This window comes from Croceicoccus bisphenolivorans, assembly GCF_001634625.1.
Taxonomy (GTDB): domain Bacteria; phylum Pseudomonadota; class Alphaproteobacteria; order Sphingomonadales; family Sphingomonadaceae; genus Croceicoccus; species Croceicoccus bisphenolivorans.
Genome location: NZ_LRSE01000014.1, coordinates 1 through 56,009 on the forward strand (window position 1 = coordinate 1; position 56,009 = coordinate 56,009).

Annotated in this window: 55 protein-coding genes and 2 tRNA genes (1 of these 57 running past the window's edge); 24 read left to right on the top strand and 33 right to left on the bottom strand. The window is 63.3% G+C overall.

Annotated features, from left to right (window positions below; genetic code table 11):
• The coding region (locus tag A7A77_RS13740; protein WP_245638490.1) for an OmpA family protein at positions 1-385 on the top strand (385 nt) is incomplete at its 5' end.
• Between the two features lie 124 nt (positions 386-509).
• A complete protein-coding gene (locus tag A7A77_RS13745; RefSeq protein WP_216635586.1) occupies positions 510-2,648 on the top strand; it encodes a tetratricopeptide repeat-containing sulfotransferase family protein in 2,139 nt (712 codons plus the stop codon).
• A 97-nt stretch (positions 2,649-2,745) separates the two neighbouring features.
• Here the strand turns inward: A7A77_RS13745 and A7A77_RS13750 are convergent, their stop codons facing one another.
• Positions 2,746-3,321 carry a hypothetical protein gene (locus A7A77_RS13750; protein ID WP_156500578.1) on the bottom strand — a complete coding sequence of 192 codons (576 nt, stop codon included), beginning with the start codon at positions 3,319-3,321 and terminating at the stop codon, positions 2,746-2,748.
• A gap of 33 nt (positions 3,322-3,354) precedes the next feature.
• On the opposite strand from A7A77_RS13750, the gene A7A77_RS13755 reads away from it, so the two are divergent.
• Both A7A77_RS13755 and A7A77_RS13760 read left to right on the top strand, forming a co-directional pair.
• Positions 3,355-4,320, top strand: a complete 966-nt coding sequence (locus tag A7A77_RS13755) for a helix-turn-helix transcriptional regulator (protein WP_066559491.1) — start codon at positions 3,355-3,357, stop codon at positions 4,318-4,320.
• A gap of 143 nt (positions 4,321-4,463) precedes the next feature.
• A complete protein-coding gene (locus A7A77_RS13760) occupies positions 4,464-5,516 on the top strand; it encodes a HupA family protein (protein WP_066559493.1) in 1,053 nt (350 codons plus the stop codon).
• Positions 5,517-5,587: 71 nt separating this feature from the next.
• Here the strand turns inward: A7A77_RS13760 and A7A77_RS13765 are convergent.
• From A7A77_RS13765 to A7A77_RS13775, 3 genes are all read right to left on the bottom strand, one after another.
• Positions 5,588-5,663 (bottom strand) — tRNA-Thr (locus A7A77_RS13765).
• A gap of 21 nt (positions 5,664-5,684) precedes the next feature.
• Positions 5,685-5,758: transfer RNA gene (locus A7A77_RS13770), tRNA-Cys, on the bottom strand.
• An 81-nt stretch (positions 5,759-5,839) separates the two neighbouring features.
• Positions 5,840-7,054 carry an LL-diaminopimelate aminotransferase gene (locus A7A77_RS13775; protein WP_066559682.1) on the bottom strand — a complete coding sequence of 405 codons (1,215 nt, stop codon included), beginning with the start codon at positions 7,052-7,054 and terminating at the stop codon, positions 5,840-5,842.
• Between the two features lie 359 nt (positions 7,055-7,413).
• Between A7A77_RS13775 and A7A77_RS13780 the strand changes: the two genes are divergently transcribed.
• From A7A77_RS13780 to A7A77_RS13820, 9 genes are all read left to right on the top strand, one after another.
• Positions 7,414-9,237: a PHA/PHB synthase family protein gene (locus A7A77_RS13780; protein WP_082836153.1), complete on the top strand. Its 1,824-nt coding sequence runs from the start codon at positions 7,414-7,416 to the stop codon at positions 9,235-9,237.
• A gap of 197 nt (positions 9,238-9,434) precedes the next feature.
• Positions 9,435-10,280 (top strand): phasin family protein, encoded by an 846-nt coding sequence (locus A7A77_RS18480; protein WP_066559495.1) that lies wholly within the window; start codon positions 9,435-9,437, stop codon positions 10,278-10,280.
• A 251-nt stretch (positions 10,281-10,531) separates the two neighbouring features.
• A complete protein-coding gene (clpS, locus tag A7A77_RS13790) occupies positions 10,532-10,888 on the top strand; it encodes an ATP-dependent Clp protease adapter ClpS (protein ID WP_066559687.1) in 357 nt (118 codons plus the stop codon).
• Positions 10,889-10,987: 99 nt separating this feature from the next.
• Positions 10,988-12,247 carry an LPS export ABC transporter permease LptF gene (gene lptF, locus A7A77_RS13795; protein WP_281180030.1) on the top strand — a complete coding sequence of 420 codons (1,260 nt, stop codon included), beginning with the start codon at positions 10,988-10,990 and terminating at the stop codon, positions 12,245-12,247.
• A complete protein-coding gene (gene lptG, locus A7A77_RS13800) occupies positions 12,244-13,341 on the top strand; it encodes an LPS export ABC transporter permease LptG (protein WP_066559497.1) in 1,098 nt (365 codons plus the stop codon). Before lptF ends, lptG begins: the two co-directional genes overlap by 4 nt.
• A gap of 72 nt (positions 13,342-13,413) precedes the next feature.
• Positions 13,414-13,710: a hypothetical protein gene (locus A7A77_RS13805; protein WP_066559500.1), complete on the top strand. Its 297-nt coding sequence runs from the start codon at positions 13,414-13,416 to the stop codon at positions 13,708-13,710.
• 241 nt (positions 13,711-13,951) lie between these two features.
• Positions 13,952-14,803, top strand: coding sequence for a sterol desaturase family protein (locus A7A77_RS13810; protein WP_066559504.1), 852 nt, complete (start codon positions 13,952-13,954; stop codon positions 14,801-14,803).
• A gap of 22 nt (positions 14,804-14,825) precedes the next feature.
• Positions 14,826-15,989, top strand: a complete 1,164-nt coding sequence (locus A7A77_RS13815) for a GNAT family protein (protein WP_066559507.1) — start codon at positions 14,826-14,828, stop codon at positions 15,987-15,989.
• Between the two features lie 124 nt (positions 15,990-16,113).
• Positions 16,114-16,551, top strand: a complete 438-nt coding sequence (locus tag A7A77_RS13820; protein WP_066559510.1) for a response regulator — start codon at positions 16,114-16,116, stop codon at positions 16,549-16,551.
• Between the two features lie 334 nt (positions 16,552-16,885).
• Here the strand turns inward: A7A77_RS13820 and A7A77_RS13825 are convergent, their stop codons facing one another.
• On the bottom strand, positions 16,886-17,632 hold the full coding sequence (locus A7A77_RS13825; protein ID WP_172799914.1) for a Crp/Fnr family transcriptional regulator: 747 nt from the start codon (positions 17,630-17,632) through the stop codon (positions 16,886-16,888).
• Between the two features lie 169 nt (positions 17,633-17,801).
• Between A7A77_RS13825 and A7A77_RS13830 the strand changes: the two genes are divergently transcribed.
• Positions 17,802-18,599 (top strand): response regulator, encoded by a 798-nt coding sequence (locus A7A77_RS13830; protein ID WP_066559517.1) that lies wholly within the window; start codon positions 17,802-17,804, stop codon positions 18,597-18,599.
• Positions 18,600-18,715: 116 nt separating this feature from the next.
• Here A7A77_RS13830 and A7A77_RS13835 read toward each other — a convergent pair whose 3' ends face one another.
• On the bottom strand, positions 18,716-20,446 hold the full coding sequence (locus A7A77_RS13835; RefSeq protein WP_245638492.1) for a CHASE domain-containing protein: 1,731 nt from the start codon (positions 20,444-20,446) through the stop codon (positions 18,716-18,718).
• Between the two features lie 122 nt (positions 20,447-20,568).
• Between A7A77_RS13835 and A7A77_RS18350 the strand changes: the two genes are divergently transcribed.
• Genes A7A77_RS18350 through A7A77_RS13850 form a run of 3 tightly spaced genes read left to right on the top strand, consistent with a single transcriptional unit; the run spans position 20,569 to position 22,733 of the window.
• The gene (locus tag A7A77_RS18350) at positions 20,569-20,862 is read left to right on the top strand and encodes a NepR family anti-sigma factor (RefSeq protein ID WP_066559520.1); all 294 of its coding nucleotides are present in this window, start codon (positions 20,569-20,571) and stop codon (positions 20,860-20,862) included.
• Positions 20,862-21,503, top strand: coding sequence for a sigma-70 family RNA polymerase sigma factor (locus A7A77_RS13845; RefSeq protein ID WP_066559528.1), 642 nt, complete (start codon positions 20,862-20,864; stop codon positions 21,501-21,503). Before A7A77_RS18350 ends, A7A77_RS13845 begins: the two co-directional genes overlap by 1 nt.
• Before the next feature lie 27 nt (positions 21,504-21,530).
• The gene (locus A7A77_RS13850) at positions 21,531-22,733 is read left to right on the top strand and encodes an AI-2E family transporter (RefSeq protein ID WP_066559531.1); all 1,203 of its coding nucleotides are present in this window, start codon (positions 21,531-21,533) and stop codon (positions 22,731-22,733) included.
• A 57-nt stretch (positions 22,734-22,790) separates the two neighbouring features.
• Here the strand turns inward: A7A77_RS13850 and A7A77_RS13855 are convergent, their stop codons facing one another.
• Positions 22,791-23,411, bottom strand: coding sequence for a superoxide dismutase (locus tag A7A77_RS13855; RefSeq protein ID WP_066559696.1), 621 nt, complete (start codon positions 23,409-23,411; stop codon positions 22,791-22,793).
• Positions 23,412-23,619: 208 nt separating this feature from the next.
• Between A7A77_RS13855 and glmM the strand changes: the two genes are divergently transcribed.
• Genes glmM through thiD form a run of 3 tightly spaced genes read left to right on the top strand, consistent with a single transcriptional unit; the run spans position 23,620 to position 25,903 of the window.
• Entirely contained in the window at positions 23,620-24,957 is a 1,338-nt protein-coding gene (gene glmM / locus A7A77_RS13860; protein WP_066559534.1) for a phosphoglucosamine mutase, read from the top strand.
• Positions 24,957-25,157 (top strand): DUF1272 domain-containing protein, encoded by a 201-nt coding sequence (locus A7A77_RS13865; RefSeq protein WP_066559536.1) that lies wholly within the window; start codon positions 24,957-24,959, stop codon positions 25,155-25,157. Before glmM ends, A7A77_RS13865 begins: the two co-directional genes overlap by 1 nt.
• Positions 25,157-25,903 (top strand): bifunctional hydroxymethylpyrimidine kinase/phosphomethylpyrimidine kinase, encoded by a 747-nt coding sequence (thiD, locus tag A7A77_RS13870; RefSeq protein WP_066559539.1) that lies wholly within the window; start codon positions 25,157-25,159, stop codon positions 25,901-25,903. The genes A7A77_RS13865 and thiD overlap by 1 nt, the downstream gene beginning before the upstream one ends.
• 3 nt (positions 25,904-25,906) lie before the next feature.
• Here the strand turns inward: thiD and A7A77_RS13875 are convergent, their stop codons facing one another.
• The 4 genes from A7A77_RS13875 to sucC all read right to left on the bottom strand — a co-directional run bounded on the left by A7A77_RS13875 (position 25,907) and on the right by sucC (position 30,117).
• Positions 25,907-26,854 carry an LOG family protein gene (locus A7A77_RS13875; protein WP_082836146.1) on the bottom strand — a complete coding sequence of 316 codons (948 nt, stop codon included), beginning with the start codon at positions 26,852-26,854 and terminating at the stop codon, positions 25,907-25,909.
• Between the two features lie 121 nt (positions 26,855-26,975).
• Positions 26,976-27,905 (bottom strand): electron transfer flavoprotein subunit alpha/FixB family protein, encoded by a 930-nt coding sequence (locus A7A77_RS13880; protein ID WP_066559542.1) that lies wholly within the window; start codon positions 27,903-27,905, stop codon positions 26,976-26,978.
• Positions 27,905-28,651 carry an electron transfer flavoprotein subunit beta/FixA family protein gene (locus A7A77_RS13885; RefSeq protein ID WP_066559545.1) on the bottom strand — a complete coding sequence of 249 codons (747 nt, stop codon included), beginning with the start codon at positions 28,649-28,651 and terminating at the stop codon, positions 27,905-27,907. The genes A7A77_RS13880 and A7A77_RS13885 overlap by 1 nt, the downstream gene beginning before the upstream one ends.
• Before the next feature lie 251 nt (positions 28,652-28,902).
• Complete coding sequence (gene sucC, locus A7A77_RS13890; protein WP_066559547.1) at positions 28,903-30,117, bottom strand: ADP-forming succinate--CoA ligase subunit beta; 1,215 nt, start codon at positions 30,115-30,117, stop codon at positions 28,903-28,905.
• A 176-nt stretch (positions 30,118-30,293) separates the two neighbouring features.
• Here sucC and A7A77_RS13895 point away from each other — a divergent pair, with 176 nt between their 5' ends.
• On the top strand, positions 30,294-31,073 hold the full coding sequence (locus tag A7A77_RS13895; protein ID WP_066559549.1) for a 3'(2'),5'-bisphosphate nucleotidase CysQ: 780 nt from the start codon (positions 30,294-30,296) through the stop codon (positions 31,071-31,073).
• 46 nt (positions 31,074-31,119) lie between these two features.
• On the opposite strand, the gene A7A77_RS13900 is transcribed toward A7A77_RS13895, so the two are convergent.
• Complete coding sequence (locus A7A77_RS13900; protein ID WP_066559553.1) at positions 31,120-31,806, bottom strand: YiaD family glycine zipper/OmpA-like lipoprotein; 687 nt, start codon at positions 31,804-31,806, stop codon at positions 31,120-31,122.
• A gap of 208 nt (positions 31,807-32,014) precedes the next feature.
• On the opposite strand from A7A77_RS13900, the gene A7A77_RS13905 reads away from it, so the two are divergent.
• Entirely contained in the window at positions 32,015-33,337 is a 1,323-nt protein-coding gene (locus A7A77_RS13905) for a hemolysin family protein (RefSeq protein WP_066559555.1), read from the top strand.
• Positions 33,338-33,340: 3 nt separating this feature from the next.
• Here A7A77_RS13905 and A7A77_RS13910 read toward each other — a convergent pair whose 3' ends face one another.
• The 8 genes from A7A77_RS13910 to gpmA are packed head-to-tail and all read right to left on the bottom strand — an operon-like array spanning position 33,341 to position 40,976.
• Positions 33,341-33,751 carry a DUF3035 domain-containing protein gene (locus tag A7A77_RS13910; protein WP_066559558.1) on the bottom strand — a complete coding sequence of 137 codons (411 nt, stop codon included), beginning with the start codon at positions 33,749-33,751 and terminating at the stop codon, positions 33,341-33,343.
• The gene (lspA, locus tag A7A77_RS13915) at positions 33,751-34,302 is read right to left on the bottom strand and encodes a signal peptidase II (protein ID WP_066559561.1); all 552 of its coding nucleotides are present in this window, start codon (positions 34,300-34,302) and stop codon (positions 33,751-33,753) included. The genes A7A77_RS13910 and lspA overlap by 1 nt, the downstream gene beginning before the upstream one ends.
• Positions 34,302-37,178 (bottom strand): isoleucine--tRNA ligase, encoded by a 2,877-nt coding sequence (gene ileS / locus A7A77_RS13920; protein WP_066559565.1) that lies wholly within the window; start codon positions 37,176-37,178, stop codon positions 34,302-34,304. The genes lspA and ileS overlap by 1 nt, the downstream gene beginning before the upstream one ends.
• 44 nt (positions 37,179-37,222) lie before the next feature.
• Complete coding sequence (locus A7A77_RS13925; RefSeq protein WP_066559566.1) at positions 37,223-38,149, bottom strand: bifunctional riboflavin kinase/FAD synthetase; 927 nt, start codon at positions 38,147-38,149, stop codon at positions 37,223-37,225.
• Positions 38,150-38,186: 37 nt separating this feature from the next.
• A complete protein-coding gene (locus A7A77_RS13930) occupies positions 38,187-38,693 on the bottom strand; it encodes a dihydrofolate reductase (RefSeq protein WP_066559567.1) in 507 nt (168 codons plus the stop codon).
• Positions 38,690-39,760 (bottom strand): 5-(carboxyamino)imidazole ribonucleotide synthase, encoded by a 1,071-nt coding sequence (locus A7A77_RS13935; RefSeq protein WP_066559702.1) that lies wholly within the window; start codon positions 39,758-39,760, stop codon positions 38,690-38,692. Before A7A77_RS13935 ends, A7A77_RS13930 begins: the two co-directional genes overlap by 4 nt.
• Positions 39,761-39,785: 25 nt before the next feature.
• Positions 39,786-40,286, bottom strand: coding sequence for a 5-(carboxyamino)imidazole ribonucleotide mutase (purE, locus tag A7A77_RS13940; protein WP_066559569.1), 501 nt, complete (start codon positions 40,284-40,286; stop codon positions 39,786-39,788).
• 3 nt (positions 40,287-40,289) lie between these two features.
• Entirely contained in the window at positions 40,290-40,976 is a 687-nt protein-coding gene (gene gpmA / locus A7A77_RS13945; RefSeq protein WP_066559576.1) for a 2,3-diphosphoglycerate-dependent phosphoglycerate mutase, read from the bottom strand.
• Positions 40,977-41,171: 195 nt separating this feature from the next.
• Between gpmA and A7A77_RS17530 the strand changes: the two genes are divergently transcribed.
• A complete protein-coding gene (locus A7A77_RS17530; RefSeq protein WP_082836147.1) occupies positions 41,172-41,306 on the top strand; it encodes an entericidin A/B family lipoprotein in 135 nt (44 codons plus the stop codon).
• A 357-nt stretch (positions 41,307-41,663) separates the two neighbouring features.
• Here A7A77_RS17530 and A7A77_RS13950 read toward each other — a convergent pair whose 3' ends face one another.
• From A7A77_RS13950 to A7A77_RS13970, 5 genes are all read right to left on the bottom strand, one after another.
• Entirely contained in the window at positions 41,664-41,894 is a 231-nt protein-coding gene (locus tag A7A77_RS13950) for a hypothetical protein (protein ID WP_066559578.1), read from the bottom strand.
• 67 nt (positions 41,895-41,961) lie between these two features.
• Positions 41,962-42,174: a cold-shock protein gene (locus tag A7A77_RS13955; RefSeq protein WP_066559581.1), complete on the bottom strand. Its 213-nt coding sequence runs from the start codon at positions 42,172-42,174 to the stop codon at positions 41,962-41,964.
• 239 nt (positions 42,175-42,413) lie between these two features.
• On the bottom strand, positions 42,414-43,661 hold the full coding sequence (locus A7A77_RS13960; protein WP_066559583.1) for a dihydrolipoamide acetyltransferase family protein: 1,248 nt from the start codon (positions 43,659-43,661) through the stop codon (positions 42,414-42,416).
• Entirely contained in the window at positions 43,661-44,674 is a 1,014-nt protein-coding gene (locus A7A77_RS13965) for an alpha-ketoacid dehydrogenase subunit beta (protein ID WP_172799918.1), read from the bottom strand. The genes A7A77_RS13960 and A7A77_RS13965 overlap by 1 nt, the downstream gene beginning before the upstream one ends.
• A gap of 14 nt (positions 44,675-44,688) precedes the next feature.
• Complete coding sequence (locus A7A77_RS13970; RefSeq protein ID WP_082836155.1) at positions 44,689-45,954, bottom strand: thiamine pyrophosphate-dependent enzyme; 1,266 nt, start codon at positions 45,952-45,954, stop codon at positions 44,689-44,691.
• 171 nt (positions 45,955-46,125) lie between these two features.
• Here A7A77_RS13970 and A7A77_RS13975 point away from each other — a divergent pair, with 171 nt between their 5' ends.
• Positions 46,126-46,578: an Lrp/AsnC family transcriptional regulator gene (locus A7A77_RS13975; protein ID WP_066559591.1), complete on the top strand. Its 453-nt coding sequence runs from the start codon at positions 46,126-46,128 to the stop codon at positions 46,576-46,578.
• 13 nt (positions 46,579-46,591) lie between these two features.
• Here A7A77_RS13975 and A7A77_RS13980 read toward each other — a convergent pair whose 3' ends face one another.
• The 8 genes from A7A77_RS13980 to A7A77_RS14015 form a co-directional block, all read right to left on the bottom strand.
• Positions 46,592-47,947: a sensor histidine kinase gene (locus tag A7A77_RS13980; RefSeq protein ID WP_066559594.1), complete on the bottom strand. Its 1,356-nt coding sequence runs from the start codon at positions 47,945-47,947 to the stop codon at positions 46,592-46,594.
• 52 nt (positions 47,948-47,999) lie between these two features.
• Complete coding sequence (locus A7A77_RS13985; RefSeq protein ID WP_156500581.1) at positions 48,000-48,692, bottom strand: response regulator transcription factor; 693 nt, start codon at positions 48,690-48,692, stop codon at positions 48,000-48,002.
• Positions 48,693-48,817: 125 nt separating this feature from the next.
• Positions 48,818-49,705, bottom strand: coding sequence for an S-methyl-5'-thioadenosine phosphorylase (gene mtnP / locus A7A77_RS13990; protein ID WP_066559607.1), 888 nt, complete (start codon positions 49,703-49,705; stop codon positions 48,818-48,820).
• Between the two features lie 40 nt (positions 49,706-49,745).
• Positions 49,746-51,062 (bottom strand): chloride channel protein, encoded by a 1,317-nt coding sequence (locus A7A77_RS13995; protein ID WP_066559610.1) that lies wholly within the window; start codon positions 51,060-51,062, stop codon positions 49,746-49,748.
• 77 nt (positions 51,063-51,139) lie between these two features.
• On the bottom strand, positions 51,140-52,354 hold the full coding sequence (locus tag A7A77_RS14000; protein WP_066559613.1) for a M20 metallopeptidase family protein: 1,215 nt from the start codon (positions 52,352-52,354) through the stop codon (positions 51,140-51,142).
• A gap of 97 nt (positions 52,355-52,451) precedes the next feature.
• The gene (locus tag A7A77_RS14005) at positions 52,452-52,964 is read right to left on the bottom strand and encodes a DUF2141 domain-containing protein (protein WP_066559617.1); all 513 of its coding nucleotides are present in this window, start codon (positions 52,962-52,964) and stop codon (positions 52,452-52,454) included.
• Positions 52,965-53,152: 188 nt separating this feature from the next.
• Entirely contained in the window at positions 53,153-54,337 is a 1,185-nt protein-coding gene (locus A7A77_RS14010; protein WP_066559624.1) for a nucleotidyltransferase domain-containing protein, read from the bottom strand.
• A protein-coding gene (locus A7A77_RS14015; protein ID WP_066559626.1) for an ATP-binding cassette domain-containing protein crosses the window boundary here: on the bottom strand, positions 54,334-56,009 show its 3' portion. 19 nt of this gene lie beyond the right edge of the window; the window shows 1,676 of its 1,695 coding nt (coding positions 20-1,695); its start codon lies off the right edge, out of view — the gene reads right to left on this strand; it ends in the stop codon at positions 54,334-54,336. The genes A7A77_RS14010 and A7A77_RS14015 overlap by 4 nt, the downstream gene beginning before the upstream one ends.

Below are 56,009 nucleotides of genomic sequence, written 5' to 3' on the forward strand. Positions count from 1 at the left end.
GCCGCCCCCGCCGCCCCCGGCACCGGCAGCGGTCTGTAACACGGGTCCCTACATCGTCTTCTTCGACTGGGATTCGGCAGAGATCACGCCGGAAGCGGCAAGCATCCTCGACAGCGCCATCGCGGCCTATTCCGATTGCGATAGTGTTCCGATCATGCTGGCAGGTTACACCGACCGTTCGGGTAGCGAGCAGTACAACATGGGCCTCGCGGCACGACGTAACGCTTCGACCCGTGCCTACCTGACTGCTCGCAGCATCCCCGATGCCTCGATCACCAGCCAGGCATTCGGCGAAGCCAACCCGCGGGTTCCGACTGCGGACGGTGTTCGCGAGCTTCAGAACCGCCGCGTGGAAATCACGTACGGTCCGGGCTCGGGAATGTAACCGATCCGTTTCGGATATGACCGAACAGGAAAAGGGGGGAGAAATCCCCCCTTTTTTGCAATAATTCACGTCCCTGCGCATAGTGCCGGGCACGCTTCCAACTCCGTTCGAACCGGGTGATTTCATGAACGCGAAGAGCAATACCCTCGTCACTGACGAGATGATCCAGCAAGTGCAAAAGGGCTCGCTCCAGATGAAGGAAGGCGAGGCCATCGCCATGGCCGGAGAGCTCTATTCGCGTGGCAAGTACGATCAGGCCGCGAAAGTCTGTCGTCAGATTATCGGTGCGCGGCCCACCGTCGCGGACGCCCACAATATCCTCGGCGTGTCGCTCAATGCGCTGGGCAAGTCGGGCGAGGGCATCGCAAGCATCAGACAGGCGATCAAGCTGTCGCCCAAGGTATCGAGCTTTCACTCCAATCTTGGCGAGATCCAGCGCCTTGCCGGCGAACTCGATGCCGCGCGTCAATCGCTGGAAAGCGCTGCCAGCCTTGATCCGCAAAATGCGCAGGCCGCTAACAATCTTGGCATCGTGCATTACGAGCAGAAGGATTACGAGCAGGCGGTCGAATGCTATCGCCGTGCGATCGAAATCAGGCCGGATTTTCCCGAAGCGCACAACAACCTGGGCAATTCGCTGCGCATGACGGGCGATACCGATGGTGCGATGGACGCATACCAGACGGCCCTGACGCAGCGCGAAATCTATCCGGAAGTCTACAACAACCTTGGCACGCTGCTGCGCGAACAGCGCAAAATCGATCAGGCCCGGCACGCTCTGAAAAAGGCGATCCAGCAGAACCCGCGCTATGTCGAGGCCTATAACAACCTGGCCGCGCTCTATCACTCCGAACGAGACGATACCGAAGCGCTGCGCCAGCTTGCCGACGTGCTGCGTATCGCGCCCGACAATGCCAAGAGCCTCGTGCTTACCGCGCGCATCCAGCTGCGGCGCGGCAATTACCCTGCCGCTGAACAGGCGTGCCGGCTGGTTCTGAAGCAAGACCCGAAGAATGCGGAGGCGCTGACCGTTCTGGGCGAGCTGATGCATGAACTCGACCGGTATGACGCGGCGATCCAGTTGCTGGAGAAGGCGCTGGAATTTGAACCCTCCAACGCCGAGGCACGCAATTTCTATGGCGTCGCGCTGAAATCGGTCGGCCGGTTGGATGAGGCGCGCGAGCAGATTCTGAAGGGGCTGGATGAGAATGCCAATCTCTATGGTGCCTATGCGAACCTTAACGATCTGGTCGATTTTTCGCAGGAGCCCGAACTGTTCGCGCGGATCGAAGCCATCGTCGAGGAGAGCAGCGATCCCGAAGCCGAGCGGATGCTGCCGATCCACTATGCTTATGCCAAGGCGCTGGACGATCGCGGAGAGCACGAGAAGGCGCTGGAACATTACCTCATCGGTGGCCGTTTGAAGCGCGGACAGCTGAACTATGTCGAGGAGAACAACATCCGGTTCTTCAACGACATCAAGGCGCAATTCCCGGCCGAGATCTTCCGCAATCGTCCCTTTGCGGGGCTGGAAAGCGAGCGTCCGGTATTCATCCTCGGCATGCCGCGCTCCGGCTCCACGCTGATCGAACAGATTATCTCGGCCCATCCCGATGTTCACGGCGCGGGTGAGGTAAAATATCTCAGCCGTTCGCTGCAGTCGTTGCGGGACCGGTTCCCGACCCTGCCCGTCTATCCCGAAATCGTTTCTTCGATGAACGGGCAGCAGTGCGGCATCCTTGCCGAACAGTACCTGAAGGCGATCACGGCGGGCGCTGGCGATGCCAAGCGGATCACCGACAAGCTGCTGACCAACTACTTCTTCGTCGGGCTCATCCACCTGATGTTCCCCAACGCGAAGATCATCAACACGCTGCGCAATCCCGTCGATACTTGTCTTTCGGCATTCACCAAGCTGTTCAAGGATGACATGCCGCACAGCTACGACCTTGGCGAACTGGGCCGCTACTACAAGCAGTACGAAGCACTGATGCAGCATTGGCGCGAGGTTCTGCCCGAAGGCGTGATGATGACGGTACAGTACGAGGATACCGTCGGCGCGACCGAGAAGACCGCGCGCGATGTGATCGAATTCATCGGGCTGGACTGGAACGAGGCATGCCTCGACTTCCACACTTCGGCTCGCCCGGTGAAAACGGCCAGCGTGGCGCAGGTTCGCAAGCCGATCTACAATTCAGCCGTCGAACGCTGGCGCAAGTACGGTGACGGCCTCAAGCCGCTTTGCGAAGCGCTTGGCGTGTAGGCTGCAAGGTCGTCCAGACAATCGCCATGCAGTGCGCGGTGATTATCCGGACGATAACGCTTGGAACAGCGGGTTGAGCCACCCGAAATCGTATGGCTCAACCCGATTTGCCATCTGCTGGCGCGTTCGCCTCCACTTCGGGCACTGCTGGAGCGTCTTCCACATTACGAGGCCGTTTTACGCGCTGCCAGTTCGCAACGATGTAGCCTTCGCTCGACAGGCACTGTGTGACCGTTTCCTTTAGCCGCTTTTCCTTTTTTGCCCGGTTGGCGCGGGCAATGCCCCAGGCCAGACCCAGGACCGGCATGGCGACGATTGTTGCGCTGACCGCGGCGACAGGGGCGGACCAACTGGCGCCGCTAACCGCAGCGCCGCTGATGGCAGCGCCCCCGGCTCCTTTGCTTGCGATCGTGGCCTGCTTGCGCTTCGCCACGTTGCCGGCCGCCTCCCCTTCAGCCTCGCAGGCAACCAAGGTTTGCGCATAGGCGACTTGATCGGCCGGAGGCATTGCCAGTTCGGGCGTGAAATGACGCGGCGTCGACGAACAGCCGGAAACCAGAACCGCGAAGAGCGAGATCGCTGTTAACCTGTTGCGTTCCATGGTCAATCTCCTGAGTAGTGGTTGATAACTACCCGGAACGTGGAGCAGGCAGTCGAACACGGTCAGGTGCATCGATGGGTGCAGCCACAAGCCACGGTTGCAAGAATGCGCAGCAAACCGAAAATCCCGATTGCCGAAACGGTGAAATCGGCGGATATCTGCGGTGTGGGAGACGGGCCTGCATTTTCGACTTTGTTTCGGATAGCCCTGCTTGCTTTGGGGCTCAGCAAGGCACGCGCTGCGTCCCTGTTGCAGGTGGACAAGTCCCTCGTCGGGCGATGGGCATCGGGCGCGGTTCGCCCGACCGAGCATAACTTGTCCCGGATATCGGCGCTTGTCGCCGAACATGTCCCGCAGTTCTCGATGCAGGACTGGCAAAGGGACGCGCGATCGTTTTCCGAATTGATGGGCGTCGATCCCAATCTGGCGCAACGATCGGTCCAGCCGCCTGCGGCCGTTGGCGGGGGTACGCTCAATTGCGTGACAGAGGCGCACACCGAAACGGAAAAACGCGGTGCCGCATACGAAGGGTTCTGGCGAACGACGCGTCCTTCGGTGCTGATGAATGGGCGTGTCTTCCACGATTACGGAATGATCCGGCGGGGCGACACAGGCTTGCTGGAGGTTACGATGGGCGGCGCGGGTCTTGCCTTCAACGGCTGGGCCTTGCCGCTGGAGGGGAACCTTTTCGTGATGCTGGACGGTGCGGTCGGGTTCACGCCCCTGTTCCTGATCTTTCGCGGTGTCACGCTGCCGAAGGTAACGCGGCTTGATGGCATTGTACTGCTTGCCGCGCTCGATGCGGCGCGTACCCCTGCGGCGATGCCCATCCTGCTTGAGCGTGTGGCCGATCTTACGGGCGACAGGGTGGATGACGACCGACGGTGCACGGAAATGAGCACCAACGATCCGTTCGAGGACGAGGCGGACATCTCCGACGAGTTGCGCGCGCACCTGTTTCGCGATGTCGGGCCGGAAGCGGCGGCGCGAGGCGGCGAGATGTTTCTGATGGTATCGGCGGCCAACATGTTCTCGCGCGGAACGACCCCGCCGGGCCAGCTGGAAGGCTAGGTTCCTCCCCCGGGGGGCGGGCGCCATTCCACCCGCTTGCAATCGTTGCACGCGCCGCTGCAACTGACCGATGCAGCCGCGAACGCGCAAAACTTCCTCTCGTAGCCGACCGATCGGGCCGGCGGCACAAACAGGAGGAAGCAATGGAACATGCAACAAGGACGCGCCTGCTGCCGCTCGCGCTGCTGTTATGCGGGACAAGCACGGTTGCCGGCTGCGGCCCGGCGTTGGAGGAAGACTGGGATTTCGAAGGAGGTGGTTCCACGACCACCGTTACGCCGACACCGTCACCCGATTCTTCGCCATCGGCATCGCCAACCCCGATGCAAACGACAAGCTATACCGCGTTCGACGACCTGACCGGATCGCGTGCGTTCAACTCCGGATGCGGCAACTGGTTCGGCAATCAGATGACATCGAGTGAATGGTTCTCGAGCTATCCCGCCGATCCGGAAACGCTGGCTCACAAATACGACGCGTCATCCGACAGCTGGCAGATCGAGGGTGTGGCTCGCGATTATTCGGCAGGGCCCGAGTATTCCTACCTCTTCGATCCTGCGGACCTTGATCCGCAATCGACAGATGCGGTGAAGCGATACGGCTTCATCGACACGAGCGGTTCGCCGGTCGTTTTCACGATCGCCAGACGGACATTCGGGGCCATGGATGCGCAGTATGTCCGTGAAACCCGACTGGTTGCGAAACCCGGTGACTACAAGATCGACATCCGTTGCGTGATCGGTGTTCCGACCGAGCAGGACGATTCGATGCCGACAGGCAAGTTCTCTTACCGCAACTTCGCAGTAGCGGGCACGGCACATGGCTCGACGATCGACTACGACCTTCGTGAAAGCACGGCGAACTGGTCGGTGGACCCCGTCACTTTGGCATCGAGGATAACGATCAACTTCGTCGGTCGGGCGCTCACTTCATCCGGCCTATCGCCCACTACGGTCGATCTCGGTAGCTACCACACCCCGTTCGCCCAGGTGAATTTCCCGTACAAGTCCTTCGGCGGCGGCGTTTACGACAGTGGCTGGAACGGCGATTTCACCAAGCAGCCAAGCGGCATGGGAACCTTCGGCGGCTCGTTCTTCGGCCCGCAAGGTTCTGAAATCGGCATGGGGTTCGCGATCAGCGGTTCCCACGGCGGCAGCCAGCTTCTGTTTGCCGGAACATTGATTGGGAGCAGGTGATGATGACAGGTGTCGATAAGCCGCGCGCCTGTCGCTACCGACGTTCTGACTGCCTGCGCTATCGGGAAGAATGGTGCCGCTTACGTGACTCGAACACGTGACCCCATCATTACGAATGATGTGCTCTACCAACTGAGCTAAAGCGGCTTACCAATTCATACTCAACCGTGGAGGCCCGAGCCGGAATCGAACCGGCGTATACGGATTTGCAGTCCGCTGCGTCACCACTCCGCCATCGGGCCTCACCACGGTTGAGGGGCGCACCTAGCGAGTCTTCGCGCGCGGTGCAATCGGGCAATTGCGTGCGCGCGAAACTTCCCGCTTTAGGTGTTCGGGCCGGCGTTGCTCCCGCCGTTGATCCCCATCGACTTGAACCAGCGCTTCACGTTGCGCGCAGCCTGGCGCAGGCGCTGCTCGTTCTCCACCATGGCGATGCGCACGTAGCCTTCGCCCTGTTCGCCATAGCCGACGCCGGGTGCGACCGCGACTTCGGCCTCGGTCAGGAGCTGCTTGGAGAATTCGAGGCTGCCCATTTCCTTCAATGCAGGGGGCAGCGGAGCCCATGCGAACATTGACGCGGGCGGGCTGGGGATGTCCCAACCGGCACGCGCGAAGGCGTCGACCATGACGTCGCGGCGCTTTTGATAAAGGTTGCGGTTCATCTCGACGATATCCTGCGGGCCGTTCAATGCCGCGCAGGCCGCGGCCTGAATCGGGGTGAACGCGCCATAGTCGAGGTACGACTTCACGCGAGTCAGCGCCGAGATCAGCTTCTGGTTGCCCACCGCAAAGCCCATGCGCCAGCCGGCCATCGAATAGGTCTTGCTCATCGAAGTGAACTCGACCGCGACATCCTTTGCGCCCGGAACTTCGAGGATCGAGCGGGTCGGCTTGCCGTCGTAGTAAAGCTCCGAATAGGCAAGGTCGGACAGGATCCAGACGTTGTTATCTTTCGCCCACGGGACCAGCCGTTCGTAGAAAGAGATGTCGACCGTTTCCGCCGTCGGGTTCGACGGATAGTTCACGATCAGGACCGTGGGGCGCGGCACCGAGTGGCGCATCGCGTTTTCCAGAACCTCGAAATAGTGGTCGTCCGGCGTCGTCGGCACTTCGCGGATCGTGGCGCCGGCAAGGATGAAGCCGAACGTGTGGATCGGGTAGCTGGGGTTGGGCGCCATGATGACGTCGCCGGGCGCGGTGATCGCGGTGGCGAGGCTGGCGAGCCCTTCTTTCGAGCCCATCGTGACCACGATCTCGCGCTCGGGGTCCAGCTCCACGTTGAAGCGGCGGGCGTAGTAGTTCGCCTGTGCGCGGCGCAGGCCGGGAATACCCTTCGACTGCGAATAGCCGTGGGCGTCGGGCTTCATCGCCACTTCGCACAGCTTGTCGATGACGTGCTGGGGCGGCGGCAGGTCGGGGTTGCCCATGCCGAGGTCGATGATGTCCTTGCCCGCTCGACGCGCTTCGGCCCGCATCGCGTTGACTTCGGCGATGACATAGGGGGGCAGGCGCTTGATGCGGTAGAACTCGGTATCCATCACTCTTCGGTTTCCCATGGAGAACAGGCTGATGCCCGGCCTTGCGGTGCTATTGTCGCAAAGCATGGGCGGCATTGCTTGTTCCTGCAAGGTGACGCAAGTGCAATCTGGGGTCGGTAACTTTCCGCATGATGCTTTTGGCTGCATTGCCAAGTGCCGTTCGGCATTGCACAATGGCTTGCGGACAGGAGACTTGAATGGCCACCGGCACCAAAGAGAAGAGCGGGTCAACGGTTGATGAAAGTTCGAAGGGCGGTGAACCGGCATATCTGCCGTCGCTGATGGCCGGCCCCTTTCTGGGCATGATGGACGGCCCGGTGCGCCAGATGATCGAGCTTCAGACCGGCGCGTCGACAGCAATGCTGGACGCCTTTCTGGATATGGGCAGGACGGGCGGCGCGACCGACGGTGCGGGCACGCCTGCGGAAGAGGCCGACCGCGTTCATTGGCAGGAAGTGGCCACGCATCTGAACGGAATGTGGCGCACCTTCCTGAAGGACCAGCCCGCGATCGCATCGTCCGGCATTGTCGATCCTGCCCGGTGGCTGGACATGGCGGGCCGCTGGCTACAGCAACTGCCGGTCGGCGGCGAGGAAGGGCAAAGCAGGTTCTTTGCCGATTCGATCGCGCTGTGGGAAAACATGCTCACGCAAGTCGGCGTGGGTGAAAACGGATCGCAATCCGGACTGCCGCGCAAGGATCGCCGGTTCAAAGACCCGCGCTGGCAGGAACAGCCTGTCTTCGCGCTGATCCACCAGCTCTACCTGCTCATGTCCGAACAGCTGATGGCCGCGGCCGATGGCGCATCGGGTATGAATGACGGGCGGAAGGACCAGCTGCGTTTCTTCACCCGCCTGATGACCGAGGCGCTGAGCCCGGCGCATTTCCCGCTGACCAATCCGCTGGTTCTTGAAAAGACGATGGAGACCGGCGGCGAGAACCTGATCAAGGGGATGGAGCACCTGATCGCCGATCTTGAGGCGGGCAAGCTCACCCATACCGACAAGAACGCCTTCACGCTGGGCGAGAATATCGCATCGACCCCCGGCAAGGTGGTTCACGAAACACCGCTGTACCAGATCATCCAGTACACGCCGGTCACCGAAACGGTGCTGCAGACCCCGTTGCTGGTCTTCCCGCCGTGGATCAACCGGTTCTACATCCTCGATCTCGGCCCGAAGAACAGCTTCATCAAATGGGCTGTCGACCAGGGGCTGACGGTGTGCGTCGTATCGTGGCGATCGGCCGATTCCTCCATGGCCGACATCGGCTGGGAAGATTACATCGCCGCGATGATCGAGGCGGTCGACGTCGTTCGCGATCGCTTCAAGGTGCCCAGCGTCCATACCATCGGCTATTGCGTTGGCGGCACGACACTGGCCGCCGCGCTGGCGGTGATGGGCCGCAAGGGCGATGCGGACAAGGTCGCCAGCGCGACGTACTTCACCGCGCAGGTCGATTTTACCGAAGCGGGCGAATTGCGCGCCTTCATCGACGAACAGCAATTGGCGGTCATCGATTCGCTGGCTGGCGAAGGCTTTGTCGACGGGCGGTACCTTGCGCTGGCGTTCAACCTGCTGCGCAGTCCGGATCTTATCTGGAACTACGTCATCAAGAACTACCTGCTGGGAGAGGATTATCCCGCGTTCGATCTGCTCTACTGGAACGGGGATACCACCAACCTTCCGGCGCGGTTCCACCGCGAGTACCTGAAGAACCTTTATCACGATAACCTGCTGGTGGTGCCCGACGCGCTGTCGGCCTGCGGCACGTCGATAGACCTGCGCAAGAACGTGACGCCTTCTTATATACAGGCCGGCGTTGACGATCATATCGCCCCGCTGCGGAGCGTGTGGAAACTGACCCGCCACTTGTCCGGCCCCAAGCGCTTCCTGCTGGCCGGATCGGGGCACATCGCCGGCGTCGTCAATCCGCCATCGTCGGGCAAGTACCAGTACTGGTCGATCGGCAACCCGGAAGAGCCGAACCAGATGCCGCCCGATACGCTGGACGAATTCCGCGCAGCCGCTGTCGAAACACCGGGAAGCTGGTGGCCGGACTGGATCCGCTGGATCGAATCGTTTGATGGAACGCGGGTGAAGGCGACCGGAAAGCGCAAGCCCGGCGGCCGAGGCGACACGGTGATCGAGGACGCACCGGGGCGTTATGTGAAGACAAAATAAGGGTTTGCGCCGACCCGGTTTGTGACTGCGACAAGTCGTGCATGCGACTTTTGTTGCACTGCACAATTTTTCTTGACTCCTCTTTTCTCCACACTTATTGTGCACTGCAACATAGCCCGAAAGGTGGGCTTGTTGCGGAGGGAGCTGTGTTGAAAAGGCTTCTTCCGCGAATGTAAGCGAAACGAGGTATTCTCGACATGGCCCAGAGCAAGGACAAGGAAGCCGGCAAGCCCAAGGCACCGGTCGCCGCAAAGCCCAAGACGACCGCGAAGCCGGAAGCTGCGCCGGTAACCAAGGCTGATCCGGCTCCGGAACCGGTCGCCGCAAAGGCACCCGAGCCCGTTGTCGAGAAGCCTGCTGCACCCAAAGCTGTAAAGCCCGCCCCCAAGCGGACTTACAAGCCCAGGCAGAAGACTTCGGCGGCCAAAGCCGCTGTCGCCAAGCCGCAGGTGAAGAAAGCTGCCAGCAAGCCGGCCGCGAAGCCCGCCGCCGAACCTGCTCCGCAGAAGGCCGCGGTTGCCGCAACCGTTGCCGCCCCCGCCCCGAGCATCGCGGCGGTGGCATCCAAGCCCGCCAAGGACACGATCAAGATCACTCAGGAGTTTGTAAAGATGACCACCCCCGAAACGCTGACCAAGGGTCTCCAGACCGCGATGGCCGACGTCACCGCCAAGTCGAAGGAAGCTTATGAAAAGGGCACCGTCATGATGGCCGATGCCACCGAATTCACCAAGGGCAACGTCGAAGCCATGGTTGAATCGAGCAAGATCTTCGCCAGCGGCATGCAGGAAATGGGCCGCTCGTTCGTTGCCGATTCGAAGGCCGAGTTCGAAGCCCTGACCGCAGAGGTCAAGGAACTCGCTTCGGTCAAGTCGCCGACCGACTTCTTCCAGTTGCAGAGCGCGATGATGCGCAAGTACTTCGACAAGTCGGTTGCTGCCGCTTCGAAGAACACCGAAGCCATGCTGAAGCTGGCCAACGACGCCGCGCAGCCGCTTTCGAGCCGCGTGTCGGTCGCCATGGAAAAGATGAAGGCTGCCTGATCGGCGTCTTCACGACAAACCCCCGCATCGGGCAGCCCCCCTGCCTGATGCTCTTCCCAAGGACGGGGCCGGTGCTGGGTTAACCATCGCCGGCCCCTTCTTTCGTTATGGAATGGTGCGGTTGTGACCAAGGCCTTGTCCTTTGGCGCCGCGATACGATATTCTTCCTGCCTATGCCGAAGCTGACCGATGATTCCGCAAACGAGAGGATCGTGGCGACACTTGCTGCATCCCTTGTCGTGCCTGTTGCCATGACGCACCCGCTTGCCGGGCCTGACGGTGACGACGAGGGCGGCAATGACGATAGCGGCGAAGGGCAGGTCGGCATCGCCACGCGCACCCGCGCCAAGCCCAAGAAGCCCAGCCAGTTCAAAGTGCTGATGCTGAACGACGACTATACGCCGATGGAATTCGTCGTGATGGTCCTCAAGCGTTTCTTCCGAATGGACATGGAACAGGCGACGCAGGTCATGCTCCACGTCCACCAGCGCGGCGTGGGCGTTTGCGGGATCTACCCTTACGAAATCGCCGAAACCAAGGTGAACCAGGTGATGGACTTCGCGCGCCAGAACCAGCACCCGCTGCAGTGCACGCTCGAAAAGGCCTGACCGGTCTGAACCATAGGCTGATCGCGGGCCTTTCTCGGCGGTTGCCGCTGGACGGGCTCTGTGCCAATAGCCGCTTGCGCAACGGATCGACCGGTACCCTTGTCAAAGACCTTCTTCAACGCGACTGACCGCTATATCTTCCGGCTGGTGCTGATGCCCATGCTGGGCACTCTGGCGCTTGCGGCTTCGCTGTTGATTCTGGACAAGATGCTCCGCCTGTTCGAAGTCGTCGCGAACGAGGGCGGGCCGATCGGTGTCGTCTTCCGGATGCTGGCGAACCTGCTGCCGGAATACATGAGCCTCGCGATCCCGCTGGGCCTGATGCTCGGCATCCTGTTCGCGTTCCGCAAGCTGGCGACGACGTCGGAACTCGATGTCATGCGCGCGGTCGGCCTTGGCTATACCCAGTTGCTCAAGGTGCCCTACATGATCACCTTGGCGCTCGTCGTCGTGAACTTCGCGCTGGTCTATTTCGTTCAGCCCATCTCACGCTACGACTACAGCCGGCTTTCTTTCGAACTGCAGTCGGGGGCGCTGGGTGCGTCGATCGATGTCGGCGAATTCAATTCCATCCAGGACAAGACGGCGCTTCGCATCGAGGAGAGCGAGGACAACGGGCGGCGCCTGAAAGGCATCTTCGCGCGCGTCACCGACGAGGATGGCGACATGCTGTCGATCAGTGCGCGCCAGGGTCAGTTCCTGGCGAACGCCGATGACATGAATACCATCATCCTGCGCCTGAATGACGGGACGATAATTCAGGACCAGCCTAATCTCGATGCGCCGCGGGTGCTCTCTTTCACCAGTTACGACCTGCCGATCGACCTGCCTGAGATAGAGGCGTTTCGCGATCGCGGAGGGGAGGACAAGGAATACGTCCTGCCCGAACTGCTCCAGCTGGGCTGGAATGACCAGGTTGATCAGACGGTGCGCAACGAATCCCTCGCCAGCCTGAACTTCCGGCTGGTGGAGGTGGTGATGATGCTCTTGCTGCCCTTGCTGGCAGTCGCTCTCGCGATCCCGCCAAAACGATCGAGCAGTGCGCTTGGCGTTTTCGTGTCGATCGTGATGGTCGTCGCCTATCACAAGATCAACCAGTACGGCGAAGACGTGGCGGCGCTGGGCCTTGCCAGTCCCGCGCTTTCGCTATGGTTGCCGTTCTTCCTGTTCGCGGCGCTCATCCTGTGGATGTACTGGCGCGTGGCATATGTTCCGGGCGGGCAGGCGATCGGCTGGCTGGAACGCTTTGCCAGCATCGTTTCCAAGAAGGCGGTGGCGCTGTTCCGCCTGATGCGGCTGACAGGGCGCAAGGAACTGAAGCGTATGGCGCTTGAGCAAGGTCAGGAGGCTGACGGTTGAGGCTCGACTTCTTCCCCTCCCGCCGGCTGACGATCTACCTCGCCAAGTCGTTCATCGTCCGCATTTTCGCGGTGCTGGTGATGCTGGTCATGGTGCTGCAGATCCTAGACCTGCTGGGCACGAGCGGCGATATCCTTGCCGCAGAAGGCAATGGCGAGGCGCAGTTGTGGACCTATGTCTCGCTGCGCGTCCCGCAATTGATAGCCCGCTTCCTGCCCTATTCCGTCCTGCTGGCGACGATCCTGACACTGGCCACGCTGAACCAGAACAGCGAGGTGATCGCGATGAAAGCGTCGGGCCTGTCGGCGCACCAGATCCTTGCCCCGTTGATCATGACTGCGACGATCGTGTCGGGGATGAGCTTCGTTTTCAACGAACGCATCGTGACCCGTGCCTCGGCCACACTGAGCGCATGGGAAAAGGCAGATTTCGGCCCTGTGCCGCCCACGTCCGATGTGCGCTCCAACGTCTACATGGCCGAAGGCGACGCAATCCTTGCCGCGCGAACCGCTGCGGGCAGTGGCCCTTCGATGGTGCTGAGCGGCGTCACCTGGTATCGGCGCGATCCCAACCTGATGCTGACCGAACAGTGGCGTTCCGACAGCGCGAAGTGGGATGGCGAGGGCTGGGTGCTGGAGGAACCGTCGCGCTTCAACGTCGGCATCGCGACGCTCGACTTTCCGCCCGATACCGTCGTCGGCAAGGGCATCACGCCCGAGGAAATCGCGATCAGTTCGGTCAACGCCGACGCGCAGGACATCTTCACCTTGCGCCAGTCCATCGCCGCGCTTGAAGCTGCGGGCCGCCGAACAGACGAGCTGAAGGGGCGCTGGTGGCACAAGATATCCGGCCCGCTATCGGCCATGCTGATGCCTCTGCTGGGCGCTGTGGCGGCATTCGGGCTGGCGCGTTCGGGGCAGTTGTTCATACGCGCGGTGATCGGCATGGGGCTGGGCTTCACCTATTTCGTCGTTGACAACGCGGCACTCGCCATCGGCAATTTCGGCGGATACCCGCCGTTTCTGGCCGCATGGGCGCCGTTCTTCCTGTTCGCGCTGATCGGCGAACTCGTCCTGCTGCGGACAGAGGAATAACTTTTTTCGGAACAATCCCGATCCTTGCGCGTCGTATGCCTCAATTGCGCCACAATTGATGGAGACGCGAACATGAAGAAGATCATCCTGCCCGCCCTTGCCACTGTTGCCGCACTGGGCCTTGCGGCTTGTGACGGCGGCGAACCGGCCGGCACCGCCGAAGACACCGCCGCTGTCGATACCGCAGCCAGCGCCGAAACGGGCGCCGATACCGCGATGACCGAGCCTGTTGCCGGTGGCGCTGCCGCCGATACCAGCGACACGGTCACGATCAGCGAAGATGGTGTCACTGCCGATATCAACGGCAGCGATACCTCGGTTTCCGCCGATATCGATGGCGATCCGTCGATGACGGTCAAGACCGACTGAGCCGGCTGATCGAAGGGGACGTGAAGGGGGCCGCACCCGGCAAGGGTTGCGGCCCCTTTTTCGTTGGAGCGGCCCGCGATCCTGATCGTGCGCAATGCATGGCGGCCGGTCACGCATCATTCAGCCGTTGCATGATAGGCACGCTGCCTGCGGCCATGAACAGCCCGCCCCGCCATTGCTGGCGCGGCGCGGGTAGCTTGTGCTAAGGGCCGCGCCAAGACGGAACGATGAGCACACGATAATGGCCCAGAACCAGACTAACCCGGCCCAGATTGGGCAGACCGCGACCGACGAGTCGAAGCTGCCGTTCTGGAAACGGTCGCACTATCTCGACCGGATGACGCTGCCTCAGCTGATCGTTGCTTATTTCCAGCATTACACGATCGTCGCCTATCTCGGCCTGACGGGGCTGTGTTTCGTCGCGCTGGCGATCTGGCCGACCACGCCGCTGCGCGCGGTTGCCGCCTTCATGGCAGCCGTCGTCGTCTATCCGCTCGTCTGGCACTTGCTGCATCAGTATGTCCTGCACGGGCAATGGATGTACAAGATCAAGCCGCTCGCCAGCACGTGGAAGCGTATCCACTACGACCATCACCAGGACCCGAACCACCTGGAGGTGCTGTTCGGCGCGCTGCACACCACGGTGCCGACAATCGCGCTTGCCACGATGCCCATCGGTTATGCCATCGGCGGCGTTGGCGGCATGGCGGCGGCCTTTGCCGGCGGATTGCTGACCACGTGCTATTACGAATTCATGCACTGCATCCAGCACCTGGCGTTCAAGCCGAAGTGGAAGTGGGTGCAGACGATGAAGCAGCGCCACGTCGAGCATCACTATTTCGACGAAGACGGCAATTTCGGCATCACGAACTACGTCTGGGACCGCATCCTTGGCACCTATTACGAGAAGAAGGACCGGCCCAAGCGCTCGGCAACCGTCTTCAACCTCGGTTATGACGAGGAAGTGGCGATGAAATGGCCGTGGGTGAAGGAGCTTTCCGGCGGGATCGCTTCGGGCCATCCGCGTCGCCGCGCGATGGGCAAGGAAGGGTTCGACCCCAACCGCCAGACCGAAAATACGACGGCCGCCTGACGCGGCTCTATCCGGAGAATTTATGGCGGATGCTAGCGGCGGGCTCGTGATCGAGCCGGTGGTGACGAAGGCCGATCGCAAGGCTTTCATCGATGTCCACTTCCGGCTGAATGAAAGCGACCCCAACTGGGTGCCGCCGCTTCGGGCAGAGGCACTGGAGGTGATAGACCCGGCGAAGAACCCGTTCTTCGAACACGCCGAGGTCCAGCTGTTCATCGCGCGCCGTGACGGTGAGCCGGTGGGGCGCATCTCTGCCCATTTCGACAAGCTGGCGCATACCATGCCCCCCGAACAGGGGATGGGGCCGGGCACCGGCAACTGGGGCCTGTTCGATGCCGCCGATGCCGAAGTGGCCCATGCCCTGATCGCGCAGGCGGAGCGCTGGCTGAAGGCGCGCGGGATGACGCGCATCCTTGCACCGATATCGATGTCGATCTGGGAAGAACCCGGCCTGCTGACCAAGGGGCACGACCATCCGCCCACGGTGCTGATGGGCCACGATCCGGCGCATTATCAGCCGTGGGTAGAGGCCGAGGGCTACGAACCGGCGAAGACGCTGCGCACCTATGATCTGGACGTGCGGGTGGAGTATCCCAAGCTGATCCAGCGGATCATCTCTTCGGGCGAGAAGAACGAGCGGATCAACGTTCGCCGCGTCGACAAGTCGAAGTTCGACGAAGAGGCCGCGATCATCCTCGATATCCTCAACGATGCGTGGAAGACCAACTGGGGCTTCGTGCCGATCACAGACGCGGAGGTTGCCTATACCGGCAAGAAGCTCAAGCCGCTGGTGCGCGAGGACCTGATCATGATCGCCGAATATGACGGCGAGCCGGTTGCCTTCATGATGACGCTTCCCGACCTCAACAAGGAGATCAAGGCGATCGGCGGCAAGCTGTTCCCGTTCGGCTTCATCCGGCTGCTGAACTGGATTCGCAAGCCGAAGAACGCCGACATGCGCGTGCCGCTGATGGGCGTGCGCAAGGAACTGCAAAGCTCGCGCCTTGCCAGCCAGCTGGCCTTCATGATGATCGAATATATCCGGCGCGCCGCCGTTGCCGACTATGGCGCGGTGCGCGGCGAGATCGGCTGGATCCTCGATGACAACCAGGGGATGAACGCCATCGCAGAGGCGATCGACGCGGACGTGAACAAGGAATACACGATCTACGCCAAGGCGCTCTGATCAGCCGGGCGGGGGAGCGGCCAGCTTTATTTTGCATCTGCGGTGCCGGACGGGAACCTGCCGACAGCACCCGGCGTTTTCCCCGAAAGCATCTTTCAAGTCTTGTCAGGGATCGAACAGGCCAATGTCCACGCAACCATCGCAGAACGGGACCGATCGTCGCATCGGCACCGCGCTGGTTGTCGAGGATGACCCGATCCTGGCGCTGTCGATAGAGGACATCCTGCTTGGCGCAGGATCGCCCAAGGTGGTTGTGTGTTCCAGCACGCAGCAGGCGCTGGCCGCGCTGGAAAAGGACACGCCCGAAGTGATCGTGCTCGATGTGCACCTTGTCGACCGTGACGATGGTTGGGCCGTTGCCGAACTGGTGGCGGAACTTGGGCCACAGGCACCGAAAATAGTCTTCTCGACCGGTAATCCCGGCGCCATCCCCGGCGCGATTGCCGAACTCGGCACGGTGCTGGCCAAGCCCTATGCGCCCGAGGCGCTGATAGCGGCGGCCTCCGGCACGCGGCGCACCGGCCTTTTCGCCCGTATCAAGGGCGCGATCTCTCCCGACTGATCCGACTGACTGTACAGCATTGTAAGCCGGTCGCACTGGCCGGCTCCTGTCCCCATGCGCGAATGCTTCGCGTGGCAGTACGCTGCGCCGGACCAGCACCGTGATGATTGGGCCTGGCAATGATGGCAACGTAAAAGGCCTCCGTTCCCCCTTTTGAGGGAACGGAGGCCTTTCGGGATCGTATCACCGGCCGCTTGGACGGGAGGGGGGTCTCGGCGGTGACAATCACTAAATGATCGTGTGAGATTTGGGTTCCGCAGGTCGATAAAAAAATGTTCTCTGCCGCAAAATATTTTATAACTAATTGAAAATAAATACTAAAATAGACGATAAATCATATGAAGGGCCGTGGACCAACCAGTGAGCGGTCGAACTGGACGTATTGCCTAACGGCTTCCATGTCGGGGATCTCGATGGTGTTGAGGCTCCACGTGACCAGCCCTTCCTTGCGCAGGGTCTGGAGCGAGCGGTTGGTATGCACGAGCGACAGGCCTAGCATGTCGGCGATCTGGCTTTGTGTCACGTTCAGGTTGATCCGGTGCCTGCCGTCGGTGAGGCAAGTGTTCTCGGCCCGCTCGATCAGAAACAGGGCGAGATAGGCAATCCGTTCGCGTGCATTGCGCTGGCCCAGTGCGACAAGGTGCTCTTCCAGCGCGGCTTCTTCCTTCGCTGCCAACCAGACGAGATCGTAGCTGAGGTGCGCGAACTGTCCGATGAAATCGCGAAACGCGTCGCGTGGGAAGGCGCAGAGCCTGGCTGTGGTGATGGCCTCCACGCCGTGGGTCATCGGTTCGTCGAACGCGGATTGCAGGCCGACGAGATCGCCCGGAAAAACGAAGTTGATAATCTGGCGGCGTCCGTCGTCAAGCAGGCGATAGCGGATTAGCACGCCTTCGAGCACGGTGTAGATGTGCGCGCTCCTGTTCCCCTGCACAAGGACCTGCCCGCCGCGTTCCAGGCCGATTTCGCCCAGCTTGAAATTATGGATCAGGCGCAGGCGATCATCGTCGGCATCGCGAAGACCGGGGCAATCGCGCAACGGACATTCAAGGCAGGATGTCTGCGATGCTTCAAGGCTCAATGGCAATTCCCCCTGACAGGCGCGCTCCGAACGGATGGAGCGCGCGTTGTGTGACCCGAAAGTTCTTTACGCGCCAGACCAGATATTTATCCCGATTATACACAATTTCGGGAACTCTCGTCCCGCGCGCGCGTTAGGCAACTCGATTCATCTAACGGGAAGGGCTTGCATGTCTCTCGGGGCCAAGGTTGCCGCCAATCTGCCATATCTCCGCCGCTACGCTCGTGCGCTTTCGGGTTCGCAAAGCACGGGCGATGCATTCGTCCGCGCCACGCTTGAAGCTGTGCTCGCGGATTCTGAGCTGAAGCAATCGCTGGGAGAGGGTGGCCGCGTGCCGCTCTATCGTGCGTTCAATAAGTTGTGGGCCAGCGCGTTCCTGCAGGTTGCCGACGGCGAATCCGTTCTTGGCGACCACGAGGCTGCGGCGCAGGACCGGCTCAATGCCATCACGCCGATGAACCGGCAGGCGCTGTTGCTTACCACGCTGGAGGATTTCTCCATCGCGCAGGCCGCCGAGATCATGGACCTTACCGAGGCCGAGGTCGAAAACCTCGTGCAGGAGGCCGTGTCGGAAATCGATCGCGAATCGACCACGAACGTCCTTATCATTGAGGACGAGCCGCTGATCTCCATGCAACTGGAAGATCTCGTCCGTTCGCTCGGTCACGACATCTGCGGTACGGCCGCCACCCGCACGCAGGCGCGCGAAGTGATTGACGAAAACATGCCCGGCCTGGTGCTGGCCGATATCCAGCTTGCCGACGGCAGCTCGGGGCTCGATGCCGTGGACGACATCCTCGAAATCGCGTCGGTGCCGGTCATCTTCATCACCGCTTATCCCGAACGCCTGCTGACGGGCGACCGGCCGGAGCCGACCTACCTCGTCACCAAGCCGTTCCAGGAATCGACCGTACGCGCCGCTATCAGTCAGGCGCTCTTCTTCGGGTCCAGCCGTCCGCTGCCCTGAATTCGGTCCCATTCGTCGCGGCTTGGCCCGTCACTCGTGAACGAGTGGCGGGCCTTGTCGTATGGGAAACTATAAGGGGGCGCTATAAACGGCGTTCGCTCACCGCGTGCCGGCGATCAGCTATCGGTAGCAGCCGCGTTGCGCGCGCGGATCATGAATTCGCTTCGCGTGCGCACAGGGATCAGCATCGTGCAGCGAACGCCGCCCGGCTCGAACACAAGATCGACCGGATTGCGCAGTTCGTGGGCGACAATCTTCTCGATAAGTTCGGTGCCGAAACCGCGGGGGCGATCCGGCGACACAGTGGGACCACCGCTTTCGCGCCAGCGCACCCGGACGAGTTCTTCCGATACAAGATCCCATTCGATCTCCACGCGACCTTGCGGAACGCTGAGCGCGCCGAACTTCGCCGCGTTCGTGGCCAGTTCGTGGATGGCAAGGCCAAGCGACAGGGCGTCGTTCGGGGCGAGTTCGACTAACGGCCCATCCATGTCCACGGTAGCATCTCGGCCCAGCGCATAGGGGGCGACTTCGACTTCCACGACCGACCGGACCGGGGTCGTCCCCCATTCCGATTGCGTCAGCAAGTCGTGCGTTGCCGATAGCGCTCTGATTCGCCCATCCAGCGAATTCGAAAAAGTCTCGATATCTGTCGCCCGGCGGCGGGTGAGTGAAATGATCGACAGGACATTCGCCAGCGTGTTCTTGACGCGATGATTGAGTTCGCGAGTCAGCGAATTTCGGATCGCCGCCTGTTCTTCGAGGATGCCGATCACTTGCCGCGCTTCTGCGGCCTGCCGCGTCAGCAGCCATGCGATGGCAAGTGCAAGGCTGGCCACGACGAGACCGGCGAGCAGCGTGATAACGGCCACTTCGCTCAAAAGCGATGTCCTGATCGATTCGACGCGCATCGTCCATTCGCGGTTGCCGATGTTGATGCGGCGAACCAGAACTGCGCCGCCGGTCTCTCCGACGCTGATTTCGGCAAGCATGTTGTCCGGCTCAACTGCCCCGTCGAACAACTGGATATGCGCACGGTATGGCAGTTCCCCCTCAATCGCGGACCCAAGGAAATCCTGTGCGTTGAAGGGGCTGTAGACATAGCCTTTCAGGCTGCGCGCGCCACTGCGGTCGATCGCAAACACCGGCATGTAGGTAAGGAAGCCGGACATTTCGCTGCCGTCGATTTCCTGTACCAGCACGACCCGGCCAGACGTTGTCGGGCGCGAAAGTTTTTCAGCCTCCAGCATGGCGTCGCGGCGGGTAGGTTCGGAAAACATGTTGAACCCCAATGCGCGCCGGTTCCGTTCGGTCAAAGGCTGCAGGTAGGTGACGGGAACGGCATAGGCCTGGTCTGGCCGGGGCAGGGGGTGGACGGAGAAATTATCCTGCCCGGCTTCGCGCTGCGCGGTTTCGAATTGCGGAATGTCGCTGCTGTCGACGCGCGGGGCCCATCCGATGCCTTCGGCCCCGCGAAAGTTGGCGTCGAGCCGCAGCTGGCCGACGAAAGTCTGGAACAGGGCCGGGGAGATATCCGGCTGCGTGGCGATCAATGCCGCGCCTGAGCGCAAGTAAGCGGCATTGGCGTTGGCCCGCCGTTCCAGTGCCGATCCGGCGGCAGTGGCGATCTGGGCCAGTTCGTTACGCCGTGCTTCACGCTGCGATTTCTCGATTGCCCAGACACCGGTTGCGGTCAGCGCTGCGATAGCAACGAAGATGCCGATCGGCAGGGCGCGGGGATAGCGTGCGAAATAACGCAGCACGCGCCCCAGTCTCGGGTCGGCGCGCCGTCCGCGCCGCTCCTTCAGTTGGGCTTCCCTGCCAGCCGGTGTGTCGGTTCTGTTCACGCCCCGCCCCTGCTCATCAACCTGTTTGTGCGTCCGCAAGCGATCGGGACGGATCGGAATGGCTGGAGGCAAAGTGCAAAATGATGCTCGTTCGTAATATCTGCTAACGCCGGGAACCATCCGTGGCGCGTTTCGTTCCCTTCTTCGTGCAAGGTATTATTTTCAAGCGCCAGCGTGCTCTTGCCGCGGGACCGGCAAACGAGACGATTGGCTGGCAAGGGGTCGCGGTGCTCGCATCGGCTGATAGGCGAATGAGGGACGTGAAGAAAAAAGACGAAGATACGCAGCGCCCGAAGAAAACGGGCAAGCGCCCTGAATGGGCGGCCGGCCTCCGGCAACTTTACGATTCGGTCGTCGAGGAGCCTTTGCCCGACAGCTTCAGTGACCTTCTCTCGAAGCTCGATTCGGACGACTGATGACCGCGAGCACCCAGCGCAGGGACGATGCGCCCGCCGCCACGGCGTCTGACGAGGCTGTGCGCAACCATGATTTCAAGAAAGAGCTGACCGACGTCATTCCGCATCTGCGCGCCTTTGCGCGCGGCCTGTGCGGGCGGCCGGATCTGGCCGACGATCTGGTGCAGGAAGCGTTGATGAAGGCATGGGCAGCACAGGAGCGCTTCCAGCCCGGAACGTCGATGCGCGCCTGGACTTTCGTGATCCTGCGCAACGCATATCTTACCGATATGCGCCGCAACCGCTTCCGCGCTGACTACGACGAGACGGTGGCGGAACGTATCCTGACGGCTCCCGCATCGCAGGAAGGGCCGCTGCACTTGTCTGACATGCACCGCGCCCTGCTGACCCTTCCGCCGGAACGGCGCGAGGCGTTGTTGCTCGTCGGTGCCGGTGGCTTCAGTTACGAGGAAGCGGCCGAAATCTGCGGCTGTGCGGTCGGCACGATCAAAAGCCGCGTGGGCCGCGCCCGCGCCGCTCTTTCCTCGATGCTGGAAGATGGCGATATCCCGCAACGTTCGGTAGAAGACGTGCAGGCCCATGGTGCAATCATGGGTGAACTGGACGATATGGCGGAGCCGCAGCTCAATACCGGGCGATAGGCGCAGGGCCAAAAGGGGCGCAGCGTCGTGGACGACGAAGAGGGGCAGACAGAACACCGACCAGAGCTGGCGGAAAGCCGGCTTGAACGCCTGACCGGTGATGCATCCGCGCCGCCGGCGGGCAAGCCCGGATTTGCCGATCTCGACATGGGGCGGCTGGCATCGGCCCTTTTGCTGATGATCGGCATCGGCCTGTTCCTTGCCCTGCCGTTTGTCCTCTCGATCGGTTCGATCGTCTTCCTGCCACTTGTTACAGCACTGGTGCTTACGATCATCCTGTCGCCTCTGGCCGATTGGCTGGGGCGGTCCGGGATGCCCAATATCCTCGCCTCGTTCCTGTCCATGATCGTCTTCATCGGCGTGGTGGTTCTGGCCGTCGCGGCGATCGTTCAGCCCGCCGTGGTCATGTTCGACCGCGTTCCCGAAATGGTATCCTCCATCAACACGACTTTCGGCCAGCTGCGCGGGCAGTTCGACTGGCTGAACGACCTCAATCGCCAGTTCGCGCAGCTTGCAGGTCAGAAGGAGGGGCGCGAAGTCATCGTCGCCACACCCTCGGTCGTTGAGCGGGTCGCGCTGGCGACACCGACTTTCGTGCTGGAAACCCTGCTTACCCTGCTGATGGCATTCTTCATGATAGAGGCGCGGGTGCGCATGCGTCGCCGCCTCTTGCTGGAGCGGGCTGAATTCGGCGCCTCGCTACGCGCCGCCCGCGCTTTGCGCGAAGTGCAGGACAGGGTGGCGAGCTACATCCTCACCGTCGGCCTCATCAACCTTGGCGTCGGGATCTTCGCCGCGCTAGGGGCATGGGCGCTTGGCATGGACGCGCCGATCATGTGGGGCGGGCTGGCCGCGATCCTCAATTTCCTGCCTTACCTCGGCCCGCTGGCGATGACGGCGATCCTTGTCCTTGTCGGGCTGGGCGGTGCGGAATCGATTGTCGTCGGCCTGATTCCCGCCGCAGCCTATCTCGCACTTCACGCGGTAGAGGCGAATGCCGTGACCCCTGCGATCCTGGGGGCACGCTTCACCGTCAATCCGGTCCTGATCCTGCTGGCCATCAGCTATTTCACATGGATCTGGGGCGTGCTCGGCGCGGTACTCTCGATGCCGATCCTGATCACCCTGCTCGCCCTGTTCGAGCATCTGGGCCATCCGAACATCATCGGCTTCCTGTTCGGGGAACCCCTGTTCCTGCCACGGGATGGCCACGACGAAGCGCACGCCTGAATACGAAAAGGGCCGGGAATCGCTTCCCGGCCCTTTCGTCTTGTCTATCCTTCGCGATCAGGCGGAGGGGTACGACCAGATCGAGCCGCGGGCAAAGTTCTCTGCGGCGAAATCCCAGTTGATGTGGCCGGTCGCGACTGCCTTCAGATAGTCGGGGCGCACGTTCTTGTGATCGAGGTAGTAGGCGTGTTCCCACACGTCGAGCGTGAGGAGCGGGTTCTTGCCGCCAATGGCGAGCGTGCCCGCATCGTGCGTTTCCTCGATCGACAGCTTGCCGTCCGCGTCAGCGGCCAGCCAGACCCAGCCCGATGCGAAGTGACCGGCGCCTGCGGTCTGCAGCTTTTCGACGAGCGCATCGACCGAGCCGAAAGCAGCTTCGATCGCTGCCTTCAGGTCGCCCGAGGGGCCTTCGCTCGAAGGAGCCATCGAGTGCCAGTAGAATGCGTGGTTCCAGCTCTGCGCCGAATTGTTGAACAGGCCGGCATTGCCGGTTTCGTCAGCCTTGGCGATGATGGATTCGAGCGACGCATCGGCAAGGTCGGTGCCTTCGATGGCGGCGTTGGTCTTGTCGACGTAGGCCTTGTGATGCTTGCCGTGGTGGGTCTTCAGCGTTTCCGAACCGATCGCCGGGCTCAGCGCATCGTGGGCATAGGGCAGGTCGGGAAAGGCAATGGCCATCATTTAACTCCTTGGACGGTCTAGGTTCGTTGTCTCGCGTTCATATGTGTCAACGGATCTGTGAGGTTCAAGTTGCGGTTTCGAGTATATTTCGGGTCCGATCGTGCTTCATTCGCCTTCACCTGCAAGGAAGGCAGTGCCATGACGGGCCGGTATCGCTATTGCGCGCACGAAGCGGGCATTTGCCCAAACGAGAAGAGGACGTGACTTGGGACGCAAGTATTTCGGCACCGACGGGATCAGGGGGCGCACCAATTCCGGCAACATGACCGCGACGATGGCGATGAAGGTCGGCCAGGCGGCGGGCACGTATTTCCTGCGTGGCGGGCACAAACACCGCGTGGTGATCGGCAAGGACACCCGCCTGTCGGGCTACATGATGGAAAGCGCGATGGTGGCCGGTTTCACCAGCGTGGGGATGGACGTGGTCCTGCTGGGCCCGATGCCGACGCCCGCCGTGGCATTGCTGGCCCGTTCGATGCGCGCCGACCTCGGCGTGATGATCTCGGCCAGCCACAATCCGTTTGAGGATAACGGCATCAAGCTGTTCGGCCCCGACGGATTCAAGCTTTCGGACGAAGACGAGCTGGCGGTCGAGATGATGATCGATCAGGAACAGCTGCTCGTCCCGCCGCAGGATATCGGCCGCGCCCGCCGCATCGATGACGCGCGCGGGCGTTATATCCACGCGGTGAAGGCGTCGCTGCCCAATTCGATCAGGCTCGATGGCCTGAAGATCGTGATCGATTGCGCCAACGGTGCGGCTTATGACGTGACGCCGCCCGCCTTTTGGGAACTGGGCGCGGAAGTCATCGCGATGGGTGTTTCGCCCGACGGGCTCAACATTAACCGTGACGTCGGCTCGACCGCGGTGGACGCGATCAAGCAGCGCGTCGTGGATGAAGGGGCGGATATCGGCATAGCCCTTGACGGCGATGCGGACCGCCTCATCGTCGTGGATGAAAAAGGCAAGACCGTCGACGGGGACCAGATCATGGCGCTGATCGGCCGCGACTGGAACCGGCAGGGCCGACTGAGGGGCGGCGGCGTGGTGGCGACGGTGATGAGCAACCTCGGCCTTGAACGCTTTCTTGAAGGCGAAGGGCTGAGCCTTGTGCGCACGGCAGTTGGCGACCGTTACGTGCTGGAGGCAATGCGCGCGGGCGATTTCAACGTCGGCGGAGAGCAATCGGGCCACATGATCCTGCTCGACCATGCGACCACCGGCGACGGCACTGTCGCGGCGCTGCAAGTGCTGGCCGCGCTGGTGCAATCGGGCAAGAAGGCGAGCGAACTGCTTCACCTGTTCGATCCGGTGCCGCAGATCCTGAAGAACGTGCGCTTCTCCGGCAATCCGCTGGAAACGCCGCAAGTGAAGGATGCGATCGCGAACGGCGAAGGCGTGCTGGCAGGCAAGGGCCGCGTCGTGATCCGTAAGTCGGGCACCGAGCCGGTCGTGCGCGTCATGGCCGAAGGCGACGATGCAGGTGAGGTCGAACAGGTGGTCGACGCGATCTGCAGCGCGGTGAAGGAGGCGAGTTCCTGATGCTGGAAATGCGTCCCCGCTGCGAACGCTGTGATACAGACCTTCCGGCCGAGGCACCGGGCGCGTTCATCTGCAGCTTCGAATGCACCTATTGCGCCGAATGTGCGGAGGAACTGGACGATCTTTGCCCCAATTGCGGCGGCGAGCTGGTGGATCGGCCAACCCGGTCCAAAGCCGCGCAGGCGAAAGCGAAGAAGTGATGCAGCCGCCACGTGTGCTGGTGATTGCCGGTTCCGATTCGTCCGGCGGGGCCGGCATTCAGGCTGACATCAAGACGATCACGATGCTTGGCGGCTATGCGATGACGGCGATCACTGCGATCACCGCGCAGAACACGCTGGGCGTGCAGGCGGTGGAAGTGTTGTCGCCCGAAATGGTGGCGGCACAGGCCAGAAGCTGCATCGACGACATCGGCGTGGACGCGGTGAAGATCGGGATGCTGGGTTCGCCTGCGATCGCCCATGCCGTGGCGGATCTGCTGGAAGGATGCGGCGCTCCGGTGGTGTTCGATCCGGTGATGGTTGCGACCAGCGGATCGGTCCTTGCCGATGCCGATACGATCGCCGGCTTCGAACGGTTGATGGCGCTGGCGGCGATCACCACGCCGAATGTGCCCGAGATTGCAGCGCTAGACGGGGTTGAGGGTATGCGTGGGCGCGGCATCAGCTTTCTTGCCAAGGGCGGCGATGCGCCCGGCGAGACAGTGACCGACAGGCTCTATCGGCCCGGTAAGGAAACGTTGGAATGGTCCGCCCCGCGTATCGATACGCGGCACACGCACGGCACCGGATGCACTACGGCCAGTGCGATTGCGACCGGTCTGGCAGCAGGGCTGGATATCGTGCCTGCCGTCGAACAGGCCCGCGCCTTCGTGCGCGCCGCGCTTGAGGCCGCGCCCGGTTTCGGTGCCGGACACGGCCCTCTCGGGCATCACGCCTTGCGCTGAACCTCAGGCTATCGCTGCCGCCGGCTTTAGCTTGTAGAACTTCACAATCCGTTCCCACGCTTCGTCGGCGGTATCGACGATGCGGAACAATTTCAGGTCCTCGTGGCTGATCACACCTTCGTCCGCCAGCGCTTCGAAATTGACGATCTTTTCCCAGAATTCACGTCCGAACAGGAAGATCGGGATCGGCTTCATCTTGCCGGTCTGGACAAGGGTCAGCGTTTCGAAAAATTCGTCGAACGTGCCGAACCCGCCGGGGAACACCGCGAGCGCGCGGGCGCGCATCAGGAAGTGCATCTTGCGCAGCGCGAAATAGTGGAACTGCAGCGACAGGCGCGGTGTCACGTATTCGTTCGGCGCCTGTTCGTGCGGCAGCACGATGTTGAGCCCGACAGATTCCGCACCGGCTTCATGTGCGCCGCGATTGGCCGCTTCCATGATAGAGGGGCCGCCGCCGGAGCAGACGACGAACTGGCGCTCGCCATTTTCCACAATGGCAGCCGCACTGGCCATGTAGGCAAGGCGCCGTGCTTCCTCGTAATACTTCGTCTTGGCGACAAGGCGTTCGATCACCGCCCGCCCGCGCGGATCGCTGTCGGCCTTGGCCAGCAACTGCTCGGCATGTTCGGGTGAAGGGATACGCGCGGAGCCGTAGATGACGAGCATCGAGCCGACGCCCGCTTCCTCCAGCATCGTCTCTGCCTTCAGCAGCTCTAGCTGGAAGCGGACGGGGCGCAGGTCGTCGCGCAGCAGGAAATCCGTGTCGCGAAAAGCGAGGCGATAGGCCGGGTGGCTGGTCTGCGGCGTGTGGGTTGGCGAAGCGTCGGAAAACGCGGCTTCCTGTTCGGCCTTGTAGAACTTGCGCGGGGTCAGGGCGCGGTCGGCGGGTTCGGGCTTGCCGTGCGGGCCGGGCTTGCCGGGCTCGTGCGGCGGTTCCTTGCGGTCGTTCATGTCTCTCCCGTCGGGATTGTCTTGCATTGCCTTACAGATAGGTGGCGCGAAGCGGGATAACAAAGAAAAAGGGCGGCACCGTTGCGGCACCGCCCTTTCGTGTTGCTATCGCGCAGCCGCGTCAGAGCTTTTCGGTAAGCTCCGGCACGACCTTGTAGAGGTCGGCGACGAGGCCGATGTCGGCGACCTGGAAGATCGGTGCATCCTCGTCCTTGTTGATGGCGATGATGGTTTTGCTATCCTTCATACCGGCAAGGTGCTGGATCGCGCCACTGATGCCGATGGCGATATAGACTTCCGGTGCGACGATCTTGCCGGTCTGGCCGACCTGGTAGTCGTTGGGGACATAGCCCGCGTCCACGGCAGCGCGGCTTGCGCCCACGCCTGCGCCCAGCTTGTCGGCCAACGGCATGATGACGCTTTCGAACGTCTCGCTGTCCTTCAGCGCACGGCCGCCCGACACGATGATCTTCGCGCTCGTCAGTTCCGGACGCTCGCTCTTGGCGATTTCCGCGCCGACGAAGCTCGACTTACCTGCGTCGCCGGTGCTGGCGACGTCCTCGATTGCGGCACTGCCCCCGGTCGCTTCGGCCTTGTCGAAGGCGGTGCCGCGCACGGTGACAACCAGCTTGGCATCGGTGCTTTCAACCGTGGCGATGGCGTTGCCGGCATAGATCGGACGCGTGAAGGTCTTCTCGCCCTCGACCGAGAGGATGTCGGAGATCTGCATCACGTCGAGCAGGGCTGCAACGCGCGGCGCGACGTTCTTGCCGGTGGTGGTGGCCGGGCACACGAATGCGTCATGGTGACCCATGAGGTTCACGACGAGCGGCGCGACGTTCTCTGCCAGAGCGTGGGCATAAGCGGCATCGTCGGCGAGGTGGACCTTGCCCACGCCCGCGACGGCAGCAGCCTGTTCGGCCACCGCGCGGCAGCCAGATCCTGCGACGAGGAGGTGAACTTCACCCAGCTTCGATGCGGCGGTAACGGCGGCCAGCGTAGCATCCGCCATGTTCGAATTGTCGTGTTCGACCCAGACGAGCGTCTTCATCAGGCGACTCCCATCGCTTTAAGCTTGGCAACCAGTTCATCGACATCGGCAACCTTCACGCCAGCCTGACGGACCGGCGGTTCGGAGACGTTGGTCGTTTTCAGGCGCGGGGCGATGTCGACGCCGTAATCAGCAGGTGACTTCATATCGAGCGGCTTCTTCTTCGCCTTCATGATGTTGGGCAGCGAGGCATAGCGCGGCTCGTTCAAACGCAGATCGGTCGTGACGATGGCGGGAAGCGTCAGCTTAACCGTTTCCAGACCGCCGTCGACTTCGCGGGTCACGTTGACGCTGTCGCCGTCGATCTCGACCTTCGATGCGAACGTGCCCTGCGGCAGGTCCATCAGCGCGGCCAGCATCTGGCCGGTCTGGTTGCTGTCATCGTCGATCGCCTGCTTGCCAAGGATCACGATGCCGGGTTCGACCTCTGCGGCCACGGCCTTCAGGATTTTGGCAACGGCCAGCGGTTCGACTTCGGCATCGGTCTCGATCAGGATCGCGCTGTCCGCGCCCATGGCCAGAGCGGTACGCAGCGTTTCCTGCGCCTTTGCCGGGCCAACCGAAACGGCGATGATCTCTTCGACCTTGCCCGCTTCCTTCAGCCGGATCGCTTCTTCCACCGCGATCTCGTCAAACGGGTTCATGCTCATCTTCACGTTCGACAGGTCAACACCAGACCCGTCCGCCTTCACACGAGGCTTCACGTTGTAGTCAATCACCCGCTTCACGGGCACCAGGGCTTTCATCGATCGGTCCTCTCTCTACAAGATCGGCATGCGCCGCGCCGCCGCTCGCAGTGCCTGATAGGCGGTAACTGCGTCAAGGCGTGTGAGCATGTGCGATAGTGAGGTCAAGGACGCTACGGCAAGCTGAGGTTTTTGGCAGGGTTGTACTGGTTATCGGCGATCTGGTCGGAAAATGCTCAGCCATGCCTGGCCCTCGACAGGGCAAAAAAAGGGGCCGGCACCTCGCGGCACCTGCCCCTTTCGAATCAGGTTCAGGCCGCTTCCTTGACCTGTGCCACGATCTTCTTCGCGGCATCGCCCAGATCGTCGGCGGGGACGATCGGGAGGCCAGAGTTGGCCAGGATTTCCTTGCCCTTCTCGACGTTCGTCCCTTCGAGGCGGACGACGAGGGGAACCGAGAGGTTCACTTCCTTTGCCGCCGCGACGATGCCGTCAGCAATGATGTCGCACTTCATGATGCCGCCGAAGATGTTGACGAGGATACCCTCGACAGCCGGGTCCGACAGAATGATCTTGAAGGCCGCGGTCACCTTCTCGGTCGTGGCGCCGCCGCCGACGTCGAGGAAGTTGGCCGGGAACGCGCCGTTGAGCTTGATGATATCCATCGTCGCCATGGCAAGGCCGGCGCCGTTGACCATGCAGCCGATGTTGCCGTCCAGCTTGATGTAGGCGAGGTCGTATTCGCTGGCTTCGACTTCGGCCGGGTCTTCCTCGGTCTCGTCACGCAGAGCAGCGACGTCCTTGTGACGGAACAGGGCGTTGCCGTCGAAGCTCATCTTGGTGTCGAGGACGAGCAGGTTGGCGGCCCCAGAAGAATCCGGCTTGGTTTCGACGAGCGGGTTGATTTCGAGCATTTCGCAGTCGAGCGCCATGAACGCTTCGTAGAGCTGCTTCGACAGCTTCTGCGCCTGCTTGTTGAGATCGCCGTCGAGCTTGAGGGCGAAAGCGACCGCGCGGCCGTGGTGCGGCATGAAGCCTTCCGCCGGGTCGATAGTGATCGTGGTAATCTTTTCGGGAGTCGAGTGTGCGACTTCCTCGATGTCCATGCCGCCTTCGGTCGACACGATCAGGGCGACGCGGCCCGTTGCACGATCGACGAGCATCGAGAGGTAATATTCTTCGGCGATGTCGACACCGTCGGTGACGTAGAGGCGGTTGACCTGCTTGCCGGCATCACCCGTCTGCACGGTGACGAGCGTGTTGCCGAGCATTTCCTCGGCGTCCTTCTTAACGTCGTCGAGGGTCTTGGCGAGGCGGACACCGCCCTTGGCGTCGGGGCCGAGTTCCTTGAACTTGCCCTTGCCGCGGCCACCTGCGTGGATCTGCGCTTTTACGACATAGAGCGGTCCGGGCAGCTTCTTGGCAGCTTCGACAGCTTCCTCGACAGTCAGCGCGGCATGGCCCGCCGGAATGCCCACACCGAACTTGGCGAGCAGTTCCTTCGCCTGATACTCATGGATGTTCATCGCCGATCCTCTATAAATCCGGGCCAGCGCGCCCGTTTCGCAGGTGCGTAAAGCACAGCAAGCCCCTGTTGAAAAGGCCTGCCATCGTCTACAGAATGCTGCAAGGCACACATAGCTGAACTAAATCGCAGTTTTTTCTGATTTTGCGAAGCAATTGCAATTATACTGGCGGGGCCATGCTCGATAGCGAAAGATTCGATGCCATTCTCGCCGAAGCAGGGCGAATCGCCCTGGGGCTCTGGCCGGGTATGGGTCACAAGCCCGAAAGCTGGCACAAGGGGGACGATAGTCCCGTATGCGCTGCCGATATCGCGGTGGACACATACCTTCGCGATGCATTGGGCGCGTTGCTGCCAGCGGCGGGATGGCTTTCCGAAGAGACGGTGGATGCGCCCGACCGGCTGGACGATGGGCTGATCTGGCTGGTCGATCCGATCGATGGCACACGCGATTTCCTGCGGGGGCGGACCGGTTGGGCCGTTTCGGTGGCGCTGGTCAGCGCCAATCGCCCCCTGATCGCCGGACTGATGGCGCCGGCACGCGGCGAATACTGGACGGCGCAGGCAGGGCGCGGTGCGTTTCGCAACAATCAAAGGCTCAGCGCCAGCCGACGGCAGGTGCTGGCCGGATCGCGCACGCCCGTCGATGCCTTGCCCAAAGAGGATGCCGATCTCGTCTGCGTGGACAAGCCCAACTCGATCGCTCTGCGTATCGCAATGGTTGCCGCAGACGAGGCCGACCTCGTCGCGACGCTGCGTTGGGGCTATGAATGGGACATCGGTGCTGCCGGGCTCATCGCGCGCGAAGCAGGGGCGACTGTGACCGATGCTCACGGTAATCCGCTTGCTTTCAACAAGCGGGACCCGCGCGCATTCGGCTTGCTCGTGACGTCAACCGCAATTCATGCCGAAGCGGTGGAGCGCCTAAGCGAACGGGCCAGGCGGTTGTCCGCCTGACCCGTCCGGTCTTCCGGTCCCCAAACCGGAATGTCACGATCTGCGATCAGTTTTTGGCGGCCTGGACCTCTTCCTGGCTGATCGGCATGATCTTGATCTCGACGCGGCGATTGAGCGCGCGGCCCTCTGCCGTGTCGTTGCTGGCCACGAAGTAGTTCGGGTCTTCGCCGAAGCCTTTGGTGGCAATACGTGCAGAGGCGACACCCTTGTAGATCAGGTAGTCGGCCACGGCCTTGGCGCGGCGTTCGGACAGCTGGAGGTTGTAGGCTTCCGAACCGGTGTTGTCGGTGAAGCCGTAAACGTCGATCAGGCTGTCGGGATACTGGGTGAGCGAGGCCGCGATATCGTCCAGCACCGCCTTGAACGTGGGCGAGATCGTGTAACTGTCGGTTGCAAAGGTCACGCCGTCGGGCAGGTTGACCTTGATGTAGTCGCCTTCGTCCGTGACATCCACGCCGGTACCGGCAGTCTGTTCCTTCAGTTCCTTGATCTGCTGATCCATCTTGTAGCCGACTACGCCGCCTGCGACGCCGCCGATGCCGGCACCGACGATGCGCGCGGTTTTGCCGCCGATGATGCCGCCCAGCAGGTAACCGGCTGCCGCGCCGCCGGCCGAGCCGAGAACGGTGCGCGAAACCTTCTTCTCACCCGTGTTGGGGTCGGTGACACAGGCCGAAACGCCGATCAGCGAAACGGCAGCAAGGGCAGCGGTGAAATAACGGCGTCGGGCCATCGGAGTTTTCCTTCTTCTTTTGTAATTCGCACGGACGAGGCCAAAGCCCCATGCCAGGTGTTGCAGGGTTAAACGCCCGGAGCGGGCTAGAAGTTCCGGACTGCAGTTGCATGACAGGCAATCGAGTGAAACGCCACGCGCCTTGCAGGGCCGGGCCATTTGCCGCTATCGGGTTATCCAGAAATCGCAACTGCCTAAGGCCCCGCGCTTGTCCCCCTTTCCCTGGACTGACGTTTTCATCATCGCCGGGCTGATCGTGCTCAACGGATTGTTTTCGCTCTCCGAACTGGCGATCGTCTCATCACGCTCCGCGCGCTTGCGCCAGATGGCTGAAGAGGGAAGCAAGGGCGCGAAAGTCGCGCTGTCGCTTATCGCCGACAGCGGCAAGTTCCTGTCGACCGTTCAGATCGGCATTACCCTGATCGGAATCGTCGCGGGCGCCTATTCGGGCGCGAGCCTTGGCAAGCCGGTCGGTGAGCGGCTGGTCCTGCTGGGGCTGGACCCGGACATCGCCGAAAATGCCGGCTTCGCGCTCGTCATCGTGTTGACCACCTACTTCTCGCTTGTCGCGGGTGAACTTGCACCCAAGCAGATCGCCCTGCGAGCGCGTGAACAGATCGCCGCGATTGCCGCACCGCCGATGGCGATCATGGCGAAAGTCGCCGCGCCGATTGTGTGGCTGCTCGACAAGAGCACGAGTCTGCTGCTGAGCCTTGTCGGCATGCGCAAGAGCCGCGATGCGGGAGTCACGGCGGAAGAGTTGAAGCTGATCATGTCGGAGGCAACCCGCTCGGGCGCGATCGAGGAGGCGGAGCGCACGATCATGGCCGAAGTGCTGCGGCTGGCCGATCGCCCCGTGCGCGAACTGATGACCCCGCGCACGGAAATCGACTGGATCGAACGCCGCGCCAGCGTGGAGGACATGCGCAAGGTTATCACCGCGTCGCCGCATTCGCTGCTGCCGGTGGGGCAGGGCTCGGTCGAGAATATCATCGGCGTGGTCAAGGTGCGCGAAGTGCTCGCCATCCTGCTCAAGGGGCGCAAGCCGAACCTGGTGCGCCTGATGAAGAAGGCAGAAATCATTCCCGACCAGATCGACGCGCTGGACGCGCTGCGCATCATGCGCAACGGCGATGTCGCCATGGCGCTGGTCCATGACGAATACGGACATTTCGAGGGGATCGTCTCGCCGGCGGACCTGCTGTCGGCGCTCGTCGGCCAGTTCGTGGCGCATTCCGACGATGGCGACGATCCGCTGATCGTGGAGCGTGAGGACGGGTCGTTGCTGCTGTCAGGTGCCCTGCCTGCCGATCGCATGGCCGACCGGATGGCAATCGAGTTGCCCGAAGCGCGCGAATTCGCGACGGCGGCGGGCTATGCCCTCTGGGTGCTCAAGCGTTTGCCGGTGGAGGGCGAGTATTTCCGTGAGCAAGGCTGGCGGGTAGAGATCGTCGACATGGACGGGCGCCGCATCGACAAGCTTCTCGCATCGCGAGAGAAGCCCGCACCGGCACCCGCCGAGGCTGAATGACGATCAGCCCGGAATAACGGCCCGCGCTTCGCGGCCATCGCCCGAAGGGGCGGCGATGATGTCGCGGGTGACGACACCCTTGCTGACCGTGTGCGTTTCGGCATCGCCGACGGCCGAACGGATGCCGGGATCGGCATCGCCGGCTTTCATCAGCGCGCTGGTTTCGACGCCGCTGCGTGCAGCCGATCCGCCGAACAGCGCTTCCAGAGCCTGCTGGCTGGAAGTCGGCTCCTGCGGACGCGGGGCGCCGGGCTGCGGCGGCGTCAGCGAAAAATCGGGCGGAACGGCCAGAGGAGCCTGACGCGAAACGGCCATTTCATCGGGCGCGTCGCGGTTGAAGATGTTGAGGCCCGTGCCGCAACCAGCCAGCATGGCGGACGAAGCCAGAACGAACAGGGCGGATTTCAAACGCATCACTTGGTCTCCGTGGCCGGATCGGCCTGAATATCTCTGTCGCCGTTGCCGGCGGCCTGTGCCTCCGGCTTGTCGCGTATCAGCAGCGAACGGGCAAGCAACAAAACGACGCCAGCCGTGATCGCCGCATCGGCGAGGTTGAACACGGCGAACGGCCGCCATGTCCCGAGGTGAAAGTCGGCATAGTCCACGACGAACGTGAACCGGACCCTGTCGATGATATTGCCCAGCGCGCCACCCAGCACCAGTGCCAGCGCCGCGATATCGCCCATTTTGCGCTCCCGCATCATCCACACGAGCACGCCGGTTGCGATCACGCCGGTCAGCACGAACAGCAGGATCCGGCTTTCGAGGCTGTCTGCGGTGAGCAGGCCATAGGAAATGCCGCGGTTTTCGGCATAGCGCAGATCGAAGAAGGACACGAGATCGACGACGCCGACGCGGCGCAGTTCCAACACCGAGATGACGTACCACTTCACGATCTGGTCCAACGCCATCACGACGAACGCGATGGCAAGGCCCTTCAGCCGGTTGGCGGTGAGAAAGCCCATCAGGCCGCTTCCATCCCCTCGACCACGCTTTCGCAGCGGTCGCACGGGTCGCCGTCTTCCTTCACTTCGGGAAGATGTCGCCAGCAGCGGCCGCACTTGGCCATGTCGGTGGGTTTCACGATCACGCTGTCCCCCTGCCCGCGCGTGACTGTCGCGGTGATGAACAGCTCGGCCAAGTCATTGTCGCCGAAGCCTTCGGGTACGGCGCTTGCGGGGACTTCCACTTCGGCCTGCAGGCTGGAGCGGATGGTCTTTTCGCGGCGATAGGGCTCGATCGTCTCGTTCACCTTTTCGCGCAAGTCGCGCAGGGCCGACCAGCGGGCTGCATCCGCGCCCGCAGCAGGAAATTCCGGCCATTCGAGCATGTGGACGCTTTCGCTATCGGGATAGCGCGACTGCCACACTTCCTCTGACGTGAAGACCAGCACCGGCGCTGCATAGCGGACCAGTGCGTGGAATAGCGTGTCGAGGACGGTGCGATACGCGCGGCGGCCCGTATCGGTCGGCGCGTCGCAGTAGAGCATGTCCTTGCGGATATCGAAGAAGAACGCGGACAGGTCCTCGTTGCAGAAATCCGACAGCGCGCGGGTATAGGTGTTGAAGTCGAAATCGTCGACGCAGGTCTTCAGCTTCGCATCCAGATCGCCCAACAGCGAAAGGACATAACGCTCCAGCTCCGGCATTTCGGCAACCGGCAGACGCTCCGCCTCGGTAAAGCCGTCCAGCGCGCCAAGCAGGTAGCGGAAGGTGTTGCGCAGCTTGCGATAGTTGTCGGCAACGCCCTTCAGGATTTCGGGGCCGATGCGGTGATCCTCGGTATAGTCGACCGACAGCGCCCAGAGACGGATGATGTCCGCGCCGTAATCGCGCATCGTGTCGAGCGGGCTGATCGTGTTGCCCTTCGACTTCGACATCTTCTCGCCCTTGCCGTCCATGGTGAAGCCATGGGTCAGCACAGCCTTGTAAGGCGCGCGGCCACGCGTGCCGCAGGATTCGAGCAGCGAAGACTGGAACCAGCCGCGATGCTGGTCGCTGCCTTCGAGATAGAGATCGGCCGGCCATGAAAGTTCGGGCCAGCGATCCGATTCCAGCACGAAGGCATGGGTCGAGCCGGAATCGAACCAGACGTCGAGGATGTCGGTGATCCGCTCGTAATCGTCGAGGTTGTAGTCGGGGCCGAGGATGGAGGCTGCATATTCCTCGTCCCAGCCATCCACGCCGTTTTCACGGATCGAGGCGACGATGCGCGCGTTGACCGCTTCGTCGACAAGGTACTGGCCGCTCTTCCTGTCCACGAACAGCGTGATCGGCACGCCCCATGCGCGCTGACGGGAGAGGACCCAATCGGGGCGGCCTTCGACCATCGATCCGATGCGGTTGCGGCCCTTGGCAGGCACAAAACGGGTATCCTCGATCGCCTTCATCGCGGCTTCGCGCAGGGTGACGGCAGGTTCTTTCGCGCCGCCCTCGTTGTCCCACCGCTGTTCGGCGGGAGTTTCGGGCAGAAGGACCATGCCGGGCTTGTCCATCGGCACGAACCACTGCGGCGTGCAGCGAAAGATGACCTTCGCCTTCGAACGCCAGCTATGTGGATAAGAATGTTTATAATCGGTGGATGCGCTGAGGAGAGCGCCTGCCTCGCGCAAGTCCGAGCAGACGGGGCCTTCGGGCGCGTTGAACTTCGGGTGGATAACCGACATCGAACGTTCGTCGGTGCGCGGCAACCAGAGCCAGTCCTCGCGGTAGCGGCCATCGCCCTCGACCACGAACTTGGGTTCGATGCCGTGGGCCTTGCACAAGTCGAAGTCGTCCTCGCCATGATCGGGCGCCATGTGGACGAGGCCGGTGCCGGAATCGGTGGTGACGAAATCACCGGGCAGCAGCGGACGCGGCGCGGCGTAGAACCCGTCGAGCTTGTGCATCGGGTGGCGGGCGACGGTGCCGGCGAGGTCGGAGCCTTTGATGTTGTGCCTTGGCATCTGCTCGATGCCGCCGTCCTCATCTGGGTGGCGATAGGTGAGTCCGGTTCTAGCCATGAACTGATCGACCAAATCGAGCGCGATAAGATAGCGCTTTCCGTCATCAGCCTTGATGTGCTGGTAATAGACCTCCGGCCCATACGCGAGCGCCTGGTTCACCGGAATCGTCCATGGCGTTGTCGTCCAGATCACGGCGTGCGCGCCGACCAGTTCGGGGATCGGCGATTCCACGATCTCGAACGCCACGTCGATCTGCGTCGAGGTGATGTCCTCGTACTCGACCTCGGCCTCGGCCAGCGCGGTCTTTTCGACCGGCGACCACATGACAGGCTTCGCGCCGCGATAGAGCTGGCCGCTTTCCGCAAACTTCAGCAGTTCGGCAACGATCGTCGCCTCGCTCTCGAACTGCATCGTCAGGTACGGATTGTCCCAGTCACCGTTGATGCCAAGCCGCTTCAGCTGCTCGCGCTGGGTATCGACCCAGTGCTGCGCATAGGCGCGGCATTCGGCGCGGAATTCCTTGGCCGGAACCTCGTCCTTGTTTTTCTTCTTCTTGCGGTACTGCTCTTCCACCTTCCACTCGATCGGAAGGCCGTGGCAGTCCCAGCCCGGAACGTAGGGCGCGTTCTTGCCCAGCAGGCTTTGCGTGCGGACGACCATGTCCTTCAGCACGTGGTTCAGCGCGTGGCCGATGTGCATGTCGCCGTTCGCATACGGCGGGCCGTCGTGTAGGATGAAAGTCTCGCGCCCTGCGCGCGCCTTGCGCAGCTTCGCGTAGAGGTCAATCTCCTGCCAGCGCGCCAGAATGCCCGGCTCCTTCTGGGGGAGGCCGGCCTTCATGGGGAAATCGGTCTTCGGCAGGAAAACCGTGTCTTTGTAATCGCGCTTCTCGGTCATGACCGGCGCACCTAGAACAAAGCGGCGCGCGGATAAAGCATGTCTTACGCGCCGAGCAGCGCGCGCGCGCGTTCGCAATCCTTGTCCATCTGCGCGATCAGCGCGTCGAGACCGTCGAACTTCACTTCACCGCGCAGGTAGTGGTGGAACGCGACCTCGATCTCCTGCCCGTAGAGATCTTCGGAAAAGTCGAAGAAATGCGGCTCCAGCAATTCCTTGGGCGGGTCGAACGTGGGGCGGATGCCCAGATTGGCCGCGCCCTTCAGTATGCGCCCGTCGGGCAAGTGGCCGGTAACGGCGTAGATGCCGTACCTGGGCCGGATATAGGTGCCGAGATCGATATTGGCGGTCGGATAGCCGATGGTGCGGCCCACCTTGTCGCCATGCTGGACGATCCCGCGAATCGCGAAGGGGCGGGTCAGCAGGCGCGCAGCCTCTTGCGGATCGCCGTTCCACAATGCCTCGCGGATGCGGCTGGAGGAAACGACCTCGCCATCCTCGGTGATCGGCGAAATCGCCTCTACCGTCATGCCGATTTCACTGCCGAGCCGTGCCAGCATCGCTGTGTTGCCGCGTTTGCCTTCGCCGAATGTGAAGTCGCTGCCGGTGACGACCGCGGCGATGTGAAGCTGGTTTACCAGCAATTCGCGCACGAAGTCTTCCGCGCTTGTCCTGGCAAGGGCATCGCCGAACTCGAAAACGAGCATCGCATCCGCGCCCAGACCGGCAAACAGCTCTGCGCGCTGGTCCAGCGAAGTCAGTCGGAACGGCGGCGTGTCGGGCCGGAAATGGCGAACCGGATGCGGATCGAAGGTGGCGACGATGACGGGGTGGCCCTGCGCACGGGCCAGTTCGACCGCACGGCCGATAACGGCCTGATGCCCTTCGTGCACGCCGTCGAAGTTCCCGAGGGCAAGCGCGGCCCCCCGCAGGTTTTCGGGGACGGGTTCGTGGGAGAAAAGCCGTTTCATTGCTGTGCGTGCATCTATGCCGACGTTGGCCGGCGGCTCAACCCCGGCGGCGCAAGGTGACAAAACTGAAGGCGGGGTGCTTGCCATCCTCGGCATGATCTTCGCGTGCGATTTCTTCCCATTCGTCAGGCGGGATCACGGGCATGGCGACGTCGCCATCGTAATCGCGGTGGATCTCGGTCAGCTCGATCCGGCGCGCGCGTGCCAGCGCTTCGCCAAAAACAGCCGCGCCGCCGATCACCGCGATGCGCGAGCCGTTGGCCTTTGCGATCGCCTGGTCGAGGCTGCTGGCGGCTTCCACGTTGTCGTCATCGCCATCGCCCGGCGTCCAGTCCGGATCGGAAGTCAGCACGACATGACGGCGGCCCGGCAGCGTGCCCGGCAGCGATTCGAAAGTCTTGCGCCCCATGATCATCGGTGCGCCCATCGTCAGCCGCTTGAAATGGGCAAGGTCCGCCGGAATGTGCCAGGGAAGCCGTCCGTTCGCGCCGATCGTGCCGTTGGCGGCGCGGGCGACGACGATGAACAGTTCCGGCCCCTTCATTCCGTGCCCTCTTGCAGGACAAGGCGCGTGACATGCCCCATCTTGCGCCCTTCGCGCGCTTCGCCCTTGCCATAAAGGTGCAAGTGGGCGGCCGGGTCGTTCAGGATGGGCAGGGCTTCCTCCGCCGTGGTTCCGATCAGGTTTTCCATCACTGCACCGGGAACGCGCAAACCGCAATCGCCAAGCGGCAATCCGCAGATGGCGCGCACGTGATTTTCGAACTGGCTGGTGATCGCGCCCTCGATTGTCCAGTGTCCGGAGTTGTGGACACGCGGGGCCATCTCGTTGAAAACAGGGCCTTCCGCAGTGGCAAAGAATTCCAGCGTCAGCACGCCGACATAGTCGAGCGCCTCTGCCACTTTCGCGGCAAGGCGGCGCGCGGCGGGAACCTGCGATGCCACTGTCGCTCCGCCCGGCACGGTGGAGCGGACAAGGATGCCGCCTTCGTGCACGTTGGCCGCGCTATCCCAGAAACGGATGTGCCCATCGAGCGCGCGGACGAGGATGACCGAGAATTCCGCCTCGAACTCCACGAAACCTTCGTAGAGCATCGGGATGGGCGGCACGCACATCTCGTTCGCGTCCTCGGGCTGGCGGATGCGCCACTGTCCCTTGCCGTCGTAACCGTCGCGGCGGGTCTTGAGGATGCCCGGCGCGCCGATCTTTTCGATCGCGGCCTGCAAACCGGCTTCGTCGTTCAGTTCGAAATACGGGGCCGTGCTACCGCCCAGTTCGGTGGCGAAGTCTTTTTCCGCGCGCCGGTCCTGCGCGATTTCCAGCGCGCGGGCATTGGCACGCAGCGGCACGTCGCCAAGCGCGGCGAGCGGAGCGACGGGCACGTTCTCGAACTCGTAGGTGACGACATCGCAGGCCGCACCGAATGCGGCCAGCGCGTCCTTGTCCTCGTAAGAGGCGCATGTGAATTCGGCTGAGACTTCAGCGGCCACGCTCTCCTGCTCCGGCGCGTAGATGTGGCAGCGATAGCCCAACTGGGCCGCTGCCATGGCCATCATCCGGCCAAGCTGGCCGCCGCCCAGAATGCCGATCGTGGCCCCCGGTGCGATCACCGGCACTTTGCCCCCGTTCGGCATGTCAGGCTTCGTCCGTCGGACGCTCTGCCACGCTTGCGCTTTGCGCGGCGCGCCATGCCTTCAGCCGTTCGGCCAGTGCCTCGTCACTTGTGGCGAGGATCGCGGCGGCGAGCAGGCCGGCGTTCTTCGCGCCCGCATCGCCGATGGCCAGCGTGCCGACCGGAACGCCGCCCGGCATCTGCACGATGGAAAGCAGCGAATCCTTCCCCGACAGCGCCTTCGATTTCACCGGCACGCCCAGCACCGGCAAGTGCGTCATCGATGCGACCATGCCCGGCAAGTGCGCCGCGCCGCCCGCGCCCGCGATCACCACCTTGAAGCCTTCGTCAGCGGCACCCTTTGCGAAATCGAACATGCGTTCCGGCGTGCGGTGGGCCGAAACGATGCGGCAGTCGCTTTGAACGCCCAGCGCTTCCAGCACTTCGGCGGCGTGGCGCATGGTCGGCCAGTCGGACTGGCTGCCCATCACGATTGCGACCGGGGGTGCGGCGGGTGCGGTCATGGCTCAGGCCTCGGAAAGGTAGTAGCGTTCGCCCGAAGGCTCGCCGCCCTCGAACGGATAGACGATCGGCTGGCCGGTCGGAATCTCCAGCCCGGTGATATCGTCATCGGAAATGCCCGACAGGTGCTTCACCAGCGCGCGCAGGGAATTGCCGTGGGCCGAGACGATCACCGTCTTGCCGCTGGCCAGCACCGGCCGGATGTTCGCGGTGTAGTAGGGCAGCACGCGCTCGATCGTGTCCTTCAGGCTTTCGGTCTGCGGCACATCGATGCCGGCATAACGCGCATCGGACGACAGGTCGAATTCGCTGCCGCGGTCGAGGACCGGCGGCGGAATGTCGAAACTGCGACGCCAGATGTGCACCTGCTCGTCGCCGTGCTTGTCGCGGGTTTCCTGCTTGTCGAGACCGGTCAGCCCGCCATAGTGGCGTTCGTTAAGGCGCCAGTCCTTCGTTTCGGGAATCCACAGGCGGCATGCGGCGCGCAGCGCGATGTGCAGCGTGCGGATCGCGCGCGTCTGGTAGGAGGTGAAGGCGACATCGGGCAGCATGCCCTTTGCGGCCATCAGCTCGCCCGCAGCCTTGGCCTCGGCCTCGCCCTTTTCGGTGAGGTCGACGTCCCACCAGCCGGTGAAGCGGTTTTCCAGGTTCCACTGCGACTGGCCGTGGCGGACGAGGATGAGATTGGGCACGCGATGCTCCGCTGTCGTTCAGGAGCAATGGCCCCTAGCGGCAGGGCGCGGTTTTGAAAAGGGGAGTGGGCGTCGACGCACCCGTTGCGTCCGTCATGCCGAACGACCCCGGTCAGGAACTAGCGGTTTCATGGTGCGTTACGAACGGGTTACAGGCAGCCGGATACAGGCAAGCCGCATCATCGGAGAGAACACATGAAGAAGATCCTGACAGCGCTTGCCGTGGGCGGCAGCATCCTCGTCCTTTCGGCCTGCAACACGGTCAAGGGTATGGGCGAAGACATTGAATCCGTTGGCGAGTGTGCGGACGGTGTGGAAGGCAACTGCTGACGCACGGCTCGACAAGCAGCCACGAAGCAGGCTGAAAAGAAACAGGCGCCGCCCGATAAGGGTTGGCGCCTTTTTCTTGTTCGGTCCTGCGGTCCGGATCGCAGGTGACAAAGGTGACACCCTGTCACCCGGCACGAAACCTGTGAAAGGCGCAGAAACGCTGGGCTGGCCGCACCCGCATGGCAGGTGACAGGTTGCGAGGGGTTCGACGATGACAAAGAGCGGCGTGCAGGATGACGCCGCTCTATCGTGTAGGACAGTGAAATCGGCCGATGCCGCCCCGCACCGAGTTATGCGATTTGGCGGCAGCGAGCCTGTTCGCAGGCCGTGATCACATCCGGTCAGTTTTTCAGCGCGTCAGTTCGCGGCGTGGGCCGGTTCGTCGGTGGCGGTCGGCTCGGCCACGATTTCGCGGGCGTTCTCCCGCTTCAGCTTTTCCGCAGTCACGCGCTTTGCCTGATCGGCAAGGCCGCGCCATGTCTTTTCGGCCCGCAGATTGCGCTCTCGCACGTTCTGGAGTGTTGCCTGCTTGGCTTCGATCGCAGCCTCCCGGGCGCGGGCATCGTAAAACTCGAAGGTCTGGCTCATCGGCTGCTCCCGTTGTGGCAAAGGCTATCCCGCGCGGCGAAATTTCCCGCGCGGGATAGAACCGTTGTCAGTCGGCAGCCGACAGGTTGACCGCACTGGCCTTGCCGTTGCGGCCCTGTTCGACTTCGTAGTTCAGACGCTGATCCTTATCGAGCGACTGCATGCCGGCGGCTTGCACGGCGGTGATGTGGACGAAGCTGTCGTCCGAACCGTCGTCGGGCTGGATGAAGCCGTAGCCCTTGTCGGCGTTGAAGAACTTTACGGTGCCTGTCTTGGCCATGTCGTGTTCCTTTCAGGAACGATTGGTTGCCGCGCCACGACACGTGGAGCGGTTGTGCGTATGGTCGTCCGATGAAAGGAAGTCGCCGTCTGGTTAACGCCGGGGCTGCTGGGCAGCAAGCGGCGGTCAAAAGCCGAAGTCCGTCGCATATTTCGACGTCAGCGAAAGCCGTGTAGCACGGAAAGGCCGGATCCCCTAACCCTGATTGGGATAGGGCGGGCGGCGACCGAATTTCCCCCTCAATCCACGAACAACAACGCGGGCGTTTCGATCAGTCGCTTCAGCGCCTGCATGAACTGCGCTGCTTCGTAACCGTCGACGATGCGGTGGTCGAAACTGGAGGAGACGGGCATGAACTTGCGCGTCACGATCTCGCCGTTCCGCCGTTCCAGCCGTTCGATGATCTTGTTCGGGCCGACGATGGCGGTTTCGGGCCGGTTTATGATCGGCGTCGTCGCAATGCCGCCGATGGGCCCAAGCGAGGTGATGGTTATGGTCGATCCGGTCAGCTCCTCGCGGCTTGCGCGGCCTTCTTTCGCGGCTTCGGACAGGCGCGCGATTTCGGATGCGATGGCCCACGGGTCCATCTGTTCGGCATGGCGCACCACCGGCACCATCAGGCCGGCCGGCGTCGCGGCGGCGATGCCGACGTGGACGGCGGCGTGCTGGCGCAAGATGCCCGCATCATCATCGTAATGCGCGTTGAGGTGCGGGAATTCGGGCAGCACTTTCACCATTGCGCGGACGAGGAAGGGCAGGAACGTCAGCTTGGGCTGGCCATCCTTGCGCCCTGCATTCATCGCGGCGCGGGTTTCCTCCAGCGCCGTGACGTCGAATTCCTCGACATAAGTGATGTGCGGAATGCGGCGCCAGGTTTCCTCCATGCGCTCGGCAATCTTGCGGCGCAGGCCGATGATCTTGATCTCCTCCACGCCCGATCGCGCCTCGTAACGCGGGTCGCCGCCGCCGAGGTAGTGTTCGATATCTTCCGGCGTGACGCGGCCGTGGCGGCCCGATCCGGGCACTTTGGCCAGATCGATACCCAGCTTCGCCGCCTTGCGCCGCGTGGCAGGGGCGGCAAGCGCGAAGGAGGGCTCGGCGCTATCGGTCGGCGCGGGGGCAGGGCGTTTCGGGGCGGGTGCGGGGGCACGCTCCGCAACAGGGGCAGGAGGGGGCGTCGGCCCTTCCGGTGCCTCGTTCGGTGCGGTTGGCGGTGCGGGAACATCGTCCTCGGCGTTGCCCGATCCTTCCACTTCCAGTTCGACCAGCACCGAGCCGACGGCCTTCATCTCACCGACTTCTCCGTGGATCGCGCGCACGGTGCCGCCGACGGGGCTGGTCATGTCGACCGTCGCCTTGTCGGTCATCACGTCGCAGAGCGGATCGTCTTCTTCGATTACATCGCCCGGCTTCACGTGCCACGCGGTAACTTCGGCCTCGGCCACGCCTTCGCCGATGTCGGGCAGGCGGAACTTGTAAGTGCCCATCAGCGATACTCCACGGCGGTCAGAAGCGCTTCGGCAAGCCGGATCGGCCCGGGGAAGTAATCCCATTCGAAGGCGTGGGGGTAGGGCATGTCGTAACCGGCAACCCGCTCGATCGGGGCGCGCAGATGGTCGAAACAGCGTTCCTGCACCAATGCGGAAAGCTCTCCGCCAAAACCGCCGAAGCGCGTTGCCTCGTGCAGGATCACGCATCGTCCGGTCTTGCGAACGGAGGCGGTGATCGCATCGATGTCGAGCGGGACGATGGAGCGCAGGTCAATGAGTTCGGCATCGACACCCGATTCCTCGATCCCCGCCAGCGCGACATGGACCATCGTGCCATAGGCCAGGACCGTGACTTCGCTGCCTTCACGGGTAAGCGCGGCGCGGCCCAGCGGCACTTCGTAATGGCCCAGCGGTACCTCTGCGGTGGCAAGGCCGGACTTGTCCCACGTCTTCAGTTCCTCGTCCGGCCTGCCGTAGAACGGGCCGTTGTAGAGCCGCTTGGGCTCCAGGAAGATGACCGGATCGTCGCATTCGATGCTGGCGATCAGCAGCCCCTTGGCGTCGTAGGGGTTCGACGGGATCACCGTCTTCAGGCCGGTGACATGCGCGAACAATGCCTCCGGGCTCTGGCTGTGCGTCTGTCCGCCGAAGATGCCGCCGCCATAGGGGGTGCGGACCGTCACCGGCGCGCAGAACTCCCCGTTGGAGCGGTAGCGCAGGCGTGCAGCCTCGCTCACCAACTGGTCGTAGGCAGGCAGGATGTAATCGGCGAACTGGATTTCCGGCACGGGGCGCAGGCCATAAGCGCCCATGCCGATGGCAGCACCGATGATGCCGCCCTCGGTCAGCGGGGCATCGAAACAGCGGGTGAGGCCGTGCTTCTTCTGCAGCCCCTCGGTAACGCGGAAGACGCCGCCGAAATAGCCCACGTCCTCTCCGAAGACGAGAACGTCCGGATCGCGCTCCATCGTCACGTCCAGCGCGGAATTCAGCGCCTGGATCATGTTCATGCGTTTCGTCTCGCTCATGCGCCCTCTCCCTCACGACGGGCGCGGCGGGCCTTCAACTCGCGCAATTGCTCTTTCAGACGCCAGTCCTTTTCGGCGAAGACATCCTCGAACATCTCCTCGATCGGCGGCTTCGACTGGCCGAGCGTGCCGATGGCCTCTGCCTCCTTCACCGCGACCTTCACCTTGTCCTTCAGCTCGGCCTCAAGCGCGGCATGTTTTTCCTCATCCCATGCGCCCAGCGCGATGAGGTGGTCCTTCAGCCGCTCCACGGGATCGCCCAGCGGCCAGTGCGCGGCCTCGTCTTTGGGGCGATAGGCGCTGGGATCGTCGGAGGTGGAATGCCCCTCTGCGCGGTAGGTATAGAATTCGATCAACGTCGGGCCGTTGTTGGTCCGCGCGCGTTCGGCGGCCCACTGCGTCGCGCCCCACACGGCGAGGAAGTCGTTGCCGTCGACCTTGATGCCCGGAAATCCGTAAGCCAGCGCCTTGGCCGCGAAAGGCAGGCGTTCGGGCGCGGCGAACCCTGCGAAACTGGAAATCGCATACTGGTTGTTCGTCACGCACAGTATCGTCGGCGCGCGATAGGCGGCGGCAAAGGTCATCGCCTCGTGGAAGTCGCCCTCTGCCGTCGTGCCGTCACCGACATAGGCGAGGGAGATCTTCGTATCGTTCTTGTAGGCCGATGCCATCGCCCAGCCCACGGCATGGACGAACCGGACGCCCAGATTGCCGGAGATCGAGTAGAAATCGTAGTCGCGCGCCGACAGCAGGATCGGCAACTGCTTGCCCGCCAGCGGGTCTTCGGCGTTGGAGAAGATCTGGTTGCACAGCGTGGTCAGCGGGTAGTTGCGCGCATGCAGCCATGCCATCGCGCGATACGTGGGGAAGAACATGTCCCCCTTGTCCAGCGCCATCGACTGCGCGGCGGCAATTGCCTCCTCTCCGGTGGATTTCATGTAGAAGCTGGTCTTGCCCTGCCGGTGGGCGCGGAACAGGCGGTCGTCGAAAGTGCGCGTCAACATCATCGCGCGCAGGCCCTTTATCAGCGTTTCGGGCGCCAGCTTCGGGTCCCACTCTCCGACAGCCTGATTGTCGTCATCGAGCACGCGGATCAGCTTGTAGGGAAGGTCGCGCACTTCGCTTTCGTGCACCGCGATATCGGGCCGCGACACCGCACCTGCCTCGCCGCGATTTACGTGGGCAAAGGTCACTTCCTCGCCGGGGCGCGACGGGGGTTCGGGTATATGCAGCTGCAGTCTGGGCAGGTTCGACTTTGTCACGGGCACGTCCTCTTGCAGCGGGACTCGCGCCCGCTTGCCCCATTGTAACGCATCAGCCGTGGGATGTTTTCCCTTTCTTCGGCCCGTGGCACGTAAGTTTAGGAAAACTTTTCATTCAGGATCATAATATGCAAGAATGATTGCGGGATTAGATGGAATAGCGAAAAGAATATGGACGAACTCGACTGGAAGATTCTGCGCACGCTGCAGGCAGAGCCGGAACTGTCGATCAACGCACTGGCCGACAAGGTGGGCCTGTCGCACACGCCTTGCTGGCGGCGGCTGAAACGGCTGGAGGACGATGGCGTGATCGCCGGGCGCGAGGTTGTTCTCGACCCGGCGAAAGTCGGGCTTGGGGTCGATGTCTTTGCCAACGTGCGGATCGCGCACCATGACGAGGATACGCTGGAAGCCTTTGCCGAAGCGGTCCTCAGCCATCCGCAGATCGTGGAATGCTTCCTCGTCGGCGGGGATAGCGATTACCTGATCCGGGTCGTGACCGGCAGTATCGAGGAGTATGAGCGGTTCCTGAAGAAAGTGCTGGTGCACTTGCCGGGCGTCGCCTCGGTCAATTCCAGCTTTGCGCTGCGACGCATCAAGCTGACGAGCCGCCTGCCGATCTGAACACGATCCGGGCCTAGGCGGCTTCTGTCTGTTCCGGGCGCACTTCGAAATGGGCGCCCCGCATCGTCGGGCGCAACCGCAAGTCGAGCCCGTGGCGGCGAGCGATCGCGCGGGCGAGCGCAAGGCCAAGGCCCGATCCCCCGCTGGCGCCATGGTTGCCGCTGGCCCGGCTGAACCGTTCGAAGATCCGCTCCCGATCGTCGAACGGCACGCCCGGCCCCGTATCGGCGACGGTGATGACCGGCCCCGCCTCCAGCCCGAGGAATACCGTTCCGCCCGCGGGCGTATACTTGAACGCATTGTCGAGCAGGTTGGTGACGAGGCGGGTCAATTGCATCTGCTCGGCCGTGAACGTGATGCCGGGCGCGATCGCGACGTCGAAGTGATGGCCGGTTTCCTCTGCGCTGCCGGCATAGAGGTCGGACAGGTTCTGGAGCATTTCCGACAGATCCATCGGCTCCAGCCCGCGCCGGTCGCCGCGGTGCGCTTCGCTGTGCGAGATGTCGAGCAGCGATTCGAGCATCGAGATGACCGAACGGATTTCGCCGCGCGCATCTGTCAGCCCTTCCGCCGCTGCATCGTCCGGCGCGGCCCTGATCGCGCGGACCAGCTTGCTGTCGAGGTGCATCAGCGGGGTGCGCATTTCGTGGGCGATCTGGTCCAGCGTGTCGCGGTGCGCATCGACCAGCCGGTTCAGCCGTTGCAGTGCTTCGCTGGAATGGCGGGTCAGTTCGCCGATCTCGTCATCCGCGTTGCGGCCCTTGGCCAGCAGCATAAGGCGATGTTCGTCCGGATTGGCGAAGGCAGCGTTGATGCGGTTCACCCGCTTGGCAAGGCGGCCGGTGGTGATCCGGCCAGCCACGCCGACGGCGAAAACCACGAACAACCCGCCCGCGACGAAGGCGAAACCGATCTCGTTCAGGATCATCTCGTCCAGCGTTGCTTCGCGCGCGACGAGCAGGTTGCGACCCTCGCCCAGATCGATGCTGCGCGCGTGCGAAAAGATGCCGCCCGGCAGTTCCATTGTCTGCATCTGGCCATTTGCGGCGACGGGCCATGCACTCAGGTCGCCGGCAAGCCGCTGGCCGCTATCGTCGACCAGCATGTAATGCGGGGCATTGCCGGTGGGCGACCGGAACTTGAGCCTTTGTTCGATCCGCTCGACAAGTGCGGTCTCTCCGCCCTGGCGATAGGTTTCGAGCAGGGTCGCCATGTCGGCATTGATCGCCGCTTCCTGTGTCGTAGTGGCCAGTTGCTCGAACTTTGCACCGACCAGCGCGCCAAGGACCAGCACGACCGCGATGCAGACCGCGATCGACCATGCGATGAGCCGCGTGAAGATCGAATCCAGCAGGCGGACTTCGGTCAAATCCCCTCTCCCCCAAGGCGAAGCGTGTCAGCCATGATGGCCGACGACACGCTCACTTCCCGTCGAGCAGGCGATAACCGGTACCCCAGATCGTTTCCAGTGCCGGAGAGTTGAAACCTTCCTCCAGCTTGCGGCGCAGGCGTCCGATGTTGACGTCGACGACATTGGTCTGCGGGTCGAAGCTCATCTTCCAGACATCGCGCAGCAGCATTTCGCGCGTCACGACCTCTCCCGCATTCTCGATGAGATAGCGGAACAGCTCGAACTCCTTGGGGCTGAGCGCAAGGTGCTTGTTCCCGCGAAAGGCGGTGCGCGCCTTTACGTGGCATTCGAACGCGCCGTGAATGATGACGGCATCGTGCGAATGGCCCGATGCGCGGCGGTGCAGCGCGCGCAGGCGGGCAAGCAGTTCCGTCGCTTCGAACGGCTTGGCCAGATAATCGTCGGCCCCAGCGTCCAGCCCTTCGGCACGGTCGATCGTGCGGCCCAGCGCCGAAAGCATCAGCACCGGCGTGCCGATCCCGCTTTGCCGCATCCGCTTGATCAGGGTCAGCCCGTCGATATCGGGCAGCATCCTGTCGAGGATGATGACGTCGAACTTCCCCATGCCGGCGCGGCGAAGCCCGTCAGCGCCGTTTGCCTCCCACGACACGCGGTCGCCCGTTGCGCGAACGAGTTGCTGAAGGTCGGACGCGATGCGGGCGTCATCCTCGATATGCAGAATGTCGAGGCCGGTCGTGGCCATCGCGCTTCCCCCCATTTTGCCCCGTCGTTGCGCACAAAGCGAAAGGCGCAGGCCGACAATCGTACATTACCTCTCGATATCTGCCACCATATTGAAAGATATCGTCATCAGCATGAAATTTCCTGTCATTCCGATACGGCGTTTGCGGCAAGCCAGCGGGCGGCAACCGCGTCCAGACGGGCCAGAACCGCCGGATCGCGCGCATTCGGCGCGGTGATCATCGCATGATCGAGCACGCTGTCGATGGGCGAAGGGGTGCGGCTTTCCGGCAGGGCTTCGGCGAAACGGACAACGGTTTCGCGCGCGATTTTCGAATTGGCCTTCATCTGGGCCAGCACGTCGGTGACTTCCACCGCGCTTTCGTCTTCCCGCCAGCAATCGTAATCGGTCGCCATGCAGACAAGGGCGTAGGGCAGCTCCGCCTCCCGCGCGAGCTTTGCTTCCGGCATGGCGGTCATGCCGATGACGTCGGCGCCCCACTGGCGATAGAGGTGGCTTTCCGCGCGGGTGGAAAACTGCGGCCCTTCCATCGCGAGGTATGTGCCGCCCTTGGCGACGCGCCCGCCCGCGGCTTCCACGGCGGCGGCGGCATGGGCCGACAGGCGTTCGCATACCGGATCGGCCATCGAGACATGGGCCACCATGCCGGTGCCGAAAAAGCTGGCGGGACGACCCTGCGTCCGGTCGATGAACTGGTCGACCACGACGAAGCGGCCCGGCTCGATCTCCTCGCGCAGGGAACCGACCGCGCTGATCGCCAGAATGTCGGTGCAGCCGGCGCGTTTCAGCGCATCGATATTGGCGCGTGCGTTGAGGTCCGACGGGGCGACGCGGTGCCCCCTGCCGTGGCGTGGCAGGAAGCGGAACTGCACATTGCCGATCCTGCCGAACAGGATTTCGTCCGATGGCTGCCCGAATGGCGAGTTTACGCCGATCCACTGGCGATCCTCTATCGCGTCGATCTCGTAGAGACCCGAACCGCCGATGACGCCGATGACCCAGTTTTCCTTCATGCGACGGTTCATAGGCGAGCCGCGCGCGGCGATAAAGCCGTCAGGCGGGTTTGGGCGCGGGCGCTTCGGGCTCAGGTTCCGTTTTCGGCAGGAAATCGCGGGCCAGCGCGTGGTAAAGCCGTTCGCGGCAGACCATTGCCCCGGCCCAGTCGGCCAGCAGCGCGGCGGCAAACAGCGGCAACAGCAGCCCGATGTTGCCGGTCGTCTCCGTCAGGATGATTACGGCGGTCAGCGGCGCGCGCACGACGCCGGTGAAATAGGCGACCATGCCCAGCATCACGATCGCGCCGCGCGAATCGGCGGGGAACAGCCATGTGAGCCATTCGCCAAAGCCCGCCCCTACTGCGAGAGAAGGGGCGAAGATGCCGCCGGGAATACCGCTGAGCGACGTGGCGAGCGTGGCGGCGAACTTTGCCGGGCCAAGCCAGCCGCTGACCGTCTCACCCTCCAGCGCGACGCGCGCCGGCTCATATCCGGTGCCCCATGTCAGCCCGCCGGTCGCGATGCCGATCGCGGCGACGACGATGCCGCACAGCAGGGCAAGGACGATCGGGCGGTTGCCAAGCAGCCTGCTGGCCCTGACGCGCCCGCGCATGCCGATCAGCGCGCGCGAAAACAGTCCGCCCAGCGCGCCGCCGACCAGCCCCGCAAGCGGCGCCGCAACGATCACGGTATGCAGCGGCAGCGTGGCCTCTATCGATCCGAAATAGGTGTAGTTCCCCGCGATGCCCTGCGCGGTCATGCCCGCGATGATGACCGCGCCCATCACCAGCGCGGCCATGCGCTGTTCGTAGGCGATGGCCAGTTCCTCGATAGCAAAGGCGATTCCGGCCAGCGGGGTGTTGAACGCTGCCGACACGCCCGCCGCGCCGCCCGCGATCAGCACGCTGCGCCGCACGGAGGCACCTGCGATGCGGTGGGTTGTCGTCATGATCGCTGCGCCGACCTGCACCGTCGGCCCCTCACGCCCCACCGAAGCGCCGCCGAACAGGGCCAGCACGGTCAGCGAGATTTTGGCAAGGCCCGACTTTAGCGCGAAAAGCTTGTCGTCCTGGCTTTCGTTGCGGACGGCGGCCACGACTTGCGGAATGCCCGAGCCCGCCGCTTCGGGCGCGGCGACGCGGGTCAGCCATGCGCAGACGACGAATATCGCGGGGGTGAGGATGATGGGCAGCCAGACCCACTTCGCCACCAGCGCTTCGAAACCATGGAGCGCAAGGTCGCCCGCGCGGGCGAACACCAGCGCGACAATGCCGATGGAGATCGCGCCGGCCAGTGTCGCCACGCGCCGTCGCCAGTCCCCCATCTCTTGCGAGAGACGTTCCGGGATCGGGATACGGGGGCGCAGGCGACTCATTTCGCGCCCGCCTTAACGGGCGGGGGCGGTGGGGTCCAGCAAGGGTGCGAATCAGGTGCCCGGATCGGGCTGCCCGATCACGTCGTTGGCAGGCCGGTTTCCAGAACGCGCAGGGCAAGGGCCGCCAGCATCGCCGATCCGCGCGGCAGCACCGCTTCGTCGATATGCATGTGCGGACTGTGCAGTCCGGGCGCCTTGGCCCAGTCGGCATCGGGCGCGGCCACGCCCAGCAACAGCATCGCGCCGGGCACTTTCTGCAGGACGTAGGAGAAATCCTCCGCCGTCATCAGCGGATCGGGCAGGTCGTACCACGATGCACTGCCGAACCGGTCCGTCGCGACTTCGCGCGCCAGTTGCACCGCGCGCGGATCGTTGGCGGTAACCGGAAAACCCTGTTGCACAATGAATTCGGCCTTCATGCCATGGGCCGATGCTATGCCGGTGACGAGATCGCGGCAGGCGGCATGAACCCGTTCGCGCGTGGCATCGGAAAGCGTGCGGATCGTCCCCCGCAGCACGCAGCGTTCGGCGATCACGTTGTCGGCATTGCTGGCGCGGAACTGGGTAACCGTCACCACTACCGGGTCGGCGGCATCGAACCGGCGCGTGACCATCGCTTGCAGCGCGGTCACGATCTCGCAAGCGACGGGCAGCGGATCGGCGGCGGAATGGGGCATCGATGCATGCCCGCCGCGCCCCGTTACCACGATCTCGATCGCGTCGGACGCAGCCATCAGCGCGCCTTCGCGGCAGACGAAGAGGCCGTGCGGCGCGTTGGGAATGATGTGATAGGCAAAGGCGGCTTCGGGTGCGGGGTCCAGCAGCCCGTCTTCGATCATCATGCGCGCCCCGCCGAAGCCTTCCTCGCCCGGCTGGAACATGAACATAACCTCGCCCGCGATATCGCCCGCCCGATCGGCCAGCAGGCGCACGGCACCGGCCAGCATGGCGGTGTGGCTGTCATGGCCGCAGGCGTGCATCCGGCCGGGTATGGTCGATGCGAAGTCGAGGCCCGTTTCCTCCCCCATCGGCAGGGCATCCATGTCGCCGCGCAGCAGCACGCGGCGGCCTGCGCCTTTCCCGCCTTTCAGGATCGCGACTTGTCCGGTGGTTTTCGTGCCTTCGCGCCATTCCAGCGGCAGGTTGGCCAGCGCCTCGCGCACCTTGGCCATCGTGCGCGGTGTTTCCAGCCCCAGTTCGGGATCGGAGTGGATCGCGCGGCGAAGGGCGGTGATATCCGGCCCCAGCGCTTCGGCGGCGGCGGACAGGTCGTCGTTGGGGATACTGTTCATCGGGTCTGGGTCGTGATGCGCATCCCGCCAAGATAAACGCCCCGGCCGCTATGTCGAGCGGCCGGGGCGCTGATAGTCCCTGTATGTCTGACCGGAATCAGGGATAGGTCATGTTGATCCGCGTCGTCAGGCCCGGCTTGGGCACGCTTAGGCGGACCGAGCGGAATGCGGGAATGCCGGCAAGCGTGCTGGGATTGTTGGAAAATCCGAATCCTTCGGCAGGCAGGCCAAGGCCGGTGCGGTTCAGTTTCCGGCTTCCATCCTCGTCATGATAGACTGCGATGGCATAGACCCCGTTCTTGGGCAGCTTCACGCAGCCGCGGAACGTGCCCTGGCTGGCCGGAAAGCGCACGACATCCAGCGAACCCTTGCTGACAAGGAACTTGCTGCTGTCGTCGGCATAGACCGTTACCGCAATCAGGCCGGAGGACGACTTCACGCCGGTAACTTCGACATTGAGCCAGCTCTTGCCGCTCAGATCGCCCTGGCATGATGCAGGGCTGGCCGTTGCAGGTGCGGGTAGCGCCGCAAGCGCACCGATTCCGGCCACGGCGGCGACGGCCGCCGCTGTCTTGCGGAACGATACTGGCACACGCTTGAATGCATTCATCGGATCATGTCTCCGGTTCGAATCTCGTCTATCGGGGATGGACGCAAAGGTGGAAGCGCAGCCTTGCGCGTTCAACCCCTGCAATCGCCCCCGTCTGCCGCCCGCGCCGCATGAAATGGTTGCGGACCGGTCGGAAGTCTTGGCTTGTGATCTATTCGCCGGCCCGTGAATAGCCGCTGAATTCCATCTTAATCCAGTGGATTGCCGGATGCCGGCGCAGTGGCGAGCCAGCGCGCCACCGCTGCGCCCGAATTCGCCTCGCCGCGCGATCGCGGGTCGCGCGCCTGCCGGATGGTGCGGGCGGTGCGGGTGGATATCCAGCGCAGCCGCCCGCCATCGGGGCGCTGCGCCAGCCCCTTGCGCAAGCGGCCAAGGACCGTGGCGGCAAGGCCGGACCGGGCCGACTGGCTGGCCAGCACAACCTGTTCGCGCTGGTCGAAATCCTGCAGCAGCAGCATTTCGGCATTGGCGATGATGTCGCGCGGCACGGCGGCTTGCCCGATGTCGAACCCCGTTGGCCCCATCACTCGTTCCACCAGCGCCAGCACCAGCCTTGCACCCGGCAGCCAGCCGCCCGCCTGTGCCTGCTCCGCAAAGCGCGCGGCATCGATCGTTTCGCGGCCCAGCAACATCGCGATGTCGACCAGCGCCAGCGGGCCGCAATCGAAGCGGTGATTGTAAACCGCGTGCAGGACAAGGTGCCCCAGCATATGTTCGGGAGAGGGGAAGGCAACCGTCGCGCCGCCAAGGCTGTCTGTCCGCGATGCCGCGATGATCGCGTCGGTGGCAATGCACGGCAAGCCGGGATCGGCGATGCGATGGTGCACTTCGACAAAGCGGTCGCAGCCCGGCACCGCGATCGGGGCAAGGTGCTTGTCGCTTTCCAGCGCCCTTGCGATTGCGCCGGTCCGGTCTTGGGGTATGTCGCAACCGATACCGGCCAGCGCATCCAGCGCCGCCGGAAGATCTTCTGGCGCGACAAGGATGTCGATGTCCCGCATCGGTCTCAACGCGGCTTCGCGATAGTCGAAGAAGGCGAGGCGCGAACCTTTCAGCGCCACCATCGGCACACTGTGCGCCTGCATCGCCGTGGACAGGCGGACCAGCGCGGCCTGCGCCGTCAGCGCGCCCAGAGCGGCATGGCGATAGGCATTCTTCCAGCCATCGGAAACCGGTTGCGGCACCGGTATCGCGATGCCGCCATTGCGGAAGCGGTCGTGAAGCCATGGTTGCAGCCGGTGCTGCGCGGCCATGGCGTCAATTTCGGCCCAGTCCTCCTCGCCCGCAGCCTTGGGGCCGTTCGGACGCGCGGCGCGTTCGGGGCCGACCATGTCCAGCAGGGCGCGCTTGCGGGCGGCAAGGTCGAGGGTCATGCCCGCTCCCTCCGCCGGTCATCGATGTGTTCGATCCGTCCGTCGCGCATATGGACGACACGGTCGGCCAGCTGCGTCAGCAGCCCGCGATGGGCGACGATCAGGATAGTGCGGTGCCCCTGCATCGCGGCGACGGCTTCGGCAATCGCGGCCTCGCTATCCGCGTCCAGCGCGCTGGTCGCCTCGTCAAGGATCAGCAGCGCCGGATCGCGCAGCAGCGCGCGGGCAAGGGCAATCCGCTGCCGCTCTCCGCCAGAAAGCTTGCGTCCGGCATCGCCGACTTGCATATCCAGACCGTCGGGCAGGTCGAAAACGAAGCCGGCAGCAGCCTCGCGTAGCGCGCTTGCCAGGCGGGCTTCACCGGCATCCGGTTCTGCCCACAACAGGTTTTCGCGGATGGAACCGGCGAACAGCACCGGTTCCTGATGCACGTAGGATACCGAACCGCGCCAGCGGACGACTTCCTCTGCATGCAATGCGCGCCGGTCGACCTGAAGCGAGCCGCTGTCGGCCTCTACCAGCCCGCCGAACAGGTCGGCCAGCGTGCTTTTCCCCGCACCCGACGGGCCGACCAGCGCCGTCGTCGTCCCGATGTCTAGCGCAAGCGACACATGGTCGGCAGCCGGCAGGTCGCGGCCGCGGTGATGCACGGCGGCGTCCACCAATGCGATTGCGCCGCGCGGCACGACCGGTGGGGCGGGCGGCAGGGCCGGTTCGGCATCCGCCTCGGTCACGGCCAGCAGGGCCTGTGCATCGGCAAGGGCGGGTGCGGCGTGGCTCCATTGCTGGATCGCCTGCTGCAATCCGTCGAGCAGCGGCACCGAACGGCCGAACAGCACGATCAGCGGCAGCAGAACCGCCAGCGAGGTGCCCTGGGCCATGGCGAAGGCGACGATTGCCGCCAGCAGCATGGCAGCGCCGATGTGCAGCGCCGCCCGGCTTCGCGCGGTGGCGCGCTGGAACGCGATCTGCGCGCGGCGCAAGTCCGTAATGCCGTTTTCCATCGTGCTGATCGCGGCGGCTTCGCGCCCGTGGCTCTTGATCAGGCGCATGGCGCCCAGGCCATCGTCCAGCGTGGCGTGAACCTGGCCGTAGCGTTCGCCCAGCAGGGTGCCCAGCACGTGCGCCCTGCGCTTCAGCGGGATGAAACCGGCGATAACGACCAGCCCGCCCACAACCGCGGCCAGCGCAAGCGCAGGGGCAAGCCAAAGCGCCGCGGCCCAGATCGCAAACAGCGTCACGCAAGTGGCAATGGCCTGCAACAGGTTGGCAAAGCCGTAACCCAGCCGGTCGATACTGGTGACCATCAGGCTGATATTGTCCGACTGCCGCATGGAGGACAGCGTGCGCCAGCTTGCACGGACAAGGCTGGCGTAGACGCGGCTGCGCCACGTATCGATCAAGGCGAACTGGATCTTTTGCTGGTTGAGCGTGAGTGCATACTGCAGCGCTGCCCTGCCAGCGACCAGCGCCACGAAGAAGGCCAGCAGCGGGCCGATGCCGATGTTCGCGGCATAGGGTTGCAGCCAGTCGGGCAATTGCGCGGCCCCGTCGCCCAGTATGGCCAGCATCGGCACGAGCGCGAGAATGCCTGCCCCTTCGGTCAGGGCAACGCCCAGCATCAGCGCCACCAGAGCCGCCAGCCGCGCGCGGGGAATGCTGTGTGCAAGGG

What these genes read in the sequence shown, in the direction of transcription:
- A7A77_RS13780 (WP_082836153.1), top strand. Translation starts at nt 7,414, where the DNA reads ATGCTGGACGCCTTTCTGGATATGGGCAGGACGGGCGGCGCGACCGAC.
- A7A77_RS13820 (WP_066559510.1), top strand. Translation starts at nt 16,114, where the DNA reads ATGTCCACGCAACCATCGCAGAACGGGACCGATCGTCGCATCGGCACC.
- A7A77_RS14005 (WP_066559617.1), bottom strand. Translation starts at nt 52,964, where the DNA reads ATGAATGCATTCAAGCGTGTGCCAGTATCGTTCCGCAAGACAGCGGCG.
- A7A77_RS13775 (WP_066559682.1), bottom strand. Translation starts at nt 7,054, where the DNA reads ATGGATACCGAGTTCTACCGCATCAAGCGCCTGCCCCCCTATGTCATC.
- A7A77_RS13875 (WP_082836146.1), bottom strand. Translation starts at nt 26,854, where the DNA reads ATGAACGACCGCAAGGAACCGCCGCACGAGCCCGGCAAGCCCGGCCCG.
- A7A77_RS13950 (WP_066559578.1), bottom strand. Translation starts at nt 41,894, where the DNA reads ATGAGCCAGACCTTCGAGTTTTACGATGCCCGCGCCCGGGAGGCTGCG.
- A7A77_RS13755 (WP_066559491.1), top strand. Translation starts at nt 3,355, where the DNA reads ATGCGCAGCAAACCGAAAATCCCGATTGCCGAAACGGTGAAATCGGCG.
- A7A77_RS13885 (WP_066559545.1), bottom strand. Translation starts at nt 28,651, where the DNA reads ATGAAAGCCCTGGTGCCCGTGAAGCGGGTGATTGACTACAACGTGAAG.
- A7A77_RS13965 (WP_172799918.1), bottom strand. Translation starts at nt 44,674, where the DNA reads ATGAACATGATCCAGGCGCTGAATTCCGCGCTGGACGTGACGATGGAG.
- A7A77_RS13975 (WP_066559591.1), top strand. Translation starts at nt 46,126, where the DNA reads ATGGACGAACTCGACTGGAAGATTCTGCGCACGCTGCAGGCAGAGCCG.
- A7A77_RS14000 (WP_066559613.1), bottom strand. Translation starts at nt 52,354, where the DNA reads ATGAACAGTATCCCCAACGACGACCTGTCCGCCGCCGCCGAAGCGCTG.
- A7A77_RS13930 (WP_066559567.1), bottom strand. Translation starts at nt 38,693, where the DNA reads ATGAAGGGGCCGGAACTGTTCATCGTCGTCGCCCGCGCCGCCAACGGC.
- A7A77_RS13910 (WP_066559558.1), bottom strand. Translation starts at nt 33,751, where the DNA reads ATGCGTTTGAAATCCGCCCTGTTCGTTCTGGCTTCGTCCGCCATGCTG.
- A7A77_RS18480 (WP_066559495.1), top strand. Translation starts at nt 9,435, where the DNA reads ATGGCCCAGAGCAAGGACAAGGAAGCCGGCAAGCCCAAGGCACCGGTC.
- A7A77_RS13830 (WP_066559517.1), top strand. Translation starts at nt 17,802, where the DNA reads ATGTCTCTCGGGGCCAAGGTTGCCGCCAATCTGCCATATCTCCGCCGC.
- A7A77_RS13815 (WP_066559507.1), top strand. Translation starts at nt 14,826, where the DNA reads ATGGCGGATGCTAGCGGCGGGCTCGTGATCGAGCCGGTGGTGACGAAG.
- thiD (WP_066559539.1), top strand. Translation starts at nt 25,157, where the DNA reads ATGCAGCCGCCACGTGTGCTGGTGATTGCCGGTTCCGATTCGTCCGGC.
- A7A77_RS14010 (WP_066559624.1), bottom strand. Translation starts at nt 54,337, where the DNA reads ATGACCCTCGACCTTGCCGCCCGCAAGCGCGCCCTGCTGGACATGGTC.
- A7A77_RS13855 (WP_066559696.1), bottom strand. Translation starts at nt 23,411, where the DNA reads ATGGCCATTGCCTTTCCCGACCTGCCCTATGCCCACGATGCGCTGAGC.
- A7A77_RS13960 (WP_066559583.1), bottom strand. Translation starts at nt 43,661, where the DNA reads ATGGGCACTTACAAGTTCCGCCTGCCCGACATCGGCGAAGGCGTGGCC.
- A7A77_RS13810 (WP_066559504.1), top strand. Translation starts at nt 13,952, where the DNA reads ATGGCCCAGAACCAGACTAACCCGGCCCAGATTGGGCAGACCGCGACC.
- A7A77_RS13880 (WP_066559542.1), bottom strand. Translation starts at nt 27,905, where the DNA reads ATGAAGACGCTCGTCTGGGTCGAACACGACAATTCGAACATGGCGGAT.
- ileS (WP_066559565.1), bottom strand. Translation starts at nt 37,178, where the DNA reads ATGACCGAGAAGCGCGATTACAAAGACACGGTTTTCCTGCCGAAGACC.
- A7A77_RS13995 (WP_066559610.1), bottom strand. Translation starts at nt 51,062, where the DNA reads ATGAGTCGCCTGCGCCCCCGTATCCCGATCCCGGAACGTCTCTCGCAA.
- A7A77_RS13955 (WP_066559581.1), bottom strand. Translation starts at nt 42,174, where the DNA reads ATGGCCAAGACAGGCACCGTAAAGTTCTTCAACGCCGACAAGGGCTAC.
- sucC (WP_066559547.1), bottom strand. Translation starts at nt 30,117, where the DNA reads ATGAACATCCATGAGTATCAGGCGAAGGAACTGCTCGCCAAGTTCGGT.
- lspA (WP_066559561.1), bottom strand. Translation starts at nt 34,302, where the DNA reads ATGGGCTTTCTCACCGCCAACCGGCTGAAGGGCCTTGCCATCGCGTTC.
- A7A77_RS13895 (WP_066559549.1), top strand. Translation starts at nt 30,294, where the DNA reads ATGCTCGATAGCGAAAGATTCGATGCCATTCTCGCCGAAGCAGGGCGA.
- A7A77_RS17530 (WP_082836147.1), top strand. Translation starts at nt 41,172, where the DNA reads ATGAAGAAGATCCTGACAGCGCTTGCCGTGGGCGGCAGCATCCTCGTC.
- A7A77_RS13745 (WP_216635586.1), top strand. Translation starts at nt 510, where the DNA reads ATGAACGCGAAGAGCAATACCCTCGTCACTGACGAGATGATCCAGCAA.
- A7A77_RS13750 (WP_156500578.1), bottom strand. Translation starts at nt 3,321, where the DNA reads ATGCACCTGACCGTGTTCGACTGCCTGCTCCACGTTCCGGGTAGTTAT.
- A7A77_RS13985 (WP_156500581.1), bottom strand. Translation starts at nt 48,692, where the DNA reads ATGGCCACGACCGGCCTCGACATTCTGCATATCGAGGATGACGCCCGC.
- A7A77_RS13900 (WP_066559553.1), bottom strand. Translation starts at nt 31,806, where the DNA reads ATGGCCCGACGCCGTTATTTCACCGCTGCCCTTGCTGCCGTTTCGCTG.
- clpS (WP_066559687.1), top strand. Translation starts at nt 10,532, where the DNA reads ATGACGCACCCGCTTGCCGGGCCTGACGGTGACGACGAGGGCGGCAAT.
- A7A77_RS13805 (WP_066559500.1), top strand. Translation starts at nt 13,414, where the DNA reads ATGAAGAAGATCATCCTGCCCGCCCTTGCCACTGTTGCCGCACTGGGC.
- A7A77_RS13760 (WP_066559493.1), top strand. Translation starts at nt 4,464, where the DNA reads ATGGAACATGCAACAAGGACGCGCCTGCTGCCGCTCGCGCTGCTGTTA.
- A7A77_RS13865 (WP_066559536.1), top strand. Translation starts at nt 24,957, where the DNA reads ATGCTGGAAATGCGTCCCCGCTGCGAACGCTGTGATACAGACCTTCCG.
- A7A77_RS13845 (WP_066559528.1), top strand. Translation starts at nt 20,862, where the DNA reads ATGACCGCGAGCACCCAGCGCAGGGACGATGCGCCCGCCGCCACGGCG.
- mtnP (WP_066559607.1), bottom strand. Translation starts at nt 49,705, where the DNA reads ATGAAGGAAAACTGGGTCATCGGCGTCATCGGCGGTTCGGGTCTCTAC.
- purE (WP_066559569.1), bottom strand. Translation starts at nt 40,286, where the DNA reads ATGACCGCACCCGCCGCACCCCCGGTCGCAATCGTGATGGGCAGCCAG.
- A7A77_RS13925 (WP_066559566.1), bottom strand. Translation starts at nt 38,149, where the DNA reads ATGAAACGGCTTTTCTCCCACGAACCCGTCCCCGAAAACCTGCGGGGG.